We start from the raw sequence: 55,871 nt of genomic DNA on the forward strand, positions 1-55,871 counted from the left end.
CAGCGCCGGCAGGATCAGGAAGGCGCCGAGCACGTTCGGGTCCTTGAAGGTGCCGCGCGCGCGTCCGTACAGTGTGAGGAGGTCGTCGCCGCCGGGAACCAGGTGGAAGTAGCCGGCGACCGCCAATAGCGAGGCGACCATGGCGCCGACCACGAGCCCGCGGCGGAGCATGTCGAGCCGGGCCGCGGTGTCCTCCGACGTGACCATGGCGAAGAACACGACCGTCACCGCCATGTACCAGGAAGTCGCAATCCAGCTGACCACCTCGGACTGCTCGAACAGCGGGATCGCGCTGATCGTGTAGCCGATATTGAGCAGGACCAGCATCAGCACCAGCGGCATCAAAGCGAGCCGCAGACGCAGGCCGGTGGCGAAGAAGGTGACGGTGGCCAGCAGCGTCACGATCTCGTAGGGGCTCGGCTCGATGAAGACGATCGCGCCGGAGGCGCCGACCATCCACACCAGCGCGCGCTTGAGCGCCAGCACGCCGGGCGCAGCGCGAACCGCTGCATTCATCTCCCCGGCTGTTGCCGCATACGCCATCACACGCTCATACGTTTTACGTTACTCATACGCCACAAACGCAGGTGTCATCGCCCGGCTTGACCGGGCGATCCAGTATTCTGCGGCGCGCTTTGCAGAGAACGGCTGGCGCTGCGGAGTACTGGATGCCCCGCCTTCGCGGGGCATGACGGAGAAACTCATTCAATACGCGTTCTCGTTCTTGGTCAGCAGCGAGATCGGCGTCTTCAGCAGAATGACGAGATCGAACAGCACCGACCAGTTCTCGATGTAATAGAGGTCGAACTCGACGCGTTTCTGGATCTTCTCTTCATTGTCGATCTCGCCGCGCCAGCCGTTGATCTGGGCCCAGCCGGTGATGCCGGGCTTGACCCGGTGGCGGGCGAAATAGCCGTCGACGGCTTCGTCGAACAGGCGGCTCTGCAGCTTGCCCTGCACCGCATGTGGACGCGGGCCGACCAAAGAGAGATCGCCGGAGAAGACCACGTTGAAGAGCTGCGGCAACTCGTCGAGGCTGGTCTTGCGGATGAAGCGGCCGACGCGGGTGACGCGCGAGTCGTTCTTGGTCACGACCTTCGAAGCCGTCGGATCAGCCTGATGATGGTACATCGAGCGGAACTTGTAGACGTCGATCCGCTCGTTGTTGAAGCCGAAGCGCTTTTGGCGGAACAGCACGGGGCCGGGGCTGTCGAGCTTCACGGCCAGCGCCACCAATCCCATCACCGGCAAGGCCACGAGCAGCGCGAGGGCGCCGACCACGCGGTCGAACAGCCATTTCATCACCAGGTCCCAGTCGGTGATCGGCGCCTCGAACACGTCCAGCGTCGGCACCTCGCCGATATAGGAATAGGAGCGGGGGCGGAAGCGCAGCTTGTTGGTGTGCGCGGAGAGGCGGATGTCCACCGGGAGCACCCAGAGCTTCTTCAGCATCTCCAGGATGCGCGTCTCGGCGGAGATCGGCAGAGCGAACAGCACGAGATCGACGCGGGTGCGGCGGGCGAATTCGACGATGTCGTCGACCTTGCCGAGCTTGCGCGCGCCGGCACAGGTGTCGAGCGCGCGGCTGTCGTTGCGGTCGTCGAACACGCCGAGCACGTGGATGTCGGAATCTTCCTGCTCCTTCAGCGCCTCGACCAATTGTTCGCCGTTGCGGTCGGAGCCGACGATGATGGTGCGGCGGTCGAGCCGGCCCTCGCGCCCCCAGGCGCGCACCAGCGAGCGCAGCACCAGACGCTCGCAGAGGAGCGCGGCGAGCCCGAGGACGTAGAAGGCGGCAAGCCACAGCCGCGAAATTTCGCTGCCGAACTTGGCGAAGAAGGAGATGCCGATGAACAGCAGGAAGACGAACGACCAGGACGAGATCATCCGCGTCATCTGCCGGAGCTGGCCGCGGAACAGCTGCACCTGATAGATGTCGGCAGCCTGGAAGCAGACCACGGCGGACACTGCGACGGCGATGACCTGCGCGGGATAGATCCAGCTGAAGGAGCCGGCGTGCGGCATGACATAGCCGAGATAGAGGACGATGCCGACGAGGCTCAGCAGCGCGAAATCGGCGAGGCGTACGAAGCCGGTGATCACGATCGGCGAGTAGGCGCGGGCGACTTTCTGGTTGACGACGTCGAGCGCGGCGGGCGAGAGCCGCTGGCGGCGCTCCACAAAGGGCCGGTCAGCCGGCTTCGCCGCGGCGCTGGTCGCGGCATCGAGCATCGAGCGTGCGTTGAGCGGTTCCACGGGCGTCCACGTCCATTCCAAAGACCCGCGGGGCGCGTCCTTGCGCCCCGGGCGAGCATCCCCTGGACCTTGGATTACCGGACAAATCGGAAGATTCTCTAAAGCGGGTCTTAAGAATGGTTAGTGATTGATAAATGCGTCGCGATAGCCCGCGAGCACGCCGTCGACCATCGCCTGCTGGGAGAAATGCGCGGAGATGCGCTCGCGAAGGGACGAGGCGCGCTGCGCTGTTCCCTGCGGATTGTCGAGCGCAGCGGCAATGGCCTCGGCCATGGCGTCCGCGTTGCTCGGTGCAAACAGCGCCGGGTTCTCCGCGCCGAAAATCTCGGGAATGCCGCCGATCTTGGACGCGATCATCGGAATGCCGGCAGCACCGGCCTCGATCACGACATAAGGCATGGAATCGCCACGCGAGGGAACGACCAGCAGCCGCCCCTTGGAGAAGCCGTAGCGTGCCTTGACGTGACCGATGAAGCGGATAGCGCTGGAGAGGCCGAGCCTCTCGACTTGCGCCTTCAGCGCCGCGGTCTCCTCGCCATCGCCGCCGAGCGTCAGCGTGACCTTCTTGCCGCCCTCGTGCAGGCGCGCCACGGCGTCGACCAGCAGATCGGCACCCTTGATGTGCCTGAACTCACCGACATAAGCGAGGTCGGTGGCGTCGTCGGCCATGACGACAGGTTCGAACTCCTCCGGCGTCACGCCGTTGAAGACGCAATGCACCACGCCTTTCGGCGTGCCGACGATGCGCTGATAGGTGTCGCGGGCAAACGCGCTTTCGAACAGGAACAGGTCGGTCGCATCCATCAGCGTACGCTCGAGCCGCGCGTAAAACTCGCCCTTGAAGGTGTTGAGGGGATAATGCAACGAGCCGCCATGCGGGGTGTAGATGCGGATGCTGTCGCCGGATCGCCGCCGCATGCGGATGAAAGCGCCGGCCTTGGCACCGTGGCCATGCATCACGTCGGGCTTGAGCGTGGCGATCAGGCGCCGCAAGCGGAACCAGACCAGGACATCGTCGAGCGAGGGTTCGCGGCGGATCGCCATCCGGTGCACGCCGAGCTTCAGCCGCGGTGCGAGCTCGGCAAGGGCCTTGTCGGCGCGCTCACCGCCGGTGAGACTGTCGGCGAGGATGCCGACCTGATGGCCACGATCGACCTGACCGTTGGCGACATCGAGGATGTGGCGGAAGATGCCGCCGACCGGAGCGCGCACGGCGTGCAGGATGCGAAGCGGCTGGTCGGGAGAGGGGGGCATGATCAAAACCAGCGCTCGACGGCGAATGCTCGAACAATCTGACGAAATATCGAGACGGATTAAGAGCCCTCGTGGTTAACAAACGGTGACGGACGTGCACGCGCGAGCTGCCGCATGCCGTGATTAACCCAGCGGCAACCTTAATGGAGTGTAATCGCTCCGGTTGAGGTAGGTTCGTGGCGTTGCGCCTGCGGGAGTGTTCGATGCGTTTAGCGTTCTGGCGTGCCGGCAAGGACAAGGCCTTGGTCGAGCGGGCTGTCTCGAAAGCTGCAGCCAAGCGGGCCGAACTCGAGCCCAGCATTGAAGCAAAGCCTGCGCCCCTCGCTGCACGGCCCGCGCCAGTCGAATCCGGCGACATCGACCTGCACGCGCTCGGCGCGGCATTGGCGCGCAAGCGCGGCTGGATCATCGTGCCGACGGTGCTGGCTCTTGTCGCGTCCATCGCGATCGTCAATCTCGTCACGCCGCGCTACAAATCCGAATCCCGCATCCTGATCGACGGCCGCGAGAACGTGTTTCTGCGCCCCAACAGCGATCGCGCCGAGGAACGGCAGGCGCTCGACGCCGAAGCCGTCACCAGCCAGGTGCAGCTAGTGCTGTCGCGCGATCTCGCGCGCGAGATCATCAAGAAGAACAAGCTTGCGGAGCGGCCCGAGTTCGATCCGGTGCTGCAAGGCATTTCGCCGCTGAAGTCGCTTGCGGCGCTGATCGGCATCGGCCGCGATCCGTTCTCGATGACGCCCGAAGAGCGCGTGCTGGACGCCTATTACGAGCGCCTCCAGGCCTACGCCGTCGACAAGTCGCGCGTCATCGTGATCGAATTCCAGTCTGCCGATCCCGATCTCGCCGTGCGCGTTGCCAATTCGATCGCCGACGGCTATCTCGTGCTCCAGCAGGATGCGCGCCAGGATCAGGCCCGAAACGCCAGTCAGTGGTATGCCGGCAGGATCGACGAGCTGCGACGGAATGTCTCCGAGGCCGAAGCGAAGGCCGAGGACTTCCGCTCCAAGTCGAGCCTGTTCGTCGGCACCAACAACACGACGCTGTCGAACCAGCAGATGGGCGAGGTCAACACCCAGCTCAACAATGCGCGCGCGCTCAAGGCCGATGCCGAGGCCAAGGCGCGCCTGATCCGCGAGATGATCCAGAGCGGCAAGCCGATCGAATCGTCCGAAGTGCTGAACTCGGAATCGATGCGTACGCCTTCGCAGCAGCGCGTGGCGTTGCGGGCGCAGTTGGCCGAGCAATCGTCGACGTTGCTCGGCAACCATCCGCGCATCAAGGAATTGAAGGCACAGCTCGCCGACCTCGACACCCAGATCCGCGACGAGGCCGCCAAGCTCGCCCGTACGCTCGAAAACGATGCGCGTGCCGCCAGCGGCCGCGTTCAGGAATTGTCGGCGAGCCTCGAGCAGCTCAAGAAGCAGGCGACGGCCACCAACGGCCAGGACGTACAGCTCCGCGCCCTCGAGCGTGAGGCCAAGGCACAGCGCGACCTGCTCGAAACCTATCTCGCGAAGTACCGTGAAGCCAACACCCGCGAGACCATCGACACCGCGCCGACGGATGGCCGCATCATCTCGCGCGCCGTCGTCTCGAACACGCCGGCCTATCCGAAGAAGCTGCCGATCGTGCTGATCGCGACCATCGCGACACTGCTGCTCTCCTCCGGCGTCGTCGTCACCGGAGAATTGTTGCGCCAGACCGCGCCTCGTGCGGTCGCGGTGTTCACGCAAACGCGGACGCCGGCGCGCTATGAATCGGTTGCCCAACCGATGGTCGTCGAGCCCTTCGTCGATCCGGTCATGGCAGAACCCGCACCGCTTCAGCCGGAGATGACGGCTGATGCCGATGTGACCGAATTCGCGGAGATCGAGCAGCTGGCCGACAGCCTGCGCGCCGCCGGGGCCGTGGCGAAGAAAGTCACGGTGCTGGGCACTGCGAGCGGCGAAGCCATCACGCTGTCGACGCTGACATTGGCCCGGCACCTGGCGCGCGATGCGCGGGTCGTCGTGGTCGATCTCGCCGCGTCCTCGCCGACCATGGCCGCCGTGTCCGTCGATGCCTCGGCACCCGGCCTTGCCGAGCTGATGCAGGGCGAGGCATCATTCGCGCAGATCATCACCCGGGACAAGCTCTCGCGGCTGCATCTGGTCATGGCCGGACGCCCCGGCTTCGATCGCAGCCTGTTGCAGTCGCCGCGCGTGACGCTCGCGATCGACGCGCTGCTGCGCGCCTACGACCACGTGCTGCTCGATGCCGGCAGTGCCTCCGACCTTCCGGCCGAGCTCCTGACGGCGAATGCCCGCGCCGTCGTGGTGCCCGAGGCGTCGATGACGCCGGATGCGCGCGCGCTGATGTGCGAGCAGCTCAGCGCCGTCGGCTTCAGCGAAGTGACGATGCTGAGCAGGCCGGTGCAGCCGTCGGATGCGAGGGACGCGCCGCGGGTCGTGGCGGCGTGATTGTTTTTCCCTCTCCCCTTGCGGGAGAGGGTGGCAGAGGCGGCCTTCGGCCGCCGTTCTTAAGGACGCCGATGCATCGCATCGGCTATCGCGATAGCGGCGAGACGGGTGAGGGGTATCTCTCCACGAGTCCCGCCGTCTTTTGAGTTTGAGGATAGATACCCCTCATCCGGCGCTTCGCGCCACCTTCTCCCGCAAGGGGAGAAGAGAGGACAGTCGTGCAAATGGCGAGAGCTACCCGAACGCTCGCCGCAGCCGCTGCGCCAGGTCGAACAACATCTGGTTCTGTTTCACCAGCCGCTTGCCGTGACTCAGCGAGGACATCGCCATCGCCGCGAGCTTTCCGCGTGACGTCAGCGGGACAAAACTGTCGAAGATGTCCTGGTCGTCCTTGCAGAACATCCGCTTGTACTCGTCCGAGCCGATGCCGAGGTCGAGCGAGCGGTAGCCGCGCTCGGCGCAGCGGTCGATGATGTAACGCATCAGGATCAGCCCGGGGCTGTAGCGGGCGTGCTCGGACATCGTGTAGGTGTTGAACATCATCGAGAAGCGCTGGCCGTCGGCGACGCCGGCGAAGATCGCGATCACCTCGTCGTCGCATTCGAGCGCATGGATGTCGATGGCGCGGCCGTCACCGCGTGGCGCAAGGCAGGCGCTGCGGACGAATGGCTCGACGCCGGGCTCGGCGAAGACGTTGGGCAGCTTCTGTTCGGCCATCCGCGCCGGCTTGACGCGGAAGAACCAGTCGAGCAGGCGGGCGATGTCCGCATCGGTGGTCGCCAGATGATAGCGATAACCGGCGAGGGCCTGAAGCTTCTTCTCCTTGCTCTTGAGGCGGCGGCGGAAGGAGTTGCTGATCCGCGATGCCGGCGGACCGCCCGGTTCCATCGTGAGCAGCGGGCAGCCGTTGATCGCGCTCTGGCGCGGCAAATGCGCGAACGGGTTCTGCTGGTCGTTCCAGTGCAGCGGCTGCTGCGTCAGTGCGAGCACGTCGGCATATTCGCCGAGCGGCGCAAACAGCGCGTCGAGATCGGCGCTGGCGATCTGCGCTGCAAATTCGGCGTTCCACAGGCCCATGTTGAAGGTCGTATGCTTGCCGCCCATGAAGCAGGCCGTGCGGACACCGTGGTTCTGGCGCAGCGAGAGCGGCAGCAGCAGCAGCGGCTGATGCTCGGTGTCGCGGGCAACAACGACGAAAGGGCGGGCGCGTTCGTGCTCGCCGACCAGACGCTGCCAGGGACTGAGCAGATCAAATCGCTGATAGGGCGTGAAGAGGTGACCGGGCTGCTCGAAGGCGCGCCAGACGGCCTCGGCCGCGCTGAGATCGGTGACGATATCGACATGCGCGATACGGCCCGCTTTCGACCGCGCTGGCAATTCTGCCGTCCGGCTTTGCATCGCCGCAGCCATGGTCATTCGCGAACCTGTCGAGAAATCAAAAATATACGTAATTCGGCCTGTGGCCGACCTTTGCAAAGAAGTGTCAACAAAGGGTAATGACTATAAGAGGGGGGAACGGCCGCCGACCGGCGCAAGGTGGGATATTGGCATCCGACGACAGATGGCTGGAACGGCTGCGCCTTGAGCTGACCTGGCTCACAGGGCAGGCTGCGCTGCGCAGTCGTGGTGCCGGCGCCATCCTGCGCTTTGCGCATGTGCGGCCGCGGCGGCGCGGCGGGTTTCAGCCGCTACGCGAGAACGAGATCACGCCGCATTTCCTCGATCGCGCCATTCGCGCGCTGAAGCGGTGGAAGTATGATTTTCTGGGCATGGACGAGGTCTGCCGGCGCGCGGTGACGCTGTCGGAACAGCGGCGCTTCGTGGCGCTCACCTTCGACGGTGCCGGCAAGGACCTGATCGACTTTGCCTACCCGGTGCTGGCGCGCCACTCCGTGCCTTTCACGATCTATGTGCCCACGGCGTTTCCCGACGGCGTCGGCGAGGCCTGGTGGCTCGGACTCGAACAGGTGATCGCGCGCGAGAGCCGTGTCAGCCTGATGATGGGCGAGAAGGAGCAGCGCTTTACTGTGACTGGCAACGCCGAGAAGCAGGCGCTGTTTTCGTTCGTTGAGGCCTGGCTGCGCTCGCTGCCGCCGGCGGATGTGTCGGCTGCAATCGCAGACCTCTGCACGCGCTACCGGGTCGATCTTGCCGCGCTCTCGCGCGAGGCATCGATGAATTGGGAGGATCTGGCGCGGCTTGCGGCCGATCCGCTGGTGACGATCGGCAGTGCGACCGTGAACTATCCCGTTCTCGCCAACATGAAGGATGCGGCCGCGCTGCGCGAGATGACGATGGGCAAGGCGGTGGCGGAGGCGGCCTTCGCTCGCGACATCCGGCATCTCGCCTTTCCGTTCGGCGATCGCGCCTCGTTCCGGCGCAGCCATGTCATCATGGCGGAGGAGGCCGGCTTTGCCAGCGCGGTGACGACGATCCCGGGCGTCGTGGACGCGGAGGGACGCACCAATCTGCGCGCGCTGCCGCGCATTTCCTGGGATGGCCGGGTACGCTCGTTGCGGATCATGCGGGTGCTGGTGTCGGGGGTTGCTTTTGCGCCGGTGAAGCCGACGGGTGGAACTACGAGCTAGTTTTCGCGCGGTCCGGTCGCTGCATCCAGCTCACAATCGGCATCGCTGGCAGCACCCAGCCCATGCCGACCACCACATAATAGATTGCCTGCCGCCAGCCGGATTCGGCGATCCACGGCATCTGCGCCAGCGCCATGCCGAGCAGGGCCCAGACGGTGGCGAGCACCAGGAGCAGGATGGTGCCGAGGAACTTGCGGGTGCGGATCGTCATGACGGAATATCGCGGCTTTCGCGTAACTTGCGCTGCGGAAGCGGGGGACTATAAGGGGCACGCAGTCCCGTTCAAGCTCTGGTTTTGCCTCGAATGACGACGATTTCCGCCCCGTCCGAGCCGCATCGCGCCGTGCGCTGGTGGCTGATCTCAGTCGCTGCGCTGATCGCGCTGATGGTGCTGGTCGGGGGCGCGACGCGGCTGACGGAATCCGGACTCTCGATCGTCGAATGGAAGCCGGTCACCGGCAGCGTTCCGCCACTCTCGGAAGCGCAGTGGACGGCGGCCTTCGAGGCCTACAAGACGATCCCGCAATATCGCGAGCTCAACGCCGGCATGAGCCTGTCCGAGTTCAAGGAGATCTTCTGGTGGGAATGGAGCCACCGGCTGCTCGGCCGTTTCATCGGCGTCGCCTATCTGTTGCCGTTCCTGTTCTTCCTCTGGCGCGGCGGCCTGTCCGGCGAGTTGAAGCGGCGGTTGTGGTTGTTGTTCGGGCTCGGCGGGCTCCAGGGCGCGGTGGGGTGGTGGATGGTGGCCTCGGGGCTGTCTGAACGCGTCGAGGTGTCGCAATATCGGCTGGCGACGCATCTCGTGCTCGCGCTCGTGATCTTCGCCGGCATCGTTTGGACGGTGCGGCGGCTCGCCGAACGGCCGCCGATCGCAGCACCCTCGCGGCTGCGCTTCACGAGCGCCTTGCTCCTGGTCGTGACCTTCATCCAGATCTATTTCGGTGCGCTGGTTGCGGGCCTACGCGCCGGCCGCGCCTACAACACCTGGCCGCAGATCGACGGCGCGTTCATTCCCTCAGGGGAGCGGCTGTGGTTCGAGACGCCGTGGTGGCGCAACATGTTCGACAATGTGCTGACGGTGCAGTTCGAGCACCGCATGACGGCCTATGCGCTGTTCGCGCTGGCGGCGTGGCACGCGTTCGATGCGGTGCGTTCACGCGCGGGGTCCGCGGCGAGCGGCGCGCTTTTGCTGCTGGGCGCGGTCAGCCTGCAAGGCGTGCTCGGCATCCTCACGCTGCTCAACCAGGTGCCGATTGACCTCGCGCTCGCGCATCAGGCGGTCGCTATCGTGGTGCTGACGCTTGCGGTGATGCAGACCGAGCGGCTCGCGACGCGTGGCGCAACCGAAGCGCAGCCGCGCGCGGTTCCCGTCGGTCAGCCCGGCTGATATCTGCTCTTCAGCAATAGCCGTAGATGCCGCACGAATAGGGCAGGCGCCAGAAATAATCGACTTGCTTCCCGCCGTAATACGCGCCCTGGTAATCGTAGTCCCAGGGGCGGCCGTAATAGCCCGGCAGCGTATGCGAGCCCGGCAGCAGTGGCGTCCCCGGCAAATTGCGGATGTAGCTGCCGATGCCGTAGGCCGGCGAGATCAGCGCATCAGGATCGGTCTCGACATAGACCTGCGGCGGCTCCTGTGGCGGAGCGGCAGCCCGCCGCCGCGCCGTGGCCGGCAAATCGGCCGCAACCGCAGCTGAGACCGTCAGCATCGCCGCAAGGGCAGGCACCATCCAGCGCAGCATCGTCGGCTCCGAATCAAAGGGGCGATCCAGTGACGATGTATGCGGCAGATAGGGTTAATGACTGTTAACTGGAGCCGTACTTCCGGGGCGCACTCAGGCGCCCCGGAATGACCAGGACAGCTACGCGCCCAGCGCCTGTTCCAGATCGGCGATCAAATCTTCCTTGTCCTCGATGCCGATCGAGAGCCGCACCACGTCGGGGCCGGCGCCGGACTTGACCTTGGCGGCGTCGTCGAGCTGGCTGTGCGTGGTCGAGGCCGGATGGATGACCAGCGAGCGGGTGTCGCCGACATTGGCCAGATGCGAGAACAGCTGCAACTTCGACACCAGGCTGACGCCGGCGTCGTAGCCGCCCTTCAGGCTGAAGGTGAACACGGCGCCGGCACCCTTCGGCGCGTATTTGCGCGCGAGCTGGTTGTACTTGTCGCTCGCAAGGCCCGCATAGTTCACCGCGGCCACCGCCGGATGGCCGGCGAGGAATTCGGCGACCGCTTTCGCATTGTCGCAATGCTTCTGCATGCGCAGCGGCAATGTCTCGATGCCGGTGAGGATCATGAAGGCGTTGAACGGCGACAGCGCGGGTCCGAGATCGCGCAGGCCGAGTACGCGGCAGGCGATCGCGAAGGCGAAATTGCCGAACGTCTCCTGCAGCCGGATGCCGTGATATTCGGGCCGCGGCTCCGACAGCATCGGATATTTGCCGCCGGTCGACCAGTCGAAGGTGCCGGCGTCGACGATGATGCCGCCGATCGAATTGCCATGTCCGCCGAGAAACTTCGTCAGCGAGTGCACGACGATGTCGGCACCGTGGTCGATGGGACGGATCAGATAGGGTGAGGCCAGCGTGTTGTCGACGATGAGCGGTACGCCCGCCTTGCGCGCCACCGTCGAGATCGCCTCGATGTCGGTGATGCTGCCGGCGGGATTGGCGATGGACTCGATGAAGATCGCCTTGGTGCGCGGCGTGACCGCGCGTTCGAAGCTCGCGATGTCGTCGGGATCGGCCCACACCACGTTCCAGCCGAAGCTCTTGAACGCGTGCGTGAACTGGTTGATCGAGCCGCCATAGAGCTTTCGCGCGGCGATGAACTCGTCGCCGGGCTGGAGCAATTGCTGCAGCACCACGACCTGCGCGGCATGGCCCGAGGCCACCGCAAGCGCGGCCGTGCCGCCTTCGAGGGCGGCGACGCGCTCTTCCAGCACCGCGTTGGTGGGATTGCCGATGCGGGTATAGATGTTGCCGAACGCCTGCAGGCCGAACAGCGAGGCGGCGTGGTCGGCGTCGTTGAAGACGAACGACGTCGTTTGATAGATCGGAGTCGCGCGCGCACCGGTGGTGGGATCGGGCTGTGCACCGGCATGCACGGCGAGGGTCGAAAATCCCGGAAGGCGATCGCTCATTGAGTGCGTCCTGTTCTCGTGGTCTGAAATCGCGCGGCATGCTGATTGGCGCCGCGGCTGCCGTCAAGGCGCGGCTTCACATCGGAACGATCGTGCTACGCATTGTCGCGTTCGCGAAATGAAACCTTCGCAACTGCGTCAGCTTTGCTCGCTCTTGTTCTTGGCGGCGCGGTCCGATGCCGCGGTTTCGCCGCCGCCGACACTCATCCGATTGAGGGATAAGCGCATGCCCTGCGTCGGCACCGGGGCGCGTTTGGAGCTCAGCGTGCGTGAATTGACGCCCATCCAGGAGATCTCCGAGGAGAGGCGGCCATATTCGATCTTTGGGCAGCGGTTCATCACCACCTTGATACCGACCGATTCCGCCTTCAGCGCCGCCGCATCGTCGCGCGCCCCCAGCTGCATCCAGATCACCATCGGAAGCGGATCGAGCGTGAGGGCTTCCTCGACCACCGGCATGATGTGACTGGAGTTGCGGAAAATGTCGATCATGTCGACGGGACGGCCGATGTCGGACAGCGAGGCGACGAAGGGTTTTCCGAGCAGCTCCTTGCCGACATGGCCGGGGTTGACCGGAATCATGTCGTAGCCGCGCTGGGCCAGATATTTGAACGCGAAATAGCTCGGCCGCACGTTGGCCGGCGAAGCGCCGACCAACGCGATCGACTTCACGTTGTTGAGGATGCCCCGGATGTAATTGTCGGGATAGGCGTCGTGGTTCATTGGCTCATCTTTTCGGGCTCATCTTTTCGCCGTCATTGCGAGGAGCGAAGCGACGAAGCAATCCAGTCTGTCTCCGAGAGGGATTCTGGATTGCTTCGCTTCGCTCGCAATGACGAATTACTCGTCCCGCCATGTCGGCGTGCGCTTCTCGATGAAGGCGCCGATGCCTTCCTCGGCGTCGCGCGCCATCATGTTCTCGGTCATCACCTCTGCCGCATAGCGATAGGCGTCTGCAAGACTCATCTCGGCCTGGCGATAGAACGCCTCCTTGCCGAGCTTGACGGTGTAGGCGGATTTCAGCGCGACCTGTTCGGCGAGCGCAATGGCGGCGGCGCGCTCGGTGCCGGCGGCGACGACACGATTGACGAGGCCGATCTCGCGGGCGCGCGCGGCCGAGATCGGCTCGCCCGTCAGTAGCATCTCCATCGCCTGCTTGCGTGGGACGTTGCGCGACAGCGCCACCATCGGCGTCGAGCAGAACAGGCCGATGTCGACGCCGGGAGTGGCGAAGTGTGCTGCTTCCGAGGCGATGGCGAGATCGCAGCTTGCCACGAGCTGGCAGCCGGCGGCGGTGGCAATGCCCTGGACCGATGCGACCACGGGCTTGGGCAGGTGCACGATCGCCTGCATCATCGCACTGCAGGCGGTCATCATCTCGGCGAAGAAGGCACGGCCACGGTCCGGGTCGGTGCGGCGCGCGGTCAGCTCCTTCATGTCGTGGCCGGCGGAGAAGGCGGGACCGTTGGCCGCGATCACGACACCGCGGATGGCCTTGTCGTCGCGGATCTCGTTGAGCTCGGCATGCAGGCTTGCGATCATCGTCGCCGACAGGCTGTTGCGGGCGGCCGGGCGGTTGAGGGTCAAGACCGCGATGGGGCCCACGGTCTCGCGCAGCAGGATCGGTGGTTGCGGGGAGGGGACGCGGGCGGCCTGGACGGACATCGAAGCGTTTCCGGTTGGATTATTGCGATTGGATGACGCAGATAACTTAATGTAACAGGGGACGTGAAGCGAGGGTGAGGGGTAGCATGGCGTTAGCGAAAATGAGCGTGGCGGAGCTCGAGCAGTTCCTCCGCAACGAGTTTCCCCAGGCCTTCAGCGGCGACGACATCACGATCGAGAGCGCGGACGGTCAGGCCTGCCTTTTGCGTCAGCGCTATAGCGAAAAGATGCTGCGGCCGGGCGGAACCGTGTCCGGCCCGACGCTGATGGCACTCGCCGATTTCGCGATGTACGTGGTGCTGTTGTCCGCGATCGGGCCGATCGGGCTCGCCGTCACCACCAATCTCAACATCAACTTCCTGCGCAAGGGGCAACCCGGGCAGGACGTGCTGGCGGAGGCGCGGCTGCTCAAGCTCGGCAAGCGCCTCGCGGTCGGTGAGGTGAAGCTGTTGTCCGGTACCTCGCCCGATCCGATTGCCCATGTCACCTCGACCTATTCCATTCCAAACGTTTGAGCTTTTTGAGGGTACCTTAATACCATATTTCTAAGCATTTGATATTACACATGTAAATTGCGCCTTTGGGCATTGACCGCGGCGCCGCTGTTCTCTAGAAAACCGCCAGTCCGGTGCGGTGTTCGCGCCGATGCTCCCCGTCCACGGAAACTCTGACATGAAAACCTTTTCGGCAAAGCCGGCTGAGGTGACGAAGAAGTGGGTATTGATCGACGCCAAGGGTCTGGTCGTCGGCCGTCTCGCCACCATCGTCGCCATGCGCCTGCGCGGCAAGCACCTCCCGACCTACACCCCGCACGTTGATTGCGGCGACAACATCATCATCATCAACGCGCAGCATGCGGTTCTCACCGGCCGCAAGCGCGAGCAGAAGACCTATTACAAGCACACTGGTTACGTCGGCCACATCAAGGAGCGCACCGCGCGCCAGATCCTCGAGGGCAAGCATCCCGAGCGCGTGCTCGAGAAGGCCGTCGAGCGCATGATCCCGCGTGGTCCGCTCGGTCGCGTCCAGATGGGCAACCTCCGCGTCTATGGCGGCGCCGATCATCCGCACGAGGCCCAGACGCCCGAGAAGATCGACATTGCCAAGTTGAACCGCAAGAACACGAGGGCCGCATAACATGGCCGAATCCATCCAGTCGCTCGACCAGCTCTCGCAGCTCAAGACGGCGGCCGCGCCCGACGCGCCCAAGCACGAGAAGAAGGTCGACAAGTTCAACCGCGCCTATGCCACCGGCAAGCGCAAGGACGCGGTCGCCCGCGTCTGGATCAAGCCGGGCGCCGGCAAGGTCACGGTCAACGCGCGCGAGGTCGAGGTCTATTTCGCCCGTCCGGTGCTGCGCATGATGATCGAGCAGCCGTTCTCCGTGGCCGCGCGCTCGGGCCAGTATGACGTGATCTGCACCGTCGCCGGCGGCGGTCTGTCCGGCCAGGCCGGTGCCGTCCGTCACGGCATCTCGAAGGCGCTGACCTATTTCGAGCCGGAGCTGCGCACCGTGCTCAAGAAGGGCGGCTTCCTCACCCGCGACTCCCGCGTGGTCGAGCGCAAGAAGTACGGCAAGGCCAAGGCCCGCCGGTCCTTCCAGTTCTCGAAGCGTTAATCGCATCGGTCGCATTCGCCGCGAAAGCGGCTTCAATGAGATGCAAAAGGGCGCTGATTCAGCGCCCTTTTTGCTGTTCGTTTGTATGCAAATTGATGGCGTGTTTCCTGAAAACTTGGGCCCGCATGAAAACCTGAATGGAACCCGCGAGACATAGCGTCGCATTTGGAAGGGCGCGCAAATCGGTTGAGCCGATCGCGTAACTGCTATGTCTAAGAGGGGGCCGACATGATGTCGCTCGATAGCATCACGCTCTATTTGGTCGCCACCATGGTCGCCGCACTGCTCGGCGCCATGATGGTATTTTTCGGAAGGCAGGAGAACAGCCCTGCGCTGAAATGGTGGGGCACCGCCTATCTCCTTGGCGCTGCATCGGTGGCGCTCTGGACGGCGGCCGGCGAGAAGTTGGGGCCGCATCTTTACCTTGCGCTGAACGCGGTCGGCTTCGTCGCCTGCGGCATGGTGTGGAATGCGGCGCGTGTCTTCCACGGCCGCAAGCCGAACTGGCCGGGTCTCCTGGTCGGCGCGCTCGCCTGGACCGCTGCCGCCACGCTGCTCGATCCCGCCGCATCCATGCTCCGCATGATCGTCGGCGCCGGCATCGTCTCGGTCTATGCGGCGCTGACGGCGAGCGAGCTCTGGGTCGAGCGGCGCAAGAGCCTGCAACGGCGCTGGCCGGCCTTCGTGGTCCCGGTGATGCACGGCTGCGTCTTGATGCTGCCGATCCTGCTCGGCAGCTTCCTGCGCCCGAACGATGCCGGCTTCTCCACCAGCATCTGGGTCACCTTGTTCGCGGTCGAGCTCGTGCTCTATGCCGTCGGCACCGTGTTCGTGATCTTCATGCTGGTGTCCGAGCGCACGGTCACCGCGCACCGGACCGCCGCGTCCACCGATCCGCTGACCGGCATGCTCAACCGCCGCGGCTTCTCGGAAGCCTGCGGACGCGTGATTGAGCGCGAGGCCAAGGCCGGCCGTCCCGTGACCGTGATGATCTTCGACATCGATCATTTCAAGTCGATCAACGACCGCTTCGGCCATCCCGCCGGCGACGAGATGCTGAAACTGTTCTCGACCGTCGTCGTCAGCAATCTGCGCATCAGCGACATGTCGGGTCGCATCGGTGGCGAGGAGTTCGCAGCCCTCCTGCCGTGTTCGCTGGAGGAGGGCGTGCTGGTCGCCGAGCGCGTGCGCGAGGCCTTCGAGACCTCCGGGGTCGTGGTCGACGAGGGCCCGGTCGACACCACCGTCAGCATCGGCGTCGCGGGCGGTCCGGCCGGCACCGAGCTCGAAGTGCTGCTGGCCTCGGCCGACACCGCGCTTTACCGGGCCAAGCGCGGCGGCCGTAACCGCGTCGAGGCGGCGGAGGAGCTGCCATTGTCGCTGGAGAACTGGCGCCGCCAGAGCGCCGCACGGATCGGCGTCTCCAACACGCAGTCCAAGACACCATCCAAGGCGCAGACGGCGACAGCCTAGGCAAAGGAGGCCTTGCGGTAATCCCCTGTTTACCATTCGATCCCTACCATTGCGGTCATGGAATCGATCCGTCGACAGAACCCGCAGACCGCCCTGATGTCGCTCGAAGCCGCGGCGACTTCGGCACGCGGCGGCTTCGCCTGCCTGTTCTCGACCGCGGACGAATACGAGAGCGCGCTGATCACCGAGCGCCGCGCCCAGGGGCATTACACGCAAGGCCGCAATTACTGGCCGCTCGCGCTGTTCGCCGGTTGTGCGCTGATCGTGGCGGGCACCGTTCTGCTGCTTGCCTGAGTGATCTGCATTTTTGGACCGGGCAGGGCGCCGTTTCGGCGCCTTTTTCTTTGTCGCGGGCTGCGGTAGACACGCCCATCGAACAAAATGGGTGGAAACAGATGATCACCGAGATCGCGCAAATCGACGTCAAGCCGGGCAGCGAGAAGGACTTTGAGGCCGCCGTCGCCAAGGCCAAGGCCGCTTTCGGCCGCTCCAAGGGTTTCCATGGTTTCGAGCTGCACAAGTCGATCGAGAAGCCGCAGCGCTATCGTCTGATGGTGAAGTGGGAAACGCTCGAGAACCACACCGTCGATTTTCGCGGCTCCGAGAATTTCACCGAATGGCGCGGCCTCGTCGGCCAGTATTTTGCGGCACCCCCTGAGGTCGAGCACACCGAAACCGTGCTCACCACCTGAGGCGGCTCAGGCCGCCTCCGCCAGAGGCGGCGCTTCATACGTCTTGAAGTGGTCGATCACGACCTTGGCGATGGCGACCAGAGGCAGCGCCAGCGCCAGGCCCCAGATTCCGAACACGACGCCGAGCAGGATCTGGAACGCGAACAGCGTGGCCGGCGGGATGTCCAGTGCCTGCCGCTGCAGGATCGGCGTCAGCACATAGCTCTCCATGGCGTGCACGCCCATGAAGAGGAGAAAGGCCGACAGCGCCGGAATCCATCCCGAGGCGAGGCTCGCCAGCACGACCACCACGCCGGCGATGATGGCGCCGACGGTCGGGATGAAGGCGAGCAAGCCTGCCTGGATCCCCAGGATGAACGAGCCGGGAATGCCGATAAGGACGAGCCCGATCCAGGTCACCACGCCGACCGCAAGCATCACGATGATCTGCGCGATCAGCCAGCGCTCCAGCGTCTCGCCGATGCCGTCGATGATGAGGGTGATGCGGGCGCGATGCCTGGCCGGCGCCAGAAACAACAGGCCGTCATGATAGACCGCGGGCTGCGCGGCGAAGGCGAGCCCCAGGAACAGCACGATGAAGATGTTGCCGACCGCGCTGATGGTGCCGAGCAGCAGCTTGAAGGTCTGGCTCACGATCGCCCCGCCGCTCGAGGCCAGCGCGCCTGCGCCCGGCAATCCGCCGTGCGAGCCCGGGGTCGGGGTGGGCGTCGGCGTCGCATCGGTGGAGGCAGCGGGTACGGCGTTGCCGAGATCGAAGAAGCTGGTGTCGATCCCATGGTTTTCGAGGAACGACCGGACGTTGGTGATCTGCGACTTGATCGTCTTGCTCAGCAGCGAGGCCTGCTCGGCAATGGTGGCGCCGCCGAGATAGGCCACGCCTGCGAGCATCACCGCCAGCGCGGCACAGACGATCGCGAGCCGGACCGCGTGGGGCAGGTGCACGCGGCGGCCGAGCGCGTTGGTCAGCGCGTTGAGGCCGACGCCGAGCAGCATTCCGGTGAAGATCAGGAGCAGGGTGGCGGCAAAATACCAGGTGAAGACCAGCATTGCCGTGAACAGCACGATTCCGATGCCCCCGACCGAGATCGCCCAGGCCAGATCGGTGCGGGTCCGGGGTCGTTCATCTGCGGGAATGGTCACATCGGGTCCTCTTCAGCGCGGTGCGCCGTACTCTTTCGACAAACGCGATCCGGATCAAGACCGCGTCAACGCGCTGGTTTGACGCTGCCGCGTGAACGGTGCAGAGCGATGAGGAAAGAACAGGTGAGGGCGCTTGAGTTTCATCAGCAAGTGGGCCGGTCTGCTCGGCCTTCTGGCCGTGCTCGTGATAGGCGACCAAATCCGGATCAACCGGCCCGGTCACAAATATCGCCTCACGGTCGAGGTGACGACGCCTGACGGAATCAAGACCGGGTCGGGCATTCTGTCCGTCGTGCCCGATCGCGGCTACAGCCGGGGCGGCCGCACCACGATGCGCGGCGAGGCTGTGTTCGTCGACCTCGGCCGGGGGAAGAATGTGGTGGCATTGCTCGCGCATCAGCAGGGCGCGAAGCTCGATCTCGACGACATCAACTATGTGGCGCTCCGCGCTTATGGCGCCGCGCGCGGCAACCGCGTCTCGTTCAACGAGCTCAACCGGCAGAGCGGCGTCGTCGCGGTGCAGGGGGACCTAATGCCCGTGCTCGTGAGCTTTGGCGATCCCCTCGACCCTGCAACCGCGCGACTTGTCACCGGCGACTATGCGGAGGCGGTCCTGGGCGACGGCTATGCACTCCGTGGCCTTACCGCCGAAATGGTGCCCAACGGGCTCTGGCCGATCGATTTCGGTGGCGTGCTCGGCGAGTCCGTGACGCGCGGAATCGAGGCGAAACTGCCCTGGCTGGCCACGCCGGGCGACCCGGCGGCGACCGCACTGAAGGCCGCCGGCCTGCCCCTTGGCGGCGCGATCGTGGCCCGGGAGGCATTTGCGCGAAAATAGCATTGCCGTCCCGCGTACCCTTCTGTTGAATTTGTTCCATCCCAGGGGCATGTTTGAAGAATCTTCTTCGGCGAGAGGTCTGAACGGGAGATGAGAAAGCCGGTCGTCGGCGTGATCGGGAACGCCCATCGCGTTGAAAATCGATTTCAGGTCCAGATGGTCGGCGAGCGTAATCTGCGCGCCGTGGCCGAGGTTTCCGGCGGCCTGCCGGTGATGTTCGCGGGCTCGCCCGACATCACCGATATCGGCGCGCTGCTCGATACCGTCGATGGCATCGTGCTCACCGGCGCCCGGGCCAACGTGCACCCGACCCGTTTCAACGTCGATCCGTGTGAGGCGCACGAGCCCTACGACATCCACCGGGACGAGGTGGCGCTGGCGCTCTCGGTCGCCTGCGTTGCCCGCGGCATCCCGCTGTTCGGCATCTGCCGGGGCCTCCAGGAGATGAACGTCGCCTTCGGCGGCTCGCTGCATCCCGAGATCCGCGAAATCCCCGGCCGCATGAACCATCGCATGCCGAGGCTCGAGAACGGTGAGATCCATCCCGATCCGACAGTGGTGTTTGCCGATCGTCACGACGTCGATCTGACGCCGGGCGGCGCGTTCGCGGAATTGCTCGGCTGTGACAAGATCAGGGTCAACTCGCTGCACGGCCAGGGCATCCTCGATCCCGGCAAGCGCGTGCTGATCGAGGGCATTGCCGAGGACGGCACCATCGAGGCGATCCGCATCGCGGAAGCCAAGGCCTTTGCGCTCGGGGTGCAATGGCACGCCGAATACGACCCGCAGCACAATCCGATCAACCGAAAACTGTTCGAGGCGTTCGGTCAGGCTATGGTGGCGAAGCAGCGCGCGGCGGCATAGCTGCGGGGCTGCGGGGCTTCACCGAGGCCTACAACCATCGTCATCGTGAGCGCTGCGAAGCAAATCCACTCGCTGTCGGGTGACGGCGTGGAGGCGACCTCCGACAGCGCGGCTCTCCTGAAGTTTGCGGCAGTGGTGAGAAAGATCGGCGTGAATTTTCCCGACAGTGAGGAGGCCGTATGACTGTTGGGGCAGATTGGTCCGCGTAGGATGGGCGACCGAAGCGAAACCCATCGTGCTGCGCGGACCTGAGCGTCGGACGTCACGGAGATTGGGATGGATGTCGGTGAGAGCCTAACTGCTCATTTTGGGGGTCGCCATCTCGTAAGGGTGACGCGCCGAGAGTTCGATTGGAATTTCAGTTTCGGGGATGCTGTCGCTTCAGGGCTGAGCGCCGAATGTCCGTGGCGGATTATCCACGCGAACGGAATTGCTTTCGCAAGCAGCGATGATGGTCATCAGTTTGGTCTGGCGGCTCCGCTCGATGGCGAGAAAGTAGCGTTAAGTCTTCTCGGAGAGAAGCCCATCGAGCGGGTTGCAATCCGCTCGGACACAGGAGACCTGTCGATCTGGTTTTCTGGCAATGTCCTCTTGGAAATTCTCAACGTGTCCTCTGGCTATGAGGGATGGAACATCGGCATTCCGAGGCTATCGATCGTTGCGACCGGCGGCGGAGGATTGGCGATTTTCGCAAACGCGCACGAGAACTAGTCCCCAGGATGGATTTCGCGGCGCTGAACGCATCCTACGAATTACCGACAGCGCTTGCGATCTCTCGGGCGCAATAAACCAGATATCAAGAATTGATGCGCGCCAGTTTTCTCGATTCCGATTCGTTCTTTGAGAACGAAGTGGAGTCAGACGCAGAACGAAACTCGATGACCACAAAAAAAGGCGCCCCGAGGGGCGCCTTTCGTGTGTCGCGGTCGTTCGGGCGGCTTAGCCCGAATAGTACATCTCGAACTCGACCGGGTGCGGGGTCATTTCGAAGCGGGCGACTTCGGTCATCTTCAGCTCGATATAGGCGTCGATGAAGTCGTCGTCGAACACGCCGCCGTTCTTCAGGAAGCCGCGGTCCTTGTCGAGGTTTTCCAGCGCCTCGCGCAAGCTGCCGCACACGGTCGGGATCTGCTTCAGCTCTTCCTTCGGCAGATCGTAGAGGTCCTTGTCCATCGCCGGACCCGGATCGATCTTGTTCTTGATGCCGTCGAGGCCCGCCATCAGCATCGCGGCGAAGCCGAGATAGGGATTGGCGAGCGGATCGGGGAAGCGCACCTCGACGCGCTTGGCCTTCGGCGAAGCGGTGTAGGGGATGCGGCAGGAGGCCGAGCGGTTGCGCGCGGAATAGGCGAGCAGCACGGGAGCCTCATAGCCCGGGACCAGACGCTTGTAGGAGTTGGTCGACGGGTTGGTGAAGGCGTTGATCGCCTTGGCGTGCTTGATGATGCCGCCGATGTAATGGAGGCAGGTCTCCGACAGGTCGGCGTATTTGTTGCCGGCGAACACCGGCTTGCCGTCCTTCCAGATCGACTGGTGCACGTGCATGCCCGAGCCGTTGTCGCCGAAGACCGGCTTCGGCATGAAGGTGGCGGTCTTGCCGTAGATGTGCGCGACCTGGTGGATGCAGTATTTGTAGATCTGCATGTGGTCGGCCATCAAGGTCAGCGTGTCGAACTTCATGCCGAGCTCGTGCTGGGCGGAAGCGACTTCGTGATGGTGCTTCTCGACCTTCACGCCCATCTTGGCCATGGCGCCGAGCATCTCGGAGCGCATGTCCTGCACGGAATCCTGCGGCGGCACCGGGAAGTAGCCGCCCTTGGTGCGGACACGATGGCCGAGATTGCCGCCTTCGTATTCGGTGTCGGAGTTGGTCGGCAGCTCGGAAGAGTCGAGGCGGAAGCCGGTGCTGTAGGGGTTGGCGGAGAAGCGCACGTCGTCGAACACGAAGAACTCGGCTTCGGGGCCGACGAACACGGTGTCGCCAACGCCCATCGACTTCACCATCGCCTCGGCCTTCTTGGCGATGCCGCGGGGGTCGCGGTTGTAGGGCTCGCCGGTGGTCGGCTCAAGCACGTCGCAGGTGATGACCATGGTGGTCTCGGCGAAGAACGGATCGATCGTCGCGGTCACCGGATCGGGCATCAGGCACATGTCGGACTCGTTGATCGCCTTCCAGCCGGCAATCGAGGAGCCGTCGAACATCGTTCCTTCGGCGAAAATGTCTTCATCGATCATGCTGATGTCGAAGGTGACGTGCTGCCACTTGCCGCGCGGATCGGTGAAGCGCAGGTCGACGTATTTGACGTCGTTGTCCTTGATCGATTTCAGGACGTCTTTGGCGGTCTTCATGCATACCCCTTTTGGCTCTGCGGGTCGGTTTCCAAACTTCGAGCGACCGTGTTCACGCTTCTTGAGGCGCGCGAGGCACAAACAAAATGAGGCCGCCGAAGCAGCCTATTTCTTGTCAGAATGTCGCAAAATGCGGGATAGCACCCGGCTCAGATAGCGTCCAGCCCGGATTCGCCGGTTCGGATGCGGATCGCCTCTTCGATGTTGGAGACGAAGATCTTGCCGTCGCCGATGCGCCCGGTTTGCGCGGCGCGGCGGATTGCGTCGATGGCGCGCTCGACCAGATCGTCGCCGATCACGATCTCGATCTTCACCTTGGGCAGGAAGTCGACGATGTATTCTGCGCCGCGGTATAGCTCGGCGTGACCCTTCTGCCGGCCGAAGCCCTTGGCTTCGGTGACGGTGATGCCCTGAAGGCCGACTTCCTGAAGCGCTTCCTTCACCTCGTCGAGCTTGAATGGCTTGATGATGGCTTCGATTTTCTTCACTGCGCGCCTCCCGGCCTTTCGAACAAATAGCAACGTCTTCGTCAGGATGCGCTTTTCATGACGCACGATCTTGTCTTCGCTATGCCGGGATCCCTGACCAGTCCGGCAACAACGGCCGGCCACACCCTGATCAAATGCCAGTGAGCACGACGAACCGAAGCGACTTCCGCGAAAGCAGGGTCTATGCCAAGTTGCAAATGCCCTGATTATTGGAGCGTTATCAGCCTTTTAACGTGCAGCTCTGATAGGTGGCGCCGACCCGCACAAAATAACGCAGACTACGAAATAGGCAAACGGTTCAATATCTGTGCAGATCATTGTTCCGTTGCATGGGCCGGCGCGGAACGTGCCTGTTGAAAAGGCTTTTGGACAGGGAAGTGGCATGGAAGTTCTGACCAACGCCGAAATGCAGCGCGCCGACCAGCTCAGCATTGCGGCAGGCACCCCCGGCTTCAAGCTGATGCTCAGTGCCGGCCAGGCTGTCGCCGAGGCCGCCCACGCGCTGGTGGAGGAGGGGCCAATCCTGATCGTGGCCGGCCCGGGCAACAACGGCGGGGACGGTTTTGTCGCAGCCGCCGAGCTCGCCGCGCAAGGCCGCGAGGTCTCGGTGATCCTGATGTGCGAGCGCGACCAGCTCCAGGGCGATGCGGCCTCGGCCGCGCGGGGCTGGAAACACCCGGTGCTCCCGTTCAACCCGCAGGCGATCGGGCGACCGGCGCTGATCATCGATGCGCTGTTCGGCGCGGGCCTCAGCCGTATCGTCGAGGGCGAGGCGCGTGCGATGATCGAGGCGATCAACACCAACGGTGCGCCAGTGCTCGCGGTGGACCTGCCGAGCGGCATAAACGGCACCAGCGCGGCCGTGCTGGGCGTGGCGGTGAACGCCACCGAGACCGTTACCTTCTTCCGGAAGAAGCCGGCGCATCTGCTGCTGCCGGGGCGCATGCATTGCGGCCACGTGCGTGTCGCCGACATTGGTATCGAGGCGCAGGTGCTGGACGAGATCGCGCCGCAAATATTCGAAAACGATCCGGACTTCTGGGGCGCGGCCTTTCCGGTGCCGCGCATCGACGGCCACAAATACGCGCGCGGCCATGTGCTGGCGGTCTCGGGCGATGCGGCGGCGACCGGTGCCGCGCGGCTCGCCGCGCGCGGGGCGCTGCGGGCAGGCGCGGGCCTGGTGACTTTGGCGACGCCGCGTGATGCGCTCGCGATCAATGCGGCTGCGCTTACCGCGGTGATGGTTCGCCCCGTCGATACCGCCATCGAGTTCGGAGAGTTGCTCGGCGACAAGCGCTACAACACCTGCATCATCGGCCCCGGTGCGGGTGTCGGCGAGCGCACCTGCGATCTCGTCCACACGGCGCTTAACGCCCAGCGGCGCCTGGTGCTCGACGCAGATGCGCTGACAAGCTTTGCCGCCAATCCCGAGCGCCTGTTCGAATCGATCAAGACGTCGCAGGACAACGCGGTGGTGCTGACGCCGCACGAGGGCGAGTTCCCGCGGCTGTTCTCCGACCTCAGCAATAAGCATCCGGGGCGCTCGAAGATCGAGCGCGTGCGCGCCGCCGCCGAGCGCTCCGGCGCGGTCGTGCTGCTGAAGGGCGCCGACACCACGATTGCCGCGCCCGACGGCCGCGCCACCGTCGCCGCCAACGCACCGCCCTGGCTCGCCACAGCGGGTGCCGGCGACGTGCTCGCCGGCATCATCGCAGGCCTCCTTGCGCAAGGCGTCCCGGCGTTCGAAGCCGCCAGCATCGCGGTGTGGATGCATGGCGAAGCGGCGAGCGAGGCGGGACCGGGCCTGATCGCAGAGGATCTTACCGAGACGCTGCCCGCCGTGCACCGGCGGATCTATCACGCGCTGGGGATCGAATACTAATGCTCAGGCAGCTCGCGCTCACCGATATGGGCGCGGCGGCGCAGGTTCACCGGGCTGCATTCGATGATGCGATGCCTTGGCTCGTTGGGCTGCATACGCCGGACGAGGACGGCTTGTTCTACCGCGAGCACGTCTTCGCGACGTGCCACGTGTGGGCCGCTTCGACGGTCTCTGGATGCGTAAGCCCGCTTGATTCGTGAATAATTGTAGTCTAAAAACTACATGTGATTGAGCTCAAGCAGACTGAGACGTTTCGGAAGTGGCGATCGCGTCTCAAGGATGAGCGTGCCAGAGCGCTGATTGCGTCGCGATTGGACCGGTTGGCTCATGGGCACGCAGGTGACGTCGAACCGGTGGGCGAGGGTGTGAGCGAGCTGCGTATTCATCACGGCCCCGGATATCGCATTTTCAGAAGCGGGGCAACGCGATCATCGTCTTGCTGTGTGGGGGCGACAAGAGCACGCAGGTGAAAGACATCAAGGCGGCGAAGCGCCTTGCCGAGATGTGGAGCGAATGAGATGGGCGAAAAGCTGACGACTTACGATCCGGCCGAAGACCTGCAGTCTGACGAGGCCATTGCCGTTTTCATGGAGGAAGCGTTCAAGACCGAAGATGCGGCTTACATCGCGCACGCGCTTGGCGTCGTGGCCCGTGCGAAAGGGATGACGCAAATCGCGAAGGAGACCGGTCTTTCTCGCGAGCAGCTTTATCGCTCGTTCAGCACCAACGGTAATCCAACGCTCAAAACGACTATTGCGGTGATGAAGGCGCTCGGAATCGAACTCACAGCCAAGCCGCACGTCTGATCGGCGCGCCTCACTCCACCCCGTACCAGCGCACCAGCCGCGGCGCGGCCCAGTCGGTGACGACGGATTCGATCAGCCATCGGCCGGGGGAGGCCGCAGCGAATGCGATGCGCTGGGTCTGGCCGGGCTCGATCGCGAGCGTGTCGAGCCAATAGGGCTTCCAGCCGTCGTCGAGCTTGTCGAGCAGGCGGAAATGGTGGCCGTGGAGATGGAAGACGGTGGCGACGGGGGCGGGGTTCTTGAGGGCCAACACGACGGTGCGGCCGGTCCTGGCGCGGAAGGCAGGCGCCGAGGCGGTGGAGAAATTCGTAGGCCGGATCCAGCCGGCGTCGGCTGCCCCGAGTGTGACATCGAATCGCAGGGCGCCTCTCAGATCGAGACGGTCGGGCAGGTCATTCGGAGGGAGCGGCTGCGGCGGCAACAGCGGCACGCGCCGGTCAAGCTTGCCGGAGACCGTCAGGCGGCCGACCTGGCGCGCCTCCTTGCCGTCATGCAGCAGGAATGGGGCCGATGTGGCCGCATCCACGAAGGCGTCGGCGCGTGCGCCGGGAGCCAGCACCAGCGCGCCGTTGCGAGCCGGGAACGGCTCGGCCGGCTGTCCGTCCAGGGCCAGCACCTGGACTTCGTGGCTTTCCAATTTGATCGCCAGAACAGAACGTTGAGAGCCGTTGATAAAGCGCAGCCGCAGCCGCTCATTGGCCGCAGCTGAGAGTTCGAATGAAGTCGTTCCGTTGATCGTATAGAGCGGGGATGTGTCCTTCGGGTCCCGGCCCGGGGGAAGTGCGGTTCCATCCGAGCGTAGCCGCCATTCCTCGATCAAGAGAACCACGTCGCGATCGGCGGCGACCTGGTTTGTCTCGGCGGCAATGATCGGAAGCGGGCGCGCGGGCTGCTTCAGGCCGTCCTCGAACAGCCGGAAGTCGGCCAGCAGAGTTCCCGCGTTCGGGACTGAAATAATTGATGTTTCCGTCGCATCCGGGGCCGTCGGGGGGCGCCCCCGAAGCGGGTCGGCCGCGGCCGGGCCACCAAGGCCGTACCAGACTGGTGCAAGCGGCACAGGCAGGTCGTTGCGGAAGACCACCTCGCAGCGGTCGCTACGTTTGAGGCGGACATCCCCGAGGTGGCTTACCGCGGCCAGCTCCCAGATGGGTGTGTCCGGCTGCCCCGGCCTGAGAGCCAGCGTCGCCGGCCTTGCCTGAAGGGCAAGCTGGGCGGTCATGGCCGGGACTGCGCCGCCCGCCATCAGCCCGGCCGCAGAGGCTCCAAGTCCGGCGCCAAGCCCCGCCAAAACCTCGCGCCTCGTCCGGTCGAAGATCCGCGTTTTCATGGCCGATCCGGACCACGCCGTGCTGGATAAGTCCAGCTGTCGTGCCTAGGTGAAGCCTGCCTCTATCGGGCCATTTTTTTGCTGCGAACAGGCGGGCACATGCTATAAGCCCGCCGCCCGCGGCATCGCGGCCGGTCTTGATGCAAATTTACGCGGGCGTGGCGGAACTGGTAGACGCGCTGGATTTAGGTTCCAGTGACGAAAGTTGTGGGGGTTCGAGTCCCTCCGCCCGCACCAAGCGCTTTCAGCGTTTGCACGGATTACGCGATCTGCTCCCGCGCGGATGTTTGTCCGCCGGAAGCCGGTCCGATGAACCACCGGCGTTGAGGCGTTCGCCTCGCGCCGGATCGATTAATGACAGCGTCCCGACGCATGCGCGCCGGGACCGAACGAGAAGAAGATTGGACACCATGCAGGTCACAGAAACCCTCTCGGAAGGTTTGAAGCGCGAGTTCAAGATCAGCGTTCCCGCGTCTGATCTCGACGCCAAGGCCGGTGCCAAACTCGTCGACCTCAAGGACAAGGTCAAAATCAACGGCTTCCGTCCCGGCAAGGTACCGGTCACGCACCTCAAGAAGGTCTATGGCCGCTCGGTGATGGCCGAGACCATCGACCAGACCATCCGCGACACCAACACGCAGCTGTTCTCCGAGCGCGGCTTCCGCCTTGCGACCGAACCGAAGATCACCATGCCGACCGAGCAGGCCGAGGTCGAGGAGCTGCTCAACGGCAAAACCGATCTGACCTACACGGTTGCGATCGAGGTGGTGCCGTCGATCGCGCTTGCCGACTTCAAGACCTTCGAGGTCGAGAAGCCCGTCGCCGAAGTCACCGACGCCGACGTCGACGAGGCGATCAAGCGCATCGCCGATTCGAACCGCGGTTATGCCGCGAAGGGCGAGGGCGCCAAGGCCGAGTCGGGTGATCGCGTCACCGTCGCCTTCAAGGGCACCATCAACGGCGAGCCCTTCGAGGGCGGCGCCGGCGAGGGCATCCAGGTGGTGATCGGATCCAATACCTTCATCCCCGGCTTCGAAGAGCAGCTCACCGGCATCGCCACCGACGAGACCCGCACCCTGAAGGTGGCGTTTCCCAAGAACTACATGAACGACAAGCTCGCCGGCCAGCCGGCCGAGTTCGAGACCACCGCGACGCTGATCGAGGCGCCGCAGGATCTCGCGATCGACGACGAGTTCGCCAAGACGCTCGGCCTCGAATCGCTGGACAAGCTGAAGGAAGCGGCGCGCGAGCGGCTGGTCGCCGAGTTCGCGACCGCGACGCGCCAGCGCGTCAAGCGCGCGCTGCTCGACCGCCTCGACGAGGCCCATCGCTTCGAGGCGCCGCCTTCGCTGGTGGACGAGGAGTTCAATTTGATGTGGAACTCGGTGAAGGCCGAGATGGACTCCGCCGGCAAGACCTTCGCCGACGAGGACACCACTGAAGACGCCGCCAAGGAAGAGTACCGCAAGATCGCCGACCGCCGCGTGCGGCTCGGCCTCGTGCTCTCCGAGATCGGTGAGAAGAACAAGATCTCCGTGACCGACGACGAGGTCGGCCGCGCCGTGATCGAGCGGGCGCGCTCGATGCCGGGTCGCGAGAAGGAGGTCTGGGACTATTACCGCAGCAACGCCCAAGCGTTGGCCCAGCTTCGTGCACCGATCTATGAGGATAAGGTGGTCGACTTCATCCTCGAACTCGCCAACGTGACCGAGAAGAAGGTTTCGCGCGACGATCTCTACAAGGACGACGAGGCGGAAAAGACCGCGGCCTGAGGGCTTCAGGAGAGCCTCTAGGCGAGCCCTTGGGATAGGCTTGCATTAAGGATGATCATCAAAGAGGTCGAGCTAGCCAAGTGGCCGGCTGGGCCTCTTTGTACGAATCAGCTTCAACTGCCCCACGGATTAAGCCTTAATTCGCTCCGCACTTGTCAGGCGCGAATTGGGCTATATCTGTCGCTACGCCTTCCGCTTCTACCAAGTTCGTCTACCAAGTTCCTGCATCACGGGACGTCCATCGGCCTTCCGGCAGATCCAGCCCCGACTGGCAGCCGGGCCTGGCGATGTCCGCCTCTTCAAAACCCTAGGTGACTCATGCGCGATCCGGTTGAAACCTACATGAACCTCGTGCCCATGGTGGTCGAGCAGACCAACCGTGGCGAGCGCGCCTACGACATTTTCTCGCGCCTTCTGAAAGAGCGCATCATTTTCCTGACCGGGCCGGTCGAGGACGGCATGTCGACGCTGATCGTGGCGCAGCTGTTGTTCCTTGAGGCGGAAAATCCGAAGAAGGAAATCTCGATGTACATCAACTCGCCGGGCGGCGTGGTGACGTCGGGCCTCGCGATCTACGACACCATGCAGTTCATTCGCCCGCCGGTCTCGACGCTGTGCACGGGCCAGGCCGCCTCGATGGGCTCGCTGCTGCTCTGCGCCGGCGAGAAGGACATGCGCTTCTCGCTGCCGAACGCGCGCATCATGGTGCATCAGCCCTCCGGCGGCTTCCAGGGCCAGGCCACCGACATCATGCTGCACGCTCAGGAAATCCTGAACCTGAAGAAGCGGCTCAACGAGATCTACGTGAAGCACACCGGCCAGACCTACAAGGCGATCGAGGACGCGTTGGAACGCGATAAGTTCCTGACCGCGAGCGACGCCAAGGAGTTCGGCCTGGTCGACAGGGTCATCGACAAGCGCGCCGAGGAAACCGCGTCGCCGAAGACCCCGTAGCACTACTGCGGCGGCGAACCCTCGGGCTCGCCGGCGCGCCATCAGGGAGCGTTCACGTTAAGGACACGTGCGCGCGTCGCAAAACGTAGTTTTGCGCCCTGCGGCAGGCAGAAAGTTCCGCTTTCGTGCTTGTTTTTCGTGGCAATCCAGCAACGCCGGGGTGATTTCGATCACTTCGCCCGTGCCAAGACCGGAAATCACGGTATTGTCACGGGTAGCCGGCGACCCCCGATTAGCGAATTCTTGATAGTCGGGTGACAGCATGGTTCGCTACGACTGATCGGCTATGATCGCGGGGAATCGAGTGACCGTGATTCGCACGGCATGTAACGCCAAGGGTCTTTTTTGGTACGGAATTTGCTCTATTTGAAGGACTGTACCGGCTGTCGTGCCGGAATAGGGCGATCGAGCGGACGGGATCGAACCGCGGACGGAGACATGAATGAGTAAGGTCGGCACGAGCGACTCCAAGAACACGCTGTATTGCTCGTTCTGCGGCAAGAGCCAGCACGAAGTTCGCAAACTGATCGCGGGTCCCACGGTCTTCATTTGCGACGAGTGCGTCGAGCTCTGCATGGACATCATTCGCGAGGAGAACAAATCCTCGCTGGTGAAGTCGCGCGACGGGATTCCGACGCCGAAGGAAATCTGCAAGGTGCTGGACGATTACGTGATCGGACAGAACCATGCGAAGAAGGTCCTCTCGGTCGCGGTGCATAATCACTACAAGCGCCTCAACCACCAGACCAAGCACAACGACGTCGAGCTTGCGAAGTCGAACATCCTGCTGATCGGTCCGACCGGCTCGGGCAAGACGCTGCTCGCGCAGACGCTCGCCCGCATCCTGGACGTGCCGTTCACGATGGCGGATGCGACGACGCTGACCGAAGCCGGCTATGTCGGCGAGGACGTCGAGAACATCATCCTGAAGCTGCTCCAGGCCGCCGACTACAATGTCGAGCGTGCCCAGCGCGGCATCGTCTACATCGACGAAATCGACAAGATCAGCCGCAAGTCCGACAATCCCTCGATCACGCGCGACGTGTCGGGTGAGGGCGTGCAGCAGGCGCTGCTCAAGATCATGGAAGGCACGGTGGCTTCGGTCCCGCCGCAGGGCGGCCGCAAGCATCCGCAGCAGGAATTCCTGCAGGTGGACACCACCAACATCCTGTTCATCTGCGGCGGTGCGTTCTCGGGTCTCGAAAAGATCATTTCGGCACGCGGACGGTCGACCTCGATCGGTTTCGCCGCCCAGGTGCTCGCGCCGGAAGACCGCCGCACCGGCGAAATCTTCCGTCACGTCGAACCGGAGGATCTCCTGAAGTACGGCCTGATCCCGGAATTCGTCGGCCGTCTGCCGGTCGTGGCGACGCTGGAGGATCTGGACGAGGCTTCGCTCAAGAAGATCCTGGTCGAGCCGAAGAACGCGCTGGTGAAGCAGTACCAGCGGCTGTTCGAGATGGAGAACATCGAGCTGACCTTCGCCGACGAGGCGCTTGGCGCGGTTGCCCGCAGGGCGATCGAGCGCAAGACCGGTGCGCGCGGATTGCGTTCGATCCTCGAGGCGATCCTGCTCGAGACCATGTTCGACCTGCCGGGCCTCGAAGGTGTGGAAGAAGTCGTGATTTCCCGCGAAGTCGTGGAAGGAACGGCGCGTCCGCTCTACATCTACGCCGATCGGTCCGATCGCGCCGTCGAGAACGCCAGCGCCTGATTTCGGCGCTGGAACGCTCCAATCGTCTCCTCAAGCAAGGGCTGCGGAAAGTATCTCCGCAGCCGGTGTTGCGTCGCTTATTTGCGTGCGTAAGCGCCTGATGGCGCGCGTCTTCAATGACTTGACACCCCCCGGGTCGATAGCCACCTAATGTCGGCGGCGAGCAAAAATTCTCTTCAAGATTCGCCTCAGTTCCGATCCGGCAGGCCGGTCCAATCTCAAAAGGACCGACCGGTTTTGTGGATCACCTCGGCACCTTGTGGCGGTTGCGCATGAGCATGGCGGGCTGCGTGCAAGGGGGCAAAGCAAAAGGAAAAGGCCATGACCAATCCAAAACCCAGGCCAACCATCGTCCATGGCGAAACGCACGCCTATCCCGTGCTGCCCCTGCGCGACATCGTCGTCTTCCCGCACATGATCGTTCCGCTGTTCGTCGGCCGCGAGAAGTCGATCCGCGCGCTCGAAGAGGTGATGAAGAACGACGCGCTGATCATGCTCGCGACCCAGAAGAACGCGTCCGACGATGATCCGGCACCCGATTCCATTTACGAGACCGGTACGCTTGCCAGCGTGCTCCAGCTCTTGAAGCTTCCCGACGGCACCGTGAAGGTGCTGGTCGAAGGGCTCGAGCGTGCGCGCGTGCAGAAGTACACCGATCGCGCCGACTATTACGAAGCGACCGCGATTGCGCTCGCCGACACCGATGCGAAGTCGGTCGAGGCCGAGGCCATGGCGCGCTCGGTCGTGTCCGACTTCGAGAGCTATGTGAAGCTCAACAAGAAGATCTCGGCCGAGGTCGTCGGCGTCGTGCAGGCGATCACCGATTTCGCCAAGCTCGCCGACACCGTCGCCTCGCATCTCGCCGTCAAGATCGCGGATCGCCAGGGCATCCTGGAGACGCTGTCGGTCACGCAGCGCCTTGAGAAGGTGCTGGGCCTGATGGAGAGCGAGATCTCGGTGCTCCAGGTCGAGAAGCGCATCCGTTCGCGCGTCAAGCGCCAGATGGAGAAGACCCAGCGCGAGTACTATCTCAACGAGCAGATGAAGGCGATCCAGAAGGAGCTCGGCGACGACGACGGTCGCGACGAACTCGCCGATCTCGAAGAGAAGATCTCCAAGACCAAGCTCTCCAAGGAAGCGCGCGAGAAGGCGCAGCATGAATTGAAGAAGCTGCGCCAGATGTCGCCGATGTCCGCGGAAGCGACCGTCGTGCGTAACTATCTGGATTGGCTGCTGTCGATCCCGTGGAACAAGAAGTCCAAGGTGAAGAAGGATCTGGCAGCCGCGCAGGCGGTTCTGGATGCCGATCACTACGGGCTGGAGAAGGTCAAGGACCGCATCGTCGAGTATCTCGCCGTGCAGTCGCGCGCCAACAAGCTGACGGGTCCGATCCTGTGCCTCGTCGGCCCTCCCGGTGTCGGCAAGACCTCGCTCGGCAAGTCGATCGCGAAGGCGACCGGGCGTGAGTTCGTGCGCGTGTCGCTCGGCGGCGTGCGCGACGAGGCCGAGATCCGCGGTCACCGCCGCACCTATATCGGTTCGATGCCCGGCAAGATCATCCAGTCCATGCGGAAGGCGAAGTCGTCCAATCCGCTGTTCCTGCTGGACGAGATCGACAAGATGGGCGCCGATTTCCGCGGCGATCCGTCCTCGGCTTTGCTCGAGGTTCTCGACCCCGAGCAGAACGCGACCTTCAACGACCACTATCTCGAGGTCGACTACGATCTCTCCAACGTGATGTTCATCACGACCGCGAATACGCTGAATATTCCCGGGCCGCTGATGGACCGCATGGAGATCATCCGGATCGCGGGCTACACCGAGAACGAGAAGGTCGAGATCGCGCGCAAGCACCTGATCCCGAACGCGGTGTCCAAGCACGGCCTGGACTCCAAGGAGTTCTCGATCGACGACGACGCGCTGCTGCTTCTGATCCGCCGCTACACCCGCGAAGCGGGCGTGCGCAATTTGGAGCGTGAGCTCTCCACACTCGCCCGCAAGGCGGTGAAGGAGCTGATGATCTCCAAGAAGAAGTCGGTCAAGGTCACCGAGAAGACTCTGGAAGAGCTGCTCGGCGTGCCGAAGTACCGCTACGGCGAGATCGAGAGTGAGCCGCAGGTCGGTATCGTCACCGGCCTTGCCTGGACCGACGTCGGCGGCGAGTTGCTGACGATCGAAGGCGTCATGATGCCCGGCAAGGGCAAGATGACGGTCACGGGCAATCTGCGTGACGTGATGAAGGAATCGATCTCGGCGGCGGCGTCCTATGTCCGCTCGCGCGCGATCGTCTACGGCATCGAGCCGCCGCTGTTCGACCGGCGCGACATCCACGTGCACGTGCCGGAAGGCGCGACGCCGAAGGACGGTCCGTCGGCGGGCGTGGCGATGGCCACCGCGATCATCTCGGTGATGACCGGCATCCCGGTCCGCCACGATGTCGCGATGACCGGCGAGATCACGCTGCGCGGCCGCGTGCTGCCGATCGGCGGCCTGAAGGAGAAGCTGCTCGCTGCTGCCCGCGGCGGCATCAAGACGGTGCTGATCCCCGAGGACAACGCCAAGGATCTCACGGAGATTTCCGATGCGATCAAGGGCGGCATGGAGATCATCCCGGTCTCGCGCCTCGACGACGTCGTCGCCAAGGCGCTGGTCAAGAAGCCGGTGCCGATCGTCTGGGAAGAGGACACCAAGGTGACGGTGAAGCCGGACGGCGACGAAGCCGCCGGTGGCCTGACCGCTCACTGAGATCGCAGCTCGAAAAGATGATAAAACGGCGCCTTCGGGCGCCGTTTTTGTTGTGGGGCATTTTGTTTTGGGCAGTGGATGACGACCATGCATATCGACGGGCAATGCCATTGCGGCCAGATCACCTTTGAAGCCGAGATCGACCCGGAGACGGTGTCAGTCTGCCACTGCCGGGACTGCCAGACCCTAACTGGATCGCCGTTCCGGGTGACGGCGATCTGCACCAAGGCCGACGTCAAGCTGACCGCCGGCACGCCCAGGATCTACGGCAAGCGCGGCGACAACGGTCGGATGCGCTTCCAGCACTTCTGCGCCGAGTGCGGTTCCCCGCTGTTCACGAGCGGCGAGGGCGACCAGGCGGACGATTGGGGCATCCGCTGGGGCAGCATCCGCCAGCGCGACAAATTGCGGCCCGTCAGGCAGATCTGGTGCCAGTCGGCGGCGGTGTGGATCGACGCGGTGCCACTGCTGCCGGGCCGGCCGGGGGATTGAGGCCCAGGAATTGGCGTTCCGCGCTTGCCCGTTCGGGGCAGGTGGGGATAAAGAAGCGGCGAGGGGCGGTTAGCTCAGCTGGTTAGAGCATCTCGTTTACACCGAGAGGGTCGGGAGTTCGAATCTCTCACCGCCCACCAGCCTTTGCTCGCTTCGCGAGCTTCGGCTCGGCGAGCCAGCCTCACACGTTATTAGCGCGAAGCGAACGAAGGCTGCCGCGCCGAAGCCGATAGGCGCAGGCGGGCGATACCGAGCCACAGAGGCCCTGATGCAACAACCAAGCGGACACGAGCAGAACGCCGACCAGATCGCTTACTGGAACGGCCCCAGCGGGCAGCGCTGGGCCGATCGCCATGCGGCGCAGGAGAGCCTGCTTGGACCCATCGCCGACGTGCTGATCGAGCGCGCCAGGCCGAAGCCGGGCGAGCGCGTTCTCGATGTCGGCTGCGGCTCCGGTGCGACGACGTTCGCGTTCGCGAAGGCTGTCGCGCCCGATGGTTTTGCGCTCGGCCTCGATGTGTCCGAACCCATGCTATCGCAAGCGCGCGCGTTCGCGCCGAAAGGGTTGCCGCTCGATTTCGTGCTCGCGGATGCGACAGTGCATCCATTCGAGCCGGCGAGTTTTGATCTGCTCGCCTCGCGGTTCGGCGTGATGTTCTTCGCCGATCCCATCGCGTCTTTCACCAACCTCCGTCGCGCGCTGAAGCCAACGGGGCGGCTGGCGTTTGCCTGCTGGCGCGAGCCGAAGGAAAATCCGTGGATGATGGCGCCGCTGATGGCGGTCTACAAACACGTGCCCAAAATGCCGCCGGTCGGGCCGGACGAGCCGGGTCCGTTCGCCTTCGCCTCCGAAGAGCGCGTGACGCGCATCCTGAAAGGCGCTGGCTTCGTCGACGTCGCGATGGAGCCGCACAATCTCGCGATGGATGTCGCGATCGGCGGCGGGCTCGATGCCGCGGTCGAGGGCTCGCTCCAGATCGGCCCCGCCAGCCGCGCGCTGCAGGGCCATCCTCCCGAGACGTATGCCGCGGCAAAAGCCTCGATCCGCGAGATGTTGACGCCGTTCCTGAAGGGGCAGTCGGTCGCGCTGCAGGGCGCCATCTGGATCGTGACGGCAAAGGCGGCGTAGGCGCCGCTGTTCAAAAGTCGCTGTAACGCAAGCTGTGTGCAACATACTCGGTGTCGTCCCGGCGAAGGCCGGGACCCATACGCCTAGGAGTGGTTGTGGCGCGAAGCTGACAACCACGAGTCTTCCCCAAACGACTTCCTGTGGTTATGGGTCCCGGCCTTCGCCGGGACGACATCTCAGGTTTAGCCGACACGGAAACTCTTCACACCACATCATCCGGCGCCAGGGCGCAGCCGTTGTCGGGATGGGTCTCGACCTGAAGGGTGGTGTGACCGATGCGGTGGGAGCGCTTCAGCATCTGCGCGGTCTCTATCAGGAACGCATCGCCGGCGCCGGTGGGCATGACGAGGTGGCACGTCAGCGCCGTTTCCGTTGTGCTGATCGGCCAGACGTGGAGATCGTGGATCGCGGACACACCGGGACGTGCCAGCAGGAACACCCTGATTGCGGCAATGTCGGTGCCCTTGGGCGCTGCCGCCATCGACATGTCGATGGAGCTGCGGAGCAGGCTGGTGGTGCTCCAGAGAATGGTGGCGCAGATGGCGAGGCTGGTGACGGGATCGAGCCAGAGCCAGCCGGTCCAGATGATCAACGCCGCCGAGATGACGACGCCGAGCGAGACCGCGGCGTCGGCTGCCATGTGCAGATAGGCGCCTTCGATGTTGATGTCGTCCTTGCGCCCGCGCGCGAACAGCATGGCGGTAAAACCGTTGATGAGGATGCCGATGCCGGCGACCACCATCACGGTGATGCCGGCGACCGGCTCCGGTTCGCGGAGGCGCAAAAACGCTTCCCAGCCGATCGCGCCGGTCGCGACCAGCAGGAACACCGCGTTCGCCAGCGCCGCCAGGATGGTGGAGGCGCGCAGACCATAGGTGAAGCGGCCGCTGGGCGCGCGCCGCGCCGCGATCGACGCGCACCAGGCCACGACCAGGCCGAGCACGTCGGAAAGATTATGGCCGGCGTCCGCAAGCAGGGCCGTGGAGTTGCCGATATAGCCGTAGACGGCCTCGGCCACGACCAGCGCGGTGTTGAGCGAGATGCCAATCGCAAACGCCTTGCCGAAACTGGCGGGCGCATGGACATGGGCGTGGCCACCATGATCGTGGCCGTGGCTATGATCATGGTGATGATGGCCGTGATGGTCGTGGCTGCCCACCTCTAGCGCTCCCCGGATTCTGCCAAATCAGGCGCCATTGTAGGCGTTTCGGCAGCCCCGTCACGGCGGAACAGCACGTAAAGCGCCGGCAGCACCAGCAGCGTCAGCACCGTCGAGGAGATGATGCCGCCGATCACGACCGTCGCAAGCGGCCGCTGCACCTCGGCACCGGCCCCGGTGGCAAGGGCCATCGGCACGAAGCCGAGGGACGCGACGAGGGCCGTCATCAGCACCGGACGCAGGCGTGTCAGCGCGCCCTCGCGCACGGCGTCGCCAACGGGGTGCCCCCCGCTGCGCAGCCGCTCGATGAAGGCGATGATGACGAGCCCGTTGAGGACGGCGACGCCCGAAAGCGCGATGAAACCGACGCCGGCGCTGATCGACAGCGGGATGCCGCGCAGCAGCAGCGCGATGACGCCGCCGGTCAGCGCCAGCGGCACGCCGGAGAACACGAGCGCCGCATCCGCAGCCGATCCCATGCCCATGAACAGCAGCAGGAACACCAGCAGCAACGCCACCGGCACCACGAGCGTCAGCCGCTTGGTCGCCGAGACCAATTGCTCGAACTGTCCGCCCCAGCCGATCCAGTAGCCCGGCGGCAGCTTGACCTTCTCCGCGACGGCCGCCTCGGCCTCGGTGACGAAGGAACCGAGATCGCGCGCGCGGACATTGGCGGTGACGACGATGCGCCGCTTGCCGTTCTCGCGGCTGATCTGGTTCGGGCCGGGCGTCGCATCGACGGTTGCGACCGACGACAGGGGCACATAGCGCATCTGGGCAAGGGGGTAGGCGGGCAATGCGGTCCGGATCGGCGCGCCGATTGTTGCTTCCTCACCCGGCGGCAGCGGGATCGGGATCGCCCGGATCGCCTCGAGATTGCCGCGCAGATGTTCCGGCAGGCGCACGACGATGTCGAAGCGGCGGTCGCCCTCGAACAGCTTGCCGGCCGACTTGCCGCCGACCGCGATCTCGACAATGCCCTGCACCTCGCTGATGCTGAGCCCGTACCGGGCGAGCGCCTGGCGGTCGAGGCGGACGGTGAGGATCGGCAGGCCCGAGACCTGCTCAATCTTGACGTCGCTGGCGCCGCGTATGCCGCGGATCGCGGCCTCCACCTGTTTCGCCGCGCCTTGCAGGATGTCGAGGTCGTCGCCGAAGATCTTGACGCCGACGTCGCTGCGCACGCCGGAGATCAGCTCGTTGACACGGAACTGGATCGGCTGGGAGATTTCATAGGCGCTGCCGGGGATGTCGTCGGCGGCACGGTCGATGGCCTCGATCACGTCAGACTTGGGCCTGCCCGGGTCGGGCCATTCGGCGCGCGGCTTCAGCATGATGTAGCCGTCGGTCTGTGCCGGCGACATCGGATCGGTTGCGATCTCCGCGGTGCCGATGCGGGTGAAGAACTCCTTCACCTCCGGAATCTGCTTGATGCGCTTTTCCAGCGCCTTTTGCAGGTCCAGCGACTGGGTCAGGCTGGTGCCGGGAATCCGGATCGAGGCCAGCGCGACGTCGCCTTCGTCCAGGCTCGGAATGAACTCACCGCCCATGCGCGCGGCGGCAACGCAGCTTGCGACCACGATGATGGCTGCCATGATTGCGACGCCGAGGCGATTGTCGATCGCCAGCCGGAGCAGGGGGAGGTAGGCGCGCTTCGCCAGCCGCATGAACAGGTTTTCGTGTTCGGACACCTTGCCGGTGACGAAGATGGCGACCGCGGCCGGCACGAAGGTGATCGAGAACAGCACCGCGGCGCCCAGCGCCATCAGCACCGTCAGCGCCATCGGCGTGAACATCTTGCCTTCGACGCCGGTCAGCGTCAGCACTGGCAAATAGACCACCGCGATGATCAGCGTTCCGAACAGGCTCGGCTTGATCACCTCGCTCGCCCCGCGCCGGATCGCGCGCAGCCGTTCGGACATCGTGAGCAACCCGCCTTTCTCGCGCTGGGCCTCGGCCAGCACGCGCAGGCAGTTCTCCACGATGATCACGGCGCCGTCGACGATGATGCCGAAATCGATCGCGCCCAGACTCATCAGGTTCGCACTGACCTTGGTCTCGACCATGCCGGTGACCGTCATGGCCATGGACAGCGGAATGACGCAGGCCACCACGAGCGCGGCGCGGATGTTGCCGAGGATCAGGAACAGCACGGCCACGACCAGGGCCGCGCCCTCCACCAGATTGTTCTCGACGGTGCGGATGGTGGCTTCGACCAGATCGGTGCGGTCATAGACGGTCCGCGTCACCACGCCGTCGGGCAGCGATTTGGCGATCTCCTCGAGCCGGGCCGCGACACGACGCGCCACGGTGCGGCTGTTCTCGCCAATCAACAGCATGGCGGTGCCGAGCACGGTTTCCTCGCCATCGCGCGTCGCGGCTCCGGTGCGCAGGTCGCGGCCTTCGGTGACGGTCGCGATATCCCTGATCCTGACGGGATTGCCGCCGCGCGAACCGATGACGATGTCCCTGAGTTCGCCGACATTGCCGACTTGGCCCGGCGAGCGAACCAGATATTGCTCGCCGTTGCGCTCGATATAACCGGCGCCGACATTGGCATTATTGGCGGCGAGCGCCGTCATGACGTCGCGAAAGCCGAGCCGGTAGGCCATCAGCTTGCCGGGATCGGGGAGCACGTGGAATTGCCGCTCGAAGCCGCCGATGGTGTTGACCTCGATCACCCCCGGCACGTTGCGAAGCTGCGGCTTGATGATCCAGTCCTGCACGGTGCGCAAATCGGTCAGCGAATAGTCGTGACCGCTTTGCGTCTTTGCGCCCGCCTTGGCCTCGACGGTGTACATGAAGATTTCGCCGAGGCCGGTTGAGACTGGTCCCATCGCGACCTCGACGCCGGCCGGAAGCTGGTCCTTCACTTGGCTGATCCGTTCGCCGACGAGCTGGCGGGCAAAATAGATGTCGGTGCCGTCCTTGAAGACGACGGTCACCTGGCTCAGGCCATAGCGCGACAGCGAGCGGGTGTAGTCGAGTTTCGGCAGGCCGCCCATGGCGGTCTCGACGGGGAAGGTGATGCGCTGCTCGGTTTCCAGCGGCGAATAGCCGGGAGCACGGGTGTTGATCTGGACCTGGACGTTGGTGATATCAGGCACGGCATCGATCGGCAGGCGCTCGAAATTCCAGGCGCCGAAGGCGACGGCGCCAAGCGCGAGCAGCAGGACCAGCCAGCGCTGCTGCAGCGAGACCGCGATGAGGCGCTCAATCATGCTCGGCCTCGCCCTTGCCCATCTCCGCCTTCACGACGAAGCTGTTTTCCGCGACGTAATGCTCACCGGCCGATAGACCGGCCCTGATCTCGACATGGCGGGGATCGGAATCGCCAAGCTCCACCGGGCGCGCCTCGATCTTGTCGCCATCCTCGCGGACGAACACGATGGTCCGGTTCTCCAGGGTCTGGATCGCGCTTCGGCGCACCGCGACCGCGACGTTGCGAGCGGCGAGGATCAGCCGTGCGGTGACGAACAGGCCGGGACGCAAGCGCCCGTCCGGATTTGGCAGTACCACGCGCGCCAGCGCGGTCTGGGTCTCGCTCGAGCCAATCGGGGCCATGTAGGAGATCGTGCCCTTGATCTCGCCGCGACCGTCGTCGGGATCGATCAGCACCTCGTCGTTGAGGCGAACGCGCCGCAGATCCTGGCGATAGATCGACAGATCGACCCAGATGGTGGTGAGGTCGGCGACCACGAAGGCCGGCTTCTGCTCGGAGGCGTATTCGCCGAGCGATATCTGCCGCTCGATGATGGTGCCGGCAAGCGGCGCCTTGAGCTCGTAGACGGTGAGGCTCTGGTTGCTTTCGATCGCGGCGAGCAGATCGTCCTTGCCGACCTTGTCGCCGATGCGCTTCTGGATCGATTTGGCGACGCCGGGAAAGCGCGGCGTCACCTGCACCACGGCTTCCTGGTTGGCGCGCAGGATGCCGTTGAAGGCGAGCGTGTCGGTCAGCGTGACGCTCCCGGCTTCCGCCAGCGTCACGCCCGCGGCGGCGAGTTTGACGTCGGAGATGCGGATCCGGTCGGCGCCGTGCTCGTCCTGCTCGACATGGTCGTTCGGCTTCTCCGGCCTCTTGTCCGCAGCATGGTCCGCATGCTCGACCCGGGGCGGGCCGAGCAGGGAATAGCCGTAAGCGCCGAGTATGGCTGCAACGAATGCGACGAGGATGGTGGAGGACGTCTTCATCGTGCGCTCTCCCGCGCCAGCGTGAAGGGGTTCCCGACGAGGCCTTCGATGGTCGCCACCCCCGCGTGGAAATTCTGCAGCGCCTCCTGCTCGCGCAGCCGCGCCTGGGTGACGCTGGCCTGGGCGTCGAGCACTTCGAGCAGGCTGAAGCGGCCCTGGCCGTAGCCTTGCGCGATGGCGTCCGAGGCTTCGGTAGCTTTGGGAATGGCGCTCTCGCGCAGCACCGCGAGCTCGCGCAGCGAGCCCTGCAGCGAGTCGTAGGCGCGGCCGGCGACCACGATCAGCGTGTTGCGGTTGGCCTCGCGCTCGGCCTTGGTCTTGGCAAGGCTTTCCTGTGCCGAGAGGATATTGCCCTGGTTCTGGTCGAACACGGGGATCGGCACCGAGACGGTGAGGCGCGCCGCGTCGTCATTGGTCTCGTTGAAATGGCGCCAGGCGGCGGCGATCCGCACGTCGGGATAGGGCCGCAGCCGCGCCAGCAACAGCTCGGCGTTGCGTTGGGCATAGATCGCGGTCCAGCGCACCAGCTGCGGATTGGCATCGATCGCGGCGACGACCGACTGGAATGTCGGCGGCCGTCCCATGGTGTCAAGCCGTCCGGAGACCTCGCCGAATTTCGGAGCCGCGTCGCCCATCAGGACTGCAAGCTCGCGCCGGGCGCTGGCCAGCGTCGCCTTGAAGCGCTCGCGATCGGCCTTCACCAGGGCGGATGCCACTTCCGCACGGCCGGTCTCGGCCGGCGAGGAGGCACCGGCCTCGACGCGGCGGCGCAAAAGCGGCGTCAGCCGGTCAATGGCGGTGATCTGCTCGTCGAGGATCTGGATGCGCCGCTGTGCGCCGAGCACGCTGAGGAAGGCGATCGCGGTCTCCGACAGCACCTCCAGCCTGACGGCCTTGCGCTGGATCGCGGCGACCTCGATGCCGGCGACACCCGCTGCAATCCGCGCGTCGCGCTCGCCGAACAGCTCGAAGGCCTGGCTGATCTGGAGCGTGGTCTCGGCCGATCGCGTGCCGCGATAGATGCCGGACCCGAACGAATTGTCCTGTTCGTAGGTCAGCTCCGGATTGAGAAGCGCACCCGCCTGGATGCGCTGGCCCGTAGCGATGCCGACATCGCGCTCCGCCGCGGTCAGCCGCGGGCTCGTGGCCAGCGCGCGCGAGAGCGCGCTGCGCATCGTCAGAGTCTGGGCGTGAGACGGCGCAAGCGCCAATCCGACAATCAGACACGCTGCCGCGCACGCCAGGCGCGCGGCCATTCCCCTGCAAAACATGAAACCGACCTGTGAAGGATGAACCTCATGGGCGCGGAGCGCCCGACCAATCCGTTCAGGCCATCTGTTTGGGAGGCGGGGAGTCGGTATCGGGAATAATGCCGGCGAGCCGGGGGGCGCGTTGCGGGCGCGATGCGGACATGATCCCGATCGATGCGACCGGTGGCGCCGGCTGCGCCACCGTCACCGAGAAGCAGCCATGGCAATGATGCCCGCCGATGGCCTTGTGGTCGTTGTGATCTGCGGAGCCGTCAAGGACGGCGCTGATCTCCGAGCCGCCACCGGGCGTGGTGACGTCGATGTCGTGCAGGCCATGCAGCGCTCCCGCGAGCAGGTAGACCACCGCGATCAGCACAGACAGCAGCCCGCGCCAGTTGCGCGGCCGGCATGATCCTGAGGGCTGGCGGTTCGCGAGCACGATTTCACTCTGGTTGCGGTCTGTGTCCGGCCTAGCATGGGGGCGGGAACAGTGTCGACCCGCAACATTGTTACGTCCCTGGAACAATTGCCGCAGCGGCCGCGAAGACGCCGGTGCTTCTCATTGGCGCGTGATCAAGCTCAGTCGAGCATCGGCTGCCGCACCACGTGCTGCGTCCGCTATGTCGCCAGCATCGCCGGCTTCGAGCGTGACGACGGCGCGACAGCCGGCTTCCATGGCCCGTTCCAGCCATTTGATGGCTTCATCGATCCACTGGTCGTGGTGCTCGGGATCGGCGATTGCCTTTTCCCGGAATGCATCTGCCTGATGAAGGCACGCGGTTCTGCGATCCACGCCGCTCTCCCGATCCGGAGGTTCCGCCCCGATCGCATCCTTGATGATCGGAGAGCCGACGTCGTTAACATAGGACAGGAACTGCCGCCCAAAAAGAAAGCCCCAGCCGGGACTGACCGGCTGGGGCTTTCGTGCTCACAAACTTCATCCTTGGGACTTGGACAGGTAATCCGCATCGCGCCGGTTCGTTCCCGCAGGCTCGGTCCAGTTTGGAACGTTCTTTCTTCGTTGTGATTAGCGACGAGGAGACATTGAGGAGGACGGACCATGGACGGATTGATTTATCTCATCGGCTTGATCGTGGTGGTCATGGCGATCTTGTCGTTCTTCGGCCTGCGCTGAGAGAGCGGCGATGACGATGGAAACTCTCATACGGGAAGAGATCATGGAAGGCGGCGGCGTCGCTGCCGACGACCGGCGCACCATCCAGTGGAGCTCGGTCATCGCAGGCGCTTTGGCTGCCGGCGCAATGTCGTTCATCCTGGTCGGCTTTGGCGTCGCCGTCGGCCTGGGCGTCAGTTCAGCCTCGCCGACATGGCGCGATGCATCGGCGGCGCTGGCTTTGCTGTCGGGGCTGTATCTGATCATCCAGGCGATTATCAGCTTCGGCTTCGGCGGCTATGTCGCCGGCCGGACAACGCGACCAGCCCCGGCGATCACAACGATCGAAGACGACGGCGAACGGCGGGACGGGCTGCATGGCCTGATGTCCTGGGCGCTTGCCGTGCTGCTTGGTGCCGCTCTGCTCGCGATACTCGGCGCAGCTGCGATTGATCGTTCGCCGATGCGCAGTTCGGCGAGCAATACCTCCGCCGCCGAGCCTCTGTTGAGCTACGAGCTGGACAAGCTGTTTCGCGCGCCGCGGCGGCCCCCCAATACGGACCTCAGGGAAGCCCGCGCCGAAGCAGGACGCATCTTGATGACGTCATCGAGCCACAGCGGCGTCAGCAGCGATGACCGGGCCTATCTGGTGCAGCAGGTGGCCGCGCTGACGGGACTCGCGGCACCCGACTCGGAACGACGGGTCGACGCGCTGATCGCGGATTCAAGGACGGCGATCAATCGGGCGCGGCGTAATTCCATCATCGTCGCCTTCTCCGTTGCCGCAGCAACCCTGATCGGCGCTGCGGTGGCCTGGGCTGCGGCGGTGGCCGGCGGGCGGCACCGCGACGGAGAGCCGCTACCGAACTGGATGGCAAGCTCGAACCGCTTCCATCGCAATCCGCGCGCGATGCCGGTGCCGTAACATGCAGGCGATGGCCGGGAGCGATCCCGGCCATATTGCCTTTAACGAGAGGCGCTAGGCCTTCTCCTCCCAGATCATGGCGAGGTGCACGATCGTTTGCACCGCCTTCTCCATGTCCTGCCGGCTGACCCATTCGAGCCGGGAGTGAAACGCGTGCTCGCCGGCGAAGATGTTGGGGCAGGGCAGGCCCATGAAGGACAGGCGCGAGCCGTCGGTGCCGCCGCGGATCGCGGTGCGCATCGGGCGCAGGCCGGCGCGGCGGATCGCTTCGATGGCGTATTCGAGGATGTGCGGGTGGCGATCGATCACCTGCTTCATGTTGCGGTACTGCTCCCGCACCTCGAATGTATAGGTCGAGCGCGGAAAATCCTTCATCACGTCCTTGACGATGTTCTCGAGCAGGATCTCCTTTTCCTTCAGCCCGTCCTCGGTGAAGTCGCGCACGATGAAGGAAAGCGTCGCCTGCTCCAGCGCGCCCTCGATGCCGATCGGATGCAGAAAGCCCTGCTTGCCTGATGTCGTCTCGGGCGAGCAGCCTTCGCGGGGCAGGCGCTCGACAATGGCGGCGGCAATCTTGATCGCGTGCTCCATCTTGCCCTTGGCGTAGCCGGGATGGGCGCTGACGCCATTGATGGTGATGGTGGCGCCGTCCGCCGAAAAGGTCTCGTCCTCGACGCAGCCCGCGCTCTCGCCGTCCATGGTGTAGCCGAACTCGGCGCCCAGCTTCTTGATGTCGACATTGTCGACGCCGCGGCCGATCTCCTCGTCGGGCGTGAACAGGATCTTGATGGTGCCGTGCTTCACGTCCGGGTTGTTGATGAAAAAATGCGCGGCATCCATGATCTCGGCCACGCCGGCCTTATTGTCGGCGCCGAGCAGGGTGGTGCCGTCGGTGGTGATGATGTCGTTGCCGATCTGGTTTTTCAGCGCCGGATGCTCGGCGAAGCGGATCACCTGGCTGGTGTCGCCGGGCAGCGTGATGTCGCCGCCACGATAGTTCTTCACCATCTGCGGCTTGACGTCCTTGCCGGTGACGTCGGGCGAAGTGTCCATGTGCGAGCAGAAGCAGATCACCGGCACCTTCTTAGGTGTGTTCGCCGGGATCGTTCCGTAGACGTAGCCGTAATCGTCGAGATGCGCGTCCTCGACACCCATGGCCTTCAGTTCGGCGGCGAGCACACGGCCGAGATCTTTCTGCTTCTCCGTCGAGGGCGAGCTCGGGGATTCCGGATCGGACTGGGTGTCGATGGTGACGTAGCGCAGGAAGCGCTCGGTCACGGTATACGAAAAGGTGAGGGAGGACATTTCTGGTCAAACCGCCGGGTCAGGGGAGAGGGGCGGTATACCAGAAAAGCAGGGCGCGGTGAGGCCGGCGGACGCTGATCAGGCTTAACGAAACGTGAGGGGTCAGATCGCCTCTTTCAGCTCCTTCACCGGGCGGAAAGCGACCTTCTTGCTGGCCTTGATGTGGATGGGCTCGCCGGTGGCGGGATTGCGGCCGGTGCGGGCGGCGCGCTTGCGAACCTGGAGGATTCCAAGCCCGACGATCCGGACACGGTCGCCCTTCTTCAGGTGCTTGGTGATCAGGTCGACCATGTCGGTCAGAACGGCCTCGGCGCGCTTCTTCGACAGGTCCTGGCTCTCCGCAATGTCGGCAGCGAGGTGCTTGAGCGTGATGGTGGCGGGAGCGGCAGCCTTCTTCGCCGAATCCTTCTTGGCCGAGTCTTTCTTAGCCATGTCTGGCCTCCTCAATCACAGGGGCCCCGGAAAAAACCGCTAAAAGCGTGGGGATCCCTCCAAGTCCTGGAAGGCCTAGACGATTCGGGCTTGGGCTGACTATGGCGCGAATTCTCGACGGATGCCGGCAATCGCCGTCACAGCCGCGAAAGGCGTGTAGAAGTTTGTTCTAAGGCTATGAAGGAATTGCCAAAATGGCGCGAGAGACGGGGCTCGAACCCGCGACCTCCGGCGTGACAGGCCGGCGCTCTAACCAACTGAGCTACTCCCGCGTGGTTCGCTGAAAGCGCGCGGAACGAGGGGGGACTTAAAGGCGGGGCTGGGTGAAGTCAAGGATGTTGCACTTTGCCAGGCCTCGCCGGCTAAGTATTGTTTGGAAAACGAAAAGGCCGCCCGCAGGCGGCCATTGGTCATCCCGGAACAGGGTTGTCAGCGGATCTCCGACGTCCCGGCGCTGGTGACCACGACCGGCTTGCCGGCCTTGATCACGTGGGCGGACTGGGCGGTCTGGCTGTAATCGGCATTGGTGCGGGCTGCGATCCCGAAGCCGGCCACCGTGATGCCGGCTACCAGCGCCACCACCACGATCTTCAGGTGGGTCGCACGATCAGCAGAGTGGATGGAGTGGTTCATCTGAGCCTCCCGACGGGCTTTGCCGCCGTCTATGGCTCTTTTTTAAGGACCGTCTGTTTCCGGATTGTTTCGCGGGTTCCGCAAAATGGTTTCATGAATACGCCCGGTTGGTTTCGCCGGGCTTGCAGCCTGCACCGGCCTCAGGCGGCCGCCCGGCCGATATCGTCCCGGATCGAGCGGGCCGCCCAGACGAACAGGAGCGCCCCCAGCGTGGTCGTGACCGCCGCCGAGAGCAGCGAATAGCGCACGGCGTCGGCGCCATACGCGCCCTTCAGGGCGTCATTGACCATGCCCACGGCGAGCGGGCCGACGCCCTGGCCAAAGCAGGTGGCGGTGAGCGCGATGAGGGCGGAGGCCAGCGCCCGCATACTCGGCTTGGCGACCGTCTGCGCGATCGCGAAGATCGGCCCGAGATGGAAGCCGACCAGGAACGAGGTCAGCGCCAGCATGGCGACCATCATCTTGAAGTCCTGCGTCAGCATGCACAGCGCGAACACCGGCCCGGCAAGGCCCGAGGTGATCGCGGGGGCCCACAGCTTCCAGCGGTCGTCGCGGCGGCTGATCTGCGCCACCACGAAGCCGCCGAGCAGGGTGCCGGCCATGCCGGCGAGCCCCTTGAAGGTGCCGGCATAGGTGCCGATCTCGGCGCTCGACAGATGGTGCACCCGGGCCAGGAACGGCGGGATCCAGGCTGCGGTCGCGTAGTTCGTGTACGTGGTCAGACAGAAGCCGATCAACACGATGATGAAGCTCTGCTGCGAACCCAGGAAGCGCAGTGTCGGCCCGAGCGGTTCGGGCACGAAATTCTCCTGCATGGCGCCGCGCTTCGGCTCGGAGATCGTCAGCCACAGGACAATAGCGAGCAGGATGCCGGGCAGGCCCGCGACGTAGAACGCCATCCGCCAGCCATAGTGCTGGTTGACGTAGCCGCCGACGAAATAACCAAGGAAGACGCCGAGATAGGTGCCGACGGCGTAGATGCCGAGCGCGCGCGGACGCTCGTTCTTGGCGAAAAGATCAGCGACGATCGATTGCGAGGCGGGCGAGCCTGCGGACTCGCCGATGCCGACGCCGATCCTCGCCAGCGCCAGCGACGTGACGCTCGAAGCAGCGCCGCACAACGCCGTCATCGCGCTCCAGAACGCAAAGGCGACGGCGACGATGTTGCGCCGGTTGAGCCGGTCGGCGACGCGCGCGATGGGAATGCCGAGCAGGGAATAGAACAGGGCGAAGCCGAAGCCCGCGAGCAGGCCCATCATGGTGTCGCTGAGCTGGAACTCCTTCTTGATCGGCTCGATCAGGACGTTGAAGATCGTGCGGTCGAGGAAATTCAGCGCGTAGATGATCGTGAGCAGGCCCAGCACGTAATAGCGCCGCGCCAGGGGTTTTGCCGTCGCGGCCGTTTGCACCGACATTTGTGACGTCACATCGACCATCGCTTCCCCCAATTAGTCTTTGTTATCGTTGTCGGTCCAGCTTTGATTGGAGCTGGTCGCTTCACGCGTCGCGGATGTAGTTCCCCGCTTCGAATTCGACCGGAGGCGCGCTTGCATCGAACGAGATTCCGATCGGATCGCGGCCTGCTTCCATCGCCTCGAGCTGCTCGCTCAGCATGCGTCGGATCATGAGGATGCCGCGGTCGCTCTGGCCGAAATGCTCCTCGGAATGGATGGTCTGCGGTCCCTGGCCGACCTGGGCTTCGTAATCGCCCGGAAATTGCTGGTGCTCTTCCTCGGTCATGTCCCACCAGAATTTGCCGTTGAATTTCGAGCGCATGCGGCCGATGTCGCCGGGGTTCCTGACGCGGCCGGCGACGTAGATGCGGAACGAGGTGTCGTCGATCGGCAGCGTCCAGCCGATCGACTCAACGCGGGCGAATTGCGCCACGCGCGGGTTTGGCACGACGCGCAAGGTGGGGAGCGCCGCCTCGGTGACGCGGTAAAACACGCGGCCGTCATCCTGCTTGCGGATCGAGCGCACGGCGATCCCGCGCGGCGTCTTGTTGAACGTCACCTCCGGCATCGATGCCATGATGTTGGTGAATTGCGGACCCGAGAACGAGCCGTGCAGCACCGGCACGTGGTAGGGGTCGACCACGTTCTCGAAATGCTGCAGCCAGTTACAGGGGATGATTGCCGGCCCCCCGCCGCCGATCGAGGAATCGTCGGCTTCGACGAACTCGCCGTCGTCCATGGTCTCCAGGCATTGATAGGCCGGCAGCACCGGACGTTTTTCGGCCGGGCCCATATAGGCGAAGATCAGCCCGTAGCGTTCCTCGACCGGATACCAGGGCTGCCGCACCTTGTCCTTGAACTGGCCGCCCTCGGGCTCGCAGGGCTGCTCCAGACAGTGACCTTCGGCGTCGAACTTCCAGCCGTGATAGCAGCAGCGGATGCCGTCCTCCTCGACCTTGCCGTAATAGAGCGTGGTGCCGCGGTGGCAGCAGCGGGCGTGCAGCAGGCCGGCGCGGCCGTGCTTGTCGCGGAACAGCACCAGATCCTCGCCGAGCGCGCGAACCTTGTTCGGGATGTCGGTGGCGTCGCCGATGAGCCCGACCGGATGCCAGTAACGTCGCAGCAGTTCGCCCATCGGCGTGCCGCGCACGACCGAGGTGAGCTCGGTGCGCGTGTGCCCCGGCGTCATCGCATAGGCCGTGCCGAGATCGCGATCCCGCTGGGTGATGCTCATGCTGGTCCTCCCGCAGTCGGCCGTACCGGCCGGGCCTTTTTTGATGCCTTGTGCTAAGTGAAGATTAGATCGATGACAATGTCAACGATTTCCAAATGCCTCTTAGTCGCATTTGGATCAGGCTGGGGAGGTTGCGCTACCAAGACTTGGCACGCCGCGGCTTTCTTGGCAGAGGTGGATCATGAGCCAGACATCAAGCAGGGCCGGGCGCGCATCGTCCGATGCGGACGAAAGTCAGTCGCCGGCGCCGATCACTGTCATGCTGTCGTCGCGGCTGATGGTGCTGGCCAATTTGCTCAAGCGCGGCGCCATCCTGCGCTACAAGCGTCTCGCCGGATTGTCCTCGGTCGAGTTTGGCCTGGTCGCCTCGCTCGGCCGGCGGCCGCCGATGAGCGTGGCGCGGCTTGCGGAAGCTGTCGGCCAAGACAAGGGGCAGATCAGCCGCGCGCTTGCGGAACTCGTCTCGCGCAAGCTGATCGCGAAATCAGCGAACCCGAAGGACAGCCGCGAGGTTCTGGTCTCGCTGACCGCAACCGGTCTAGCGGCGCATGATGCGATCGTCGCCGGTGCGCAGGAGCGCAATCGGCGCTTGCGCGAACATCTGAGCGAAGCCGAGTTCGAGGCGCTGCTGCAGCAGGTCGACCAATTGACGGCGATCGCCGCCGAGCTGCTCGAGAGCGAGAAGATTTCGCGCTGACGTTCCGGCAATCCCGGAACATGTTGGATCGCTTTCAAGACTCTTTCTAAGACTCTTTCTAAGAGGCTTTCAATTAGGAAATTCGCGCGCGCTCCCCTAAGCGTCACCGCAAGCGCATGCCGTCATGGGACTGACGGCATGTGCAAATCAAAACACGCAGTTTTGGGGTTGCGCGTTGAACAGTCTTGGAATGCTGCGGTCGGCCGTACTGGCGACCGCATCCGCTTGGGTTTTGGTGCCGCAGGCATCGCTTGCACAATCTCCTGCGCAGAGTGGCGCGCAGAACATTCCGTCGGTGACCGTCACCGCGCCGGAAGCGCGCCGCCGGGCGGCGCCCTCCGTCCAGCGCCGCGCGCCGCGATCATCCCAGCAGACCGCTAACCGAAGCAAGCCGCAGCCGCAGCGCAATGTCGGTTTCGTGGAGACCCCGCTCGGCCCGGTGCACGGCTACGTCGCCGGCCGCAGCTCTTCCGGCACCAAGACCAACACGCCGATTATGGAGACGCCGCAGGCGGTGTCGGTGATTGGCGCGGAGCAGATCCGCGACCAGAAGCCGAACAAGCTCGACGAGGTCCTGCGCTATACCGCTGGCGTCCGCGCCGGGACCTTCGGCGCGGACACGCGCAACGACTGGTGGCTGATCCGCGGTTTCAAGTCCGACGAAGTCGGACTGTTCCTCGACGGCATGCAGCTGTTCTCCACGTCCTATGCGACCTGGAAGCTCCAGACGCCCAACATGGAGCGCGTCGAGGTGCTGCGCGGTCCGTCGGCTGTGCTCTATGGCGGATCGAGCCCGAGCGGCATCGTCAACGTCATCAGCAAGATGCCGCCCGCGGAGCCCGTCCGTTTCATCGAGACCGGCGTCAACAATTTCGGCAACGCCTATGTCGGCTTCGATGTCGGCGGTCCGGTCGCAACCCAGCCCGAAAACGGCAAGCTGTTCTACCGCGTCGTCGGCCAGGTCCAGAACGGCCCGACACAGGTCAATTTCACCCCGGACAACAATTACTTCATCGCGCCGTCGGTGACCTGGAAGCCGGACGCCGATACGACGTTCACGGTACTGGCTTCAGCTTCCCGGCAGGAAACCCGCGGCATCAACTTCCTGCCCTATGAGGGCACGGTGACCAACGCTCGGTTCGGCAAGATCCCGACCAGCTTTTTCGCCGGTGATCGCAGCGTCGACAAGTTCACGCGCGAGCAGGAGATGCTGGGCTATCAGTTCGAGCGCAATCTCACCGAGGATTTGATGTTCCGGCAGAATGCGCGCTTTGCCCATGTCGACGTGACCTATCGCGGTTACGTCGGCAACAACTGGGCCGACATCAACACGGCCAGTCTCGGTCGCTATAATTGGTATGCGAAGAACACCGCCAACCAAGCCAATCTCGACAATCAGCTGGAGTATCGCTTCAACACCGGCGCGGTGCGGCATACGATACTGTTCGGGGTCGATTTGAAGGGTTATCAGATCGACGACTATCAGGCTTTCAACTTCGGCACCGTTCCTTCGATCAACGTCTTCAATCCCGCCTATGGATTTGACATTCCGTTGACGGGCGCGCCGTTCCGCAACTTCCAGATCACGCAGAAGCAGGCCGGCACCTATCTTCAGGACCAGATGAAGCTCGGCAACTTCACGCTGGTGCTGAGCGGCCGCAACGATTGGGTCGAGACGACGCAGGCTGGCCGCGATACCGGCGCCACGCTTGCCAGTCGCGACGACAGCAGGTTCAGCGGGCGCGCCGGGCTGATCTACAATTTCGACAACGGCATCGCGCCCTATGTGTCTTACGCCACGAGCTACAACCCGATCATCGGCCTCAACGCGCAAAACCAGCTGTTCCTGCCGGAGACCGGCCAGCAGGCGGAAATCGGCGTGAAGGTCGCGCCGCGGGGATTTGACGGCTATTTCACCGCCTCGGTGTTCGACCTGAAGCGCCAGAACGTGGCAACCACCGATCCTGTCGTCACGACCTTGCAGAACCAGACCGGCGAGGTGACCTCGCGCGGCATCGAGCTCGAAGCGGTGGCGAACGCTACGCGTGAGCTGAAGCTGATCGGCTCGTTCACGGCCTACCATTTGTTCAACAGCAGGGATCTGGACCCGGCGCTGGTCGGCAAGACTCCGACCAACACGCCTGAGCTCCTGGTGTCCGGCTGGGCGGACTACACCTTCAAGGACGGGCCGCTCGCGGGGTTCGGCTTCGGCGGCGGTGTCCGCTATGTCGGTTCGTCGTGGGCGGATGCCGCCAATACCCTTGAGGTTCCCGCGGTCGTGCTCGGCGATCTCGCGCTCCACTACGAATGGCAGAACTGGCGCACCGCGCTGAACGTGGTCAATCTGACCGACAAGATCTACGTCGCGAGCTGCGCGGCGGCGTCCTCCTGCTTCTACGGCGACCGCCGGCGCGTCACCGCCAGCGTTTCCTACAAATGGTGAGGCAAATGACGAGAACAGGCGAGGGAAGGCCATTGTGAGAGCCTGACCGGCTCGTCACCCGGCTTCCACCACGAGATCGATGAGCTCGCGGGTCATGCCCCCCGGCCCGAAGCTCATGCGAGCGCGGCGCGCGACGACCCAGCCACGTTGCCGCCGCGCTCGCCACTGATTTTCCACTGCGGGGGAAGCGGGCGCCGCCCACCCGACGCATTCGCCAGACGGGCCCGGGTCCGACCGTGATGCATGGCTCCCGGATCGCTCGCCCGATAATGGGCGCGCCTGTCCTTGTTGTCATCTGGACTTTGCTGCGCCGCGGCCTAGATAAAGCGAGCCTTCCCAACAACGGACGTCACGGCCCAGCGGGTGTGGACTGATCGAGGCGCCCTTGCTGGGGCTGTCGATCTGCTCCATACCAGCCGCGGGGTGATTCCGGGATTTCCACCGTTCTGAGGGCGACAAAGGGCCTAAAAAGAGCGTGTCTTGCGCCCATTGGTGCACTGCGCTAAGGCTCAGAACAATTCCAAACTGGACGAATCCGTGGCTGTCCCGAGGCTGCGGGAAAAAGGGCTCGTCAATGAGCGGCATTCTGCAGAACTATCTTCCACTCGTCGTCTTCATAGGGGTAGCGGGCCTCATTGGCCTGGTACTGCTGATCGCGCCGTTCATCGTGGCGTTCCAGCAGCCGGACCCGGAAAAGCTGTCGGCGTATGAGTGCGGTTTCAACGCCTTCGACGACGCCCGCATGAAGTTCGACGTTCGCTTCTATCTGGTCGCCATCCTCTTCATCATCTTCGACCTCGAGGTGGCGTTCCTGTTTCCCTGGGCGGTGGCGTTCGGCAAGCTTGGCGCGACCGGTTTCTGGTCCATGGTGGTGTTCCTTGGCGTGCTGACGGTCGGGTTCGCCTATGAATGGAAGAAAGGCGCACTGGAATGGGATTGAACCCTACGTCGTCCGCCGGTCCGGTTCTCGCGCCGGCCCCCAAGGGCATCCTGGACCCGTCGACCGGCAAGCCGGTCGGGGCCAATGATCCGTTCTTCCTCGAGGTCAATTCGGAACTGTCCGACAAGGGCTTCTTCGTAGCCGCGACCGACGACCTCATCACCTGGGCGCGCACCGGCTCGCTGATGTGGATGACCTTCGGTCTCGCCTGCTGCGCGGTCGAGATGATGCAGGTCTCGATGCCGCGCTACGACGTCGAGCGCTTCGGCTTCGCGCCGCGCGCTTCGCCGCGTCAGTCGGACGTGATGATCGTCGCGGGGACCCTGACCAACAAGATGGCGCCTGCGCTGCGCAAGGTCTACGACCAGATGCCCGAGCCGCGTTACGTCATCTCGATGGGCTCCTGCGCCAATGGCGGCGGCTATTATCACTATTCCTACTCGGTCGTGCGCGGTTGCGACCGCATCGTGCCGATCGACATCTACGTGCCGGGCTGCCCGCCCACGGCTGAAGCGCTGCTCTACGGCGTGCTGCTGCTGCAGAAGAAGATCCGCCGCACCGGCACCATCGAACGCTAAGGTTTTACGTCATGGACGACGCCAAGCTCGACGCCCTGGGGCAGACGATCGTTAGCGCGCTTCCGGGCGCCGCCATCGGTCATTCGGTGGCCTTCAACCAGCTCACGGTGGATGTCGAGGTCAGCAAGATCGTCGAGGTGGTCAAGTACCTCCGCGACGACCCGAGCTGCCGCTTCATCAACTTCACCGACATCACGGCCGCGGATTATCCGTCGCGCGAAAAACGCTTCGACGTGATCTATCACTTCCTGTCACCGACCTTGAACGCGCGGGTCCGGCTCAAGGCCCGGGCCGACGAGACCACGCAGGTGCCGTCGCTGATCGAGGTGTTTCCCGGCGCCGACTGGTTCGAGCGCGAGGCCTACGACCTCTACGGCGTGATCTTCGTCGGTCATCCCGACATGCGTCGCCTCCTGACCGATTACGGCTTCGAGGGTCATCCGCTGCGTAAGGATTTCCCGACCACCGGCTTCCTCGAGGTCCGCTACGACGACCAGGAGAAGCGGGTGGTGTACGAGCCGGTCAGGCTCAACCAGGAATTCCGCAAGTTCGACTTTTTGTCCCCGTGGGAGGGCGCCGACTATCCGGTCCTTCCGGGAGATGAAAAAGCGGGGCCGAAGGTCTGATCATGAACGAGCAACCCGAACAGCTTCGCAACTTCACCATCAACTTCGGACCGCAGCATCCGGCTGCGCACGGTGTTCTTCGTCTTGTGCTTGAATTGGATGGTGAGGTCGTCGCCCGCGTCGACCCGCATATCGGCCTGCTCCACCGCGGCACCGAAAAGCTGATCGAGCACAAGACCTATCTGCAGGCGATCCCTTATTTCGACCGTCTCGACTACGTCGCGCCGATGAACCAGGAGCACGCCTTCTGCATGGCTGCGGAAAAGCTGCTGGGCATCGAGGTGCCGCGCCGCGCGCAGCTGATCCGCGTGCTCTATTGCGAGATCGGCCGCATCCTGTCGCATTTGCTCAACGTCACCACGCAGGCGATGGACGTCGGCGCGCTGACCCCGCCACTGTGGGGTTTCGAAGAGCGCGAAAAGCTGATGGTGTTCTACGAGCGCGCCTCCGGCAGCCGCATGCACGCAGCCTACTTCCGCGTCGGCGGCGTGCATCAGGACCTGCCGCAGAAGCTGGTCGACGACATCGACGCCTGGTGCGATCCGTTCCTGAAAGTGGTCGAAGATCTCGACCGGCTGCTGACCGCCAACCGCATCTTCAAGCAGCGCAACGTCGACATCGGCGTGGTGTCGCTGAAGGAAGCCTGGGAGTGGGGCTTCTCCGGCGTGATGGTGCGCGGCTCGGGCGCGGCCTGGGACCTGCGCAAATCACAGCCCTATGAATGCTACGCCGAGATGGATTTCGACATCCCGATCGGCAAGAACGGCGACTGCTACGACCGCTATCTGATCCGCATGGAAGAGATGCGCCAGTCCGTGCGCATCATGAAGCAGTGCATCCAGAAGCTGAACGCTCCAGACGGGAAGGGCCCCGTCGTCGTCGAGGACAACAAGGTCGCGCCGCCGCGCCGTGGCGAGATGAAGCGCTCGATGGAAGCGCTGATCCATCATTTCAAGCTCTACACCGAAGGCGTCCACGTGCCGGCCGGCGAGGTCTACGCCGCGGTCGAGGCGCCGAAGGGCGAGTTCGGCGTCTTTCTGATCTCGGACGGCACCAACAAGCCCTACAAGTGCAAGATCCGTGCGCCGGGCTTTGCGCATCTGCAGGCCATGGACCACATCTGCCGCGGTCATCTGCTCGCCGACGTCTCGGCGATCCTCGGCTCGCTGGACATCGTGTTCGGAGAGGTCGATCGGTGATGGCGCAGGCGCCGATCCAGTTTGACCGTGCCTCGGGGGC

The 55,871-nt window shown here is 64.3% G+C and carries 53 protein-coding genes, 3 tRNA genes and 1 pseudogene (2 of these 57 only partly in view); 32 read left to right on the top strand and 25 right to left on the bottom strand.

Going from position 1 to position 55,871, the window contains the following annotated elements; genetic code table 11:
• The 3 genes from AC0L3J_RS24765 to AC0L3J_RS24775 all read right to left on the bottom strand — a co-directional run.
• Positions 1–543: the 5' end (the start) of an O-antigen ligase family protein gene (locus tag AC0L3J_RS24765; protein ID WP_473348615.1), read on the bottom strand. It extends 714 nt beyond the left edge of the window; 543 of the gene's 1,257 nt are visible here — the first part of the coding sequence; the start codon lies at positions 541–543; its stop codon lies beyond the left edge, outside the window.
• Positions 544–705: 162 nt separating this feature from the next.
• Complete coding sequence (locus AC0L3J_RS24770; protein WP_473348616.1) at positions 706–2,256, bottom strand: undecaprenyl-phosphate glucose phosphotransferase; 1,551 nt, start codon at positions 2,254–2,256, stop codon at positions 706–708.
• Between the two features lie 120 nt (positions 2,257–2,376).
• Positions 2,377–3,510 carry a glycosyltransferase family 4 protein gene (locus AC0L3J_RS24775; protein ID WP_473348617.1) on the bottom strand — a complete coding sequence of 378 codons (1,134 nt, stop codon included), beginning with the start codon at positions 3,508–3,510 and terminating at the stop codon, positions 2,377–2,379.
• Positions 3,511–3,713: 203 nt separating this feature from the next.
• Here AC0L3J_RS24775 and AC0L3J_RS24780 point away from each other — a divergent pair, with 203 nt between their 5' ends.
• Positions 3,714–5,972 (top strand): GumC family protein, encoded by a 2,259-nt coding sequence (locus AC0L3J_RS24780; RefSeq protein WP_473348618.1) that lies wholly within the window; start codon positions 3,714–3,716, stop codon positions 5,970–5,972.
• Between the two features lie 234 nt (positions 5,973–6,206).
• Here the strand turns inward: AC0L3J_RS24780 and AC0L3J_RS24785 are convergent, their stop codons facing one another.
• Entirely contained in the window at positions 6,207–7,388 is a 1,182-nt protein-coding gene (locus AC0L3J_RS24785; protein ID WP_473348619.1) for a GNAT family N-acetyltransferase, read from the bottom strand.
• A 128-nt stretch (positions 7,389–7,516) separates the two neighbouring features.
• Here AC0L3J_RS24785 and AC0L3J_RS24790 point away from each other — a divergent pair, with 128 nt between their 5' ends.
• Positions 7,517–8,560, top strand: a complete 1,044-nt coding sequence (locus AC0L3J_RS24790; RefSeq protein WP_473348620.1) for a polysaccharide deacetylase family protein — start codon at positions 7,517–7,519, stop codon at positions 8,558–8,560.
• On the opposite strand, the gene AC0L3J_RS24795 is transcribed toward AC0L3J_RS24790, so the two are convergent.
• Positions 8,550–8,771: a DUF2842 domain-containing protein gene (locus AC0L3J_RS24795; RefSeq protein WP_007611039.1), complete on the bottom strand. Its 222-nt coding sequence runs from the start codon at positions 8,769–8,771 to the stop codon at positions 8,550–8,552. The two genes, AC0L3J_RS24790 and AC0L3J_RS24795, sit on opposite strands and share 11 nt — an antisense overlap.
• 93 nt (positions 8,772–8,864) lie before the next feature.
• Between AC0L3J_RS24795 and AC0L3J_RS24800 the strand changes: the two genes are divergently transcribed.
• Positions 8,865–9,947, top strand: a complete 1,083-nt coding sequence (locus AC0L3J_RS24800) for a COX15/CtaA family protein (protein WP_473348621.1) — start codon at positions 8,865–8,867, stop codon at positions 9,945–9,947.
• A 10-nt stretch (positions 9,948–9,957) separates the two neighbouring features.
• Here the strand turns inward: AC0L3J_RS24800 and AC0L3J_RS24805 are convergent, their stop codons facing one another.
• From AC0L3J_RS24805 to AC0L3J_RS24820, 4 genes are all read right to left on the bottom strand, one after another.
• Entirely contained in the window at positions 9,958–10,302 is a 345-nt protein-coding gene (locus AC0L3J_RS24805) for a hypothetical protein (protein ID WP_473348622.1), read from the bottom strand.
• A gap of 120 nt (positions 10,303–10,422) precedes the next feature.
• Positions 10,423–11,703 carry an O-acetylhomoserine aminocarboxypropyltransferase gene (locus AC0L3J_RS24810; RefSeq protein ID WP_027567230.1) on the bottom strand — a complete coding sequence of 427 codons (1,281 nt, stop codon included), beginning with the start codon at positions 11,701–11,703 and terminating at the stop codon, positions 10,423–10,425.
• A 138-nt stretch (positions 11,704–11,841) separates the two neighbouring features.
• The gene (locus AC0L3J_RS24815; protein ID WP_473348623.1) at positions 11,842–12,426 is read right to left on the bottom strand and encodes a CoA-binding protein; all 585 of its coding nucleotides are present in this window, start codon (positions 12,424–12,426) and stop codon (positions 11,842–11,844) included.
• A gap of 117 nt (positions 12,427–12,543) precedes the next feature.
• Positions 12,544–13,368, bottom strand: a complete 825-nt coding sequence (locus AC0L3J_RS24820) for an enoyl-CoA hydratase (RefSeq protein ID WP_473348624.1) — start codon at positions 13,366–13,368, stop codon at positions 12,544–12,546.
• An 86-nt stretch (positions 13,369–13,454) separates the two neighbouring features.
• Between AC0L3J_RS24820 and AC0L3J_RS24825 the strand changes: the two genes are divergently transcribed.
• The 6 genes from AC0L3J_RS24825 (at position 13,455) to AC0L3J_RS24850 (ending at position 17,151) form a co-directional block, all read left to right on the top strand.
• Positions 13,455–13,883 (top strand): PaaI family thioesterase, encoded by a 429-nt coding sequence (locus AC0L3J_RS24825; RefSeq protein WP_007603483.1) that lies wholly within the window; start codon positions 13,455–13,457, stop codon positions 13,881–13,883.
• A 157-nt stretch (positions 13,884–14,040) separates the two neighbouring features.
• The gene (rplM, locus tag AC0L3J_RS24830) at positions 14,041–14,505 is read left to right on the top strand and encodes a 50S ribosomal protein L13 (protein ID WP_092028874.1); all 465 of its coding nucleotides are present in this window, start codon (positions 14,041–14,043) and stop codon (positions 14,503–14,505) included.
• Position 14,506: 1 nt separating this feature from the next.
• Positions 14,507–14,986, top strand: coding sequence for a 30S ribosomal protein S9 (rpsI, locus tag AC0L3J_RS24835; protein WP_007603485.1), 480 nt, complete (start codon positions 14,507–14,509; stop codon positions 14,984–14,986).
• Between the two features lie 228 nt (positions 14,987–15,214).
• A complete protein-coding gene (locus tag AC0L3J_RS24840; protein WP_473348625.1) occupies positions 15,215–16,459 on the top strand; it encodes a GGDEF domain-containing protein in 1,245 nt (414 codons plus the stop codon).
• 57 nt (positions 16,460–16,516) lie between these two features.
• Positions 16,517–16,753, top strand: coding sequence for a hypothetical protein (locus tag AC0L3J_RS24845; protein ID WP_473348626.1), 237 nt, complete (start codon positions 16,517–16,519; stop codon positions 16,751–16,753).
• A gap of 101 nt (positions 16,754–16,854) precedes the next feature.
• On the top strand, positions 16,855–17,151 hold the full coding sequence (locus AC0L3J_RS24850) for an antibiotic biosynthesis monooxygenase family protein (protein ID WP_027518288.1): 297 nt from the start codon (positions 16,855–16,857) through the stop codon (positions 17,149–17,151).
• 6 nt (positions 17,152–17,157) lie between these two features.
• Here AC0L3J_RS24850 and AC0L3J_RS24855 read toward each other — a convergent pair whose 3' ends face one another.
• Positions 17,158–18,291, bottom strand: a complete 1,134-nt coding sequence (locus tag AC0L3J_RS24855) for an AI-2E family transporter (RefSeq protein ID WP_473348627.1) — start codon at positions 18,289–18,291, stop codon at positions 17,158–17,160.
• Between the two features lie 133 nt (positions 18,292–18,424).
• Here AC0L3J_RS24855 and AC0L3J_RS24860 point away from each other — a divergent pair, with 133 nt between their 5' ends.
• From AC0L3J_RS24860 to AC0L3J_RS24870, 3 genes are all read left to right on the top strand, one after another.
• Positions 18,425–19,129: a hypothetical protein gene (locus tag AC0L3J_RS24860; protein WP_473348628.1), complete on the top strand. Its 705-nt coding sequence runs from the start codon at positions 18,425–18,427 to the stop codon at positions 19,127–19,129.
• A gap of 90 nt (positions 19,130–19,219) precedes the next feature.
• On the top strand, positions 19,220–19,993 hold the full coding sequence (locus AC0L3J_RS24865) for a gamma-glutamyl-gamma-aminobutyrate hydrolase family protein (RefSeq protein ID WP_456764073.1): 774 nt from the start codon (positions 19,220–19,222) through the stop codon (positions 19,991–19,993).
• A 276-nt stretch (positions 19,994–20,269) separates the two neighbouring features.
• Positions 20,270–20,704 carry a hypothetical protein gene (locus AC0L3J_RS24870; protein WP_473348629.1) on the top strand — a complete coding sequence of 145 codons (435 nt, stop codon included), beginning with the start codon at positions 20,270–20,272 and terminating at the stop codon, positions 20,702–20,704.
• A 228-nt stretch (positions 20,705–20,932) separates the two neighbouring features.
• Here the strand turns inward: AC0L3J_RS24870 and glnA are convergent, their stop codons facing one another.
• Positions 20,933–22,342 carry a type I glutamate--ammonia ligase gene (gene glnA / locus AC0L3J_RS24875; protein WP_007603494.1) on the bottom strand — a complete coding sequence of 470 codons (1,410 nt, stop codon included), beginning with the start codon at positions 22,340–22,342 and terminating at the stop codon, positions 20,933–20,935.
• A gap of 149 nt (positions 22,343–22,491) precedes the next feature.
• On the bottom strand, positions 22,492–22,830 hold the full coding sequence (locus AC0L3J_RS24880; RefSeq protein ID WP_007603495.1) for a P-II family nitrogen regulator: 339 nt from the start codon (positions 22,828–22,830) through the stop codon (positions 22,492–22,494).
• 382 nt (positions 22,831–23,212) lie between these two features.
• Here AC0L3J_RS24880 and AC0L3J_RS24885 point away from each other — a divergent pair, with 382 nt between their 5' ends.
• The 4 genes and pseudogenes from AC0L3J_RS24885 (at position 23,213) to AC0L3J_RS24900 (ending at position 25,518) form a co-directional block, all read left to right on the top strand.
• The gene (locus AC0L3J_RS24885) at positions 23,213–24,712 is read left to right on the top strand and encodes an NAD(P)H-hydrate dehydratase (RefSeq protein WP_473348630.1); all 1,500 of its coding nucleotides are present in this window, start codon (positions 23,213–23,215) and stop codon (positions 24,710–24,712) included.
• Complete coding sequence (locus AC0L3J_RS24890) at positions 24,712–24,912, top strand: hypothetical protein (RefSeq protein WP_473348631.1); 201 nt, start codon at positions 24,712–24,714, stop codon at positions 24,910–24,912. Before AC0L3J_RS24885 ends, AC0L3J_RS24890 begins: the two co-directional genes overlap by 1 nt.
• Positions 24,913–24,936: 24 nt before the next feature.
• Positions 24,937–25,229, top strand: a pseudogene (locus AC0L3J_RS24895) (type II toxin-antitoxin system RelE/ParE family toxin).
• A 1-nt stretch (position 25,230) separates the two neighbouring features.
• Positions 25,231–25,518 (top strand): addiction module antidote protein, encoded by a 288-nt coding sequence (locus AC0L3J_RS24900; protein ID WP_200455274.1) that lies wholly within the window; start codon positions 25,231–25,233, stop codon positions 25,516–25,518.
• Positions 25,519–25,528: 10 nt separating this feature from the next.
• Here the strand turns inward: AC0L3J_RS24900 and AC0L3J_RS24905 are convergent, their stop codons facing one another.
• Positions 25,529–26,845 carry a multicopper oxidase family protein gene (locus tag AC0L3J_RS24905; protein ID WP_473348632.1) on the bottom strand — a complete coding sequence of 439 codons (1,317 nt, stop codon included), beginning with the start codon at positions 26,843–26,845 and terminating at the stop codon, positions 25,529–25,531.
• Positions 26,846–26,997: 152 nt separating this feature from the next.
• Here AC0L3J_RS24905 and AC0L3J_RS24910 point away from each other — a divergent pair.
• From AC0L3J_RS24910 to AC0L3J_RS24945, 8 genes are all read left to right on the top strand, one after another.
• Positions 26,998–27,082, top strand: a tRNA-Leu gene (locus AC0L3J_RS24910).
• Between the two features lie 173 nt (positions 27,083–27,255).
• Complete coding sequence (gene tig, locus AC0L3J_RS24915; RefSeq protein WP_473348633.1) at positions 27,256–28,617, top strand: trigger factor; 1,362 nt, start codon at positions 27,256–27,258, stop codon at positions 28,615–28,617.
• 318 nt (positions 28,618–28,935) lie between these two features.
• Positions 28,936–29,571, top strand: a complete 636-nt coding sequence (locus AC0L3J_RS24920) for an ATP-dependent Clp protease proteolytic subunit (RefSeq protein WP_007611005.1) — start codon at positions 28,936–28,938, stop codon at positions 29,569–29,571.
• A gap of 442 nt (positions 29,572–30,013) precedes the next feature.
• The gene (clpX, locus tag AC0L3J_RS24925) at positions 30,014–31,285 is read left to right on the top strand and encodes an ATP-dependent Clp protease ATP-binding subunit ClpX (RefSeq protein ID WP_007603503.1); all 1,272 of its coding nucleotides are present in this window, start codon (positions 30,014–30,016) and stop codon (positions 31,283–31,285) included.
• A gap of 321 nt (positions 31,286–31,606) precedes the next feature.
• Complete coding sequence (gene lon / locus AC0L3J_RS24930) at positions 31,607–34,030, top strand: endopeptidase La (protein WP_456764079.1); 2,424 nt, start codon at positions 31,607–31,609, stop codon at positions 34,028–34,030.
• Positions 34,031–34,117: 87 nt separating this feature from the next.
• Positions 34,118–34,522, top strand: a complete 405-nt coding sequence (locus AC0L3J_RS24935; protein ID WP_473289375.1) for a GFA family protein — start codon at positions 34,118–34,120, stop codon at positions 34,520–34,522.
• A gap of 63 nt (positions 34,523–34,585) precedes the next feature.
• Positions 34,586–34,662: transfer RNA gene (locus AC0L3J_RS24940), tRNA-Val, on the top strand.
• A gap of 128 nt (positions 34,663–34,790) precedes the next feature.
• On the top strand, positions 34,791–35,651 hold the full coding sequence (locus AC0L3J_RS24945) for a class I SAM-dependent methyltransferase (protein ID WP_473348634.1): 861 nt from the start codon (positions 34,791–34,793) through the stop codon (positions 35,649–35,651).
• Between the two features lie 202 nt (positions 35,652–35,853).
• On the opposite strand, the gene AC0L3J_RS24950 is transcribed toward AC0L3J_RS24945, so the two are convergent.
• The 6 genes from AC0L3J_RS24950 to AC0L3J_RS24975 form a co-directional block, all read right to left on the bottom strand.
• Entirely contained in the window at positions 35,854–36,810 is a 957-nt protein-coding gene (locus tag AC0L3J_RS24950; protein ID WP_473348635.1) for a cation diffusion facilitator family transporter, read from the bottom strand.
• Positions 36,811–36,812: 2 nt separating this feature from the next.
• Positions 36,813–40,031: an efflux RND transporter permease subunit gene (locus tag AC0L3J_RS24955; protein WP_473348636.1), complete on the bottom strand. Its 3,219-nt coding sequence runs from the start codon at positions 40,029–40,031 to the stop codon at positions 36,813–36,815.
• Positions 40,024–41,001: a divalent metal ion exporter adaptor subunit IhpB gene (gene ihpB, locus AC0L3J_RS24960; protein ID WP_473348637.1), complete on the bottom strand. Its 978-nt coding sequence runs from the start codon at positions 40,999–41,001 to the stop codon at positions 40,024–40,026. Before ihpB ends, AC0L3J_RS24955 begins: the two co-directional genes overlap by 8 nt.
• A complete protein-coding gene (gene ihpA / locus AC0L3J_RS24965; protein WP_473348638.1) occupies positions 40,998–42,272 on the bottom strand; it encodes a divalent metal ion exporter subunit IhpA in 1,275 nt (424 codons plus the stop codon). The genes ihpB and ihpA overlap by 4 nt, the downstream gene beginning before the upstream one ends.
• A gap of 55 nt (positions 42,273–42,327) precedes the next feature.
• Positions 42,328–42,690: a hypothetical protein gene (locus AC0L3J_RS24970; RefSeq protein WP_473348639.1), complete on the bottom strand. Its 363-nt coding sequence runs from the start codon at positions 42,688–42,690 to the stop codon at positions 42,328–42,330.
• Positions 42,691–42,810: 120 nt separating this feature from the next.
• Entirely contained in the window at positions 42,811–43,044 is a 234-nt protein-coding gene (locus AC0L3J_RS24975; RefSeq protein ID WP_473259847.1) for a hypothetical protein, read from the bottom strand.
• A 352-nt stretch (positions 43,045–43,396) separates the two neighbouring features.
• Between AC0L3J_RS24975 and AC0L3J_RS24980 the strand changes: the two genes are divergently transcribed.
• Positions 43,397–44,290, top strand: coding sequence for a hypothetical protein (locus tag AC0L3J_RS24980; RefSeq protein WP_473348640.1), 894 nt, complete (start codon positions 43,397–43,399; stop codon positions 44,288–44,290).
• A gap of 54 nt (positions 44,291–44,344) precedes the next feature.
• Here AC0L3J_RS24980 and pepT read toward each other — a convergent pair whose 3' ends face one another.
• The 6 genes from pepT to AC0L3J_RS25010 form a co-directional block, all read right to left on the bottom strand.
• Positions 44,345–45,595 carry a peptidase T gene (gene pepT, locus AC0L3J_RS24985; protein WP_473348641.1) on the bottom strand — a complete coding sequence of 417 codons (1,251 nt, stop codon included), beginning with the start codon at positions 45,593–45,595 and terminating at the stop codon, positions 44,345–44,347.
• A 102-nt stretch (positions 45,596–45,697) separates the two neighbouring features.
• The gene (locus AC0L3J_RS24990; protein ID WP_007603525.1) at positions 45,698–46,027 is read right to left on the bottom strand and encodes an HU family DNA-binding protein; all 330 of its coding nucleotides are present in this window, start codon (positions 46,025–46,027) and stop codon (positions 45,698–45,700) included.
• A 195-nt stretch (positions 46,028–46,222) separates the two neighbouring features.
• A tRNA-Asp gene (locus AC0L3J_RS24995) sits at positions 46,223–46,299 on the bottom strand.
• A gap of 157 nt (positions 46,300–46,456) precedes the next feature.
• Positions 46,457–46,660 (bottom strand): hypothetical protein, encoded by a 204-nt coding sequence (locus AC0L3J_RS25000; protein ID WP_026232877.1) that lies wholly within the window; start codon positions 46,658–46,660, stop codon positions 46,457–46,459.
• Positions 46,661–46,800: 140 nt separating this feature from the next.
• Positions 46,801–48,096, bottom strand: coding sequence for a spinster family MFS transporter (locus tag AC0L3J_RS25005; RefSeq protein WP_473348642.1), 1,296 nt, complete (start codon positions 48,094–48,096; stop codon positions 46,801–46,803).
• Positions 48,097–48,157: 61 nt separating this feature from the next.
• Complete coding sequence (locus AC0L3J_RS25010; protein ID WP_473348643.1) at positions 48,158–49,348, bottom strand: Rieske 2Fe-2S domain-containing protein; 1,191 nt, start codon at positions 49,346–49,348, stop codon at positions 48,158–48,160.
• A gap of 181 nt (positions 49,349–49,529) precedes the next feature.
• Here AC0L3J_RS25010 and AC0L3J_RS25015 point away from each other — a divergent pair, with 181 nt between their 5' ends.
• The 7 genes from AC0L3J_RS25015 to AC0L3J_RS25045 form a co-directional block, all read left to right on the top strand.
• A complete protein-coding gene (locus AC0L3J_RS25015) occupies positions 49,530–50,045 on the top strand; it encodes a MarR family winged helix-turn-helix transcriptional regulator (RefSeq protein ID WP_473289351.1) in 516 nt (171 codons plus the stop codon).
• A 190-nt stretch (positions 50,046–50,235) separates the two neighbouring features.
• Positions 50,236–52,488: a TonB-dependent siderophore receptor gene (locus AC0L3J_RS25020; RefSeq protein WP_473348644.1), complete on the top strand. Its 2,253-nt coding sequence runs from the start codon at positions 50,236–50,238 to the stop codon at positions 52,486–52,488.
• Between the two features lie 574 nt (positions 52,489–53,062).
• Entirely contained in the window at positions 53,063–53,428 is a 366-nt protein-coding gene (locus AC0L3J_RS25025) for an NADH-quinone oxidoreductase subunit A (RefSeq protein WP_007603535.1), read from the top strand.
• The gene (locus AC0L3J_RS25030; protein WP_199198582.1) at positions 53,419–54,006 is read left to right on the top strand and encodes a NuoB/complex I 20 kDa subunit family protein; all 588 of its coding nucleotides are present in this window, start codon (positions 53,419–53,421) and stop codon (positions 54,004–54,006) included. Before AC0L3J_RS25025 ends, AC0L3J_RS25030 begins: the two co-directional genes overlap by 10 nt.
• 11 nt (positions 54,007–54,017) lie before the next feature.
• Positions 54,018–54,632: an NADH-quinone oxidoreductase subunit C gene (locus tag AC0L3J_RS25035; protein WP_473348645.1), complete on the top strand. Its 615-nt coding sequence runs from the start codon at positions 54,018–54,020 to the stop codon at positions 54,630–54,632.
• Between the two features lie 2 nt (positions 54,633–54,634).
• Complete coding sequence (locus AC0L3J_RS25040; RefSeq protein ID WP_473348646.1) at positions 54,635–55,831, top strand: NADH-quinone oxidoreductase subunit D; 1,197 nt, start codon at positions 54,635–54,637, stop codon at positions 55,829–55,831.
• On the top strand, positions 55,831–55,871 hold the 5' portion of the coding sequence (locus AC0L3J_RS25045) for an FkbM family methyltransferase (protein WP_473348681.1). 922 nt of this gene lie beyond the right edge of the window; only the first 41 of its 963 coding nucleotides appear in the window; it begins with the start codon at positions 55,831–55,833; its stop codon lies off the right edge, out of view. The genes AC0L3J_RS25040 and AC0L3J_RS25045 overlap by 1 nt, the downstream gene beginning before the upstream one ends.

It is taken from the genome of Bradyrhizobium sp. Kon37 (genome assembly GCF_055807535.1).

Excerpts from the sequence above, each read along its gene's own strand:
- AC0L3J_RS24775 (WP_473348617.1), bottom strand. The coding sequence starts at position 3,510 with ATGCCCCCCTCTCCCGACCAGCCGCTTCGCATCCTGCACGCCGTGCGC.
- AC0L3J_RS24780 (WP_473348618.1), top strand. The coding sequence starts at position 3,714 with ATGCGTTTAGCGTTCTGGCGTGCCGGCAAGGACAAGGCCTTGGTCGAG.
- AC0L3J_RS24785 (WP_473348619.1), bottom strand. The coding sequence starts at position 7,388 with ATGACCATGGCTGCGGCGATGCAAAGCCGGACGGCAGAATTGCCAGCG.
- AC0L3J_RS24795 (WP_007611039.1), bottom strand. The coding sequence starts at position 8,771 with ATGACGATCCGCACCCGCAAGTTCCTCGGCACCATCCTGCTCCTGGTG.
- AC0L3J_RS24800 (WP_473348621.1), top strand. The coding sequence starts at position 8,865 with ATGACGACGATTTCCGCCCCGTCCGAGCCGCATCGCGCCGTGCGCTGG.
- AC0L3J_RS24805 (WP_473348622.1), bottom strand. The coding sequence starts at position 10,302 with ATGCTGCGCTGGATGGTGCCTGCCCTTGCGGCGATGCTGACGGTCTCA.
- AC0L3J_RS24810 (WP_027567230.1), bottom strand. The coding sequence starts at position 11,703 with ATGAGCGATCGCCTTCCGGGATTTTCGACCCTCGCCGTGCATGCCGGT.
- AC0L3J_RS24815 (WP_473348623.1), bottom strand. The coding sequence starts at position 12,426 with ATGAACCACGACGCCTATCCCGACAATTACATCCGGGGCATCCTCAAC.
- AC0L3J_RS24820 (WP_473348624.1), bottom strand. The coding sequence starts at position 13,368 with ATGTCCGTCCAGGCCGCCCGCGTCCCCTCCCCGCAACCACCGATCCTG.
- AC0L3J_RS24825 (WP_007603483.1), top strand. The coding sequence starts at position 13,455 with ATGGCGTTAGCGAAAATGAGCGTGGCGGAGCTCGAGCAGTTCCTCCGC.
- rplM (WP_092028874.1), top strand. The coding sequence starts at position 14,041 with ATGAAAACCTTTTCGGCAAAGCCGGCTGAGGTGACGAAGAAGTGGGTA.
- rpsI (WP_007603485.1), top strand. The coding sequence starts at position 14,507 with ATGGCCGAATCCATCCAGTCGCTCGACCAGCTCTCGCAGCTCAAGACG.
- AC0L3J_RS24840 (WP_473348625.1), top strand. The coding sequence starts at position 15,215 with ATGATGTCGCTCGATAGCATCACGCTCTATTTGGTCGCCACCATGGTC.
- AC0L3J_RS24845 (WP_473348626.1), top strand. The coding sequence starts at position 16,517 with ATGGAATCGATCCGTCGACAGAACCCGCAGACCGCCCTGATGTCGCTC.
- AC0L3J_RS24850 (WP_027518288.1), top strand. The coding sequence starts at position 16,855 with ATGATCACCGAGATCGCGCAAATCGACGTCAAGCCGGGCAGCGAGAAG.
- AC0L3J_RS24865 (WP_456764073.1), top strand. The coding sequence starts at position 19,220 with ATGAGAAAGCCGGTCGTCGGCGTGATCGGGAACGCCCATCGCGTTGAA.
- AC0L3J_RS24870 (WP_473348629.1), top strand. The coding sequence starts at position 20,270 with ATGGATGTCGGTGAGAGCCTAACTGCTCATTTTGGGGGTCGCCATCTC.
- glnA (WP_007603494.1), bottom strand. The coding sequence starts at position 22,342 with ATGAAGACCGCCAAAGACGTCCTGAAATCGATCAAGGACAACGACGTC.
- AC0L3J_RS24885 (WP_473348630.1), top strand. The coding sequence starts at position 23,213 with ATGGAAGTTCTGACCAACGCCGAAATGCAGCGCGCCGACCAGCTCAGC.
- AC0L3J_RS24890 (WP_473348631.1), top strand. The coding sequence starts at position 24,712 with ATGCTCAGGCAGCTCGCGCTCACCGATATGGGCGCGGCGGCGCAGGTT.
- AC0L3J_RS24900 (WP_200455274.1), top strand. The coding sequence starts at position 25,231 with ATGGGCGAAAAGCTGACGACTTACGATCCGGCCGAAGACCTGCAGTCT.
- AC0L3J_RS24905 (WP_473348632.1), bottom strand. The coding sequence starts at position 26,845 with ATGAAAACGCGGATCTTCGACCGGACGAGGCGCGAGGTTTTGGCGGGG.
- tig (WP_473348633.1), top strand. The coding sequence starts at position 27,256 with ATGCAGGTCACAGAAACCCTCTCGGAAGGTTTGAAGCGCGAGTTCAAG.
- AC0L3J_RS24920 (WP_007611005.1), top strand. The coding sequence starts at position 28,936 with ATGCGCGATCCGGTTGAAACCTACATGAACCTCGTGCCCATGGTGGTC.
- clpX (WP_007603503.1), top strand. The coding sequence starts at position 30,014 with ATGAGTAAGGTCGGCACGAGCGACTCCAAGAACACGCTGTATTGCTCG.
- lon (WP_456764079.1), top strand. The coding sequence starts at position 31,607 with ATGACCAATCCAAAACCCAGGCCAACCATCGTCCATGGCGAAACGCAC.
- AC0L3J_RS24935 (WP_473289375.1), top strand. The coding sequence starts at position 34,118 with ATGCATATCGACGGGCAATGCCATTGCGGCCAGATCACCTTTGAAGCC.
- AC0L3J_RS24945 (WP_473348634.1), top strand. The coding sequence starts at position 34,791 with ATGCAACAACCAAGCGGACACGAGCAGAACGCCGACCAGATCGCTTAC.
- AC0L3J_RS24955 (WP_473348636.1), bottom strand. The coding sequence starts at position 40,031 with ATGATTGAGCGCCTCATCGCGGTCTCGCTGCAGCAGCGCTGGCTGGTC.
- ihpB (WP_473348637.1), bottom strand. The coding sequence starts at position 41,001 with ATGAAGACGTCCTCCACCATCCTCGTCGCATTCGTTGCAGCCATACTC.
- ihpA (WP_473348638.1), bottom strand. The coding sequence starts at position 42,272 with ATGTTTTGCAGGGGAATGGCCGCGCGCCTGGCGTGCGCGGCAGCGTGT.
- AC0L3J_RS24980 (WP_473348640.1), top strand. The coding sequence starts at position 43,397 with ATGACGATGGAAACTCTCATACGGGAAGAGATCATGGAAGGCGGCGGC.
- pepT (WP_473348641.1), bottom strand. The coding sequence starts at position 45,595 with ATGTCCTCCCTCACCTTTTCGTATACCGTGACCGAGCGCTTCCTGCGC.
- AC0L3J_RS24990 (WP_007603525.1), bottom strand. The coding sequence starts at position 46,027 with ATGGCTAAGAAAGACTCGGCCAAGAAGGATTCGGCGAAGAAGGCTGCC.
- AC0L3J_RS25000 (WP_026232877.1), bottom strand. The coding sequence starts at position 46,660 with ATGAACCACTCCATCCACTCTGCTGATCGTGCGACCCACCTGAAGATC.
- AC0L3J_RS25005 (WP_473348642.1), bottom strand. The coding sequence starts at position 48,096 with ATGGTCGATGTGACGTCACAAATGTCGGTGCAAACGGCCGCGACGGCA.
- AC0L3J_RS25010 (WP_473348643.1), bottom strand. The coding sequence starts at position 49,348 with ATGAGCATCACCCAGCGGGATCGCGATCTCGGCACGGCCTATGCGATG.
- AC0L3J_RS25015 (WP_473289351.1), top strand. The coding sequence starts at position 49,530 with ATGAGCCAGACATCAAGCAGGGCCGGGCGCGCATCGTCCGATGCGGAC.
- AC0L3J_RS25020 (WP_473348644.1), top strand. The coding sequence starts at position 50,236 with ATGCTGCGGTCGGCCGTACTGGCGACCGCATCCGCTTGGGTTTTGGTG.
- AC0L3J_RS25025 (WP_007603535.1), top strand. The coding sequence starts at position 53,063 with ATGAGCGGCATTCTGCAGAACTATCTTCCACTCGTCGTCTTCATAGGG.
- AC0L3J_RS25030 (WP_199198582.1), top strand. The coding sequence starts at position 53,419 with ATGGGATTGAACCCTACGTCGTCCGCCGGTCCGGTTCTCGCGCCGGCC.
- AC0L3J_RS25035 (WP_473348645.1), top strand. The coding sequence starts at position 54,018 with ATGGACGACGCCAAGCTCGACGCCCTGGGGCAGACGATCGTTAGCGCG.
- AC0L3J_RS25040 (WP_473348646.1), top strand. The coding sequence starts at position 54,635 with ATGAACGAGCAACCCGAACAGCTTCGCAACTTCACCATCAACTTCGGA.